This is a genomic window from Bacillus seohaeanensis (assembly GCF_042684945.1).
Classification (GTDB): Bacteria; Bacillota; Bacilli; order Bacillales; family Bacillaceae_B; genus Rossellomorea; species Rossellomorea seohaeanensis.
The window spans coordinates 1,268,449-1,311,035 of record NZ_JBHUMF010000031.1; the positions used below are offsets into that span (position 1 = coordinate 1,268,449).

General features: G+C 36.5%; 43 protein-coding genes. 5 read left to right on the forward strand and 38 right to left on the reverse strand.

Going from position 1 to position 42,587, the window contains the following annotated elements; all coding sequences use genetic code 11:
* Positions 1 to 158 precede the first annotated feature (158 nt).
* From ACFSUL_RS19400 to ACFSUL_RS19525, 26 genes are all read right to left on the reverse strand, one after another.
* Positions 159 to 440, reverse strand: a complete 282-nt coding sequence (locus ACFSUL_RS19400) for a YlmC/YmxH family sporulation protein (protein WP_071412902.1) — start codon at positions 438 to 440, stop codon at positions 159 to 161.
* Positions 441 to 936: 496 nt separating this feature from the next.
* Positions 937 to 1,713, reverse strand: a complete 777-nt coding sequence (sigG, locus tag ACFSUL_RS19405) for an RNA polymerase sporulation sigma factor SigG (protein ID WP_377937633.1) — start codon at positions 1,711 to 1,713, stop codon at positions 937 to 939.
* 420 nt (positions 1,714 to 2,133) lie between these two features.
* Complete coding sequence (gene sigE, locus ACFSUL_RS19410; protein ID WP_071412904.1) at positions 2,134 to 2,853, reverse strand: RNA polymerase sporulation sigma factor SigE; 720 nt, start codon at positions 2,851 to 2,853, stop codon at positions 2,134 to 2,136.
* 55 nt (positions 2,854 to 2,908) lie between these two features.
* On the reverse strand, positions 2,909 to 3,835 hold the full coding sequence (gene spoIIGA / locus ACFSUL_RS19415; protein WP_377937636.1) for a sigma-E processing peptidase SpoIIGA: 927 nt from the start codon (positions 3,833 to 3,835) through the stop codon (positions 2,909 to 2,911).
* A 381-nt stretch (positions 3,836 to 4,216) separates the two neighbouring features.
* Positions 4,217 to 5,374, reverse strand: coding sequence for a cell division protein FtsZ (gene ftsZ, locus ACFSUL_RS19420; RefSeq protein ID WP_377937638.1), 1,158 nt, complete (start codon positions 5,372 to 5,374; stop codon positions 4,217 to 4,219).
* Positions 5,375 to 5,415: 41 nt separating this feature from the next.
* The gene (gene ftsA / locus ACFSUL_RS19425) at positions 5,416 to 6,714 is read right to left on the reverse strand and encodes a cell division protein FtsA (protein ID WP_377937640.1); all 1,299 of its coding nucleotides are present in this window, start codon (positions 6,712 to 6,714) and stop codon (positions 5,416 to 5,418) included.
* 112 nt (positions 6,715 to 6,826) lie between these two features.
* The gene (locus tag ACFSUL_RS19430) at positions 6,827 to 7,189 is read right to left on the reverse strand and encodes a small basic family protein (protein ID WP_071412908.1); all 363 of its coding nucleotides are present in this window, start codon (positions 7,187 to 7,189) and stop codon (positions 6,827 to 6,829) included.
* 1 nt (position 7,190) lies between these two features.
* Entirely contained in the window at positions 7,191 to 7,865 is a 675-nt protein-coding gene (locus tag ACFSUL_RS19435; protein WP_377937789.1) for a DUF881 domain-containing protein, read from the reverse strand.
* A 137-nt stretch (positions 7,866 to 8,002) separates the two neighbouring features.
* Entirely contained in the window at positions 8,003 to 8,713 is a 711-nt protein-coding gene (locus ACFSUL_RS19440; RefSeq protein ID WP_377937642.1) for a DUF881 domain-containing protein, read from the reverse strand.
* Positions 8,688 to 9,473 carry a cell division protein FtsQ/DivIB gene (locus tag ACFSUL_RS19445; RefSeq protein WP_377937644.1) on the reverse strand — a complete coding sequence of 262 codons (786 nt, stop codon included), beginning with the start codon at positions 9,471 to 9,473 and terminating at the stop codon, positions 8,688 to 8,690. Before ACFSUL_RS19445 ends, ACFSUL_RS19440 begins: the two co-directional genes overlap by 26 nt.
* A gap of 732 nt (positions 9,474 to 10,205) precedes the next feature.
* The gene (spoVE, locus tag ACFSUL_RS19450) at positions 10,206 to 11,306 is read right to left on the reverse strand and encodes a stage V sporulation protein E (protein WP_377937646.1); all 1,101 of its coding nucleotides are present in this window, start codon (positions 11,304 to 11,306) and stop codon (positions 10,206 to 10,208) included.
* Positions 11,307 to 11,779: 473 nt separating this feature from the next.
* Complete coding sequence (murD, locus tag ACFSUL_RS19455) at positions 11,780 to 13,132, reverse strand: UDP-N-acetylmuramoyl-L-alanine--D-glutamate ligase (protein WP_377937648.1); 1,353 nt, start codon at positions 13,130 to 13,132, stop codon at positions 11,780 to 11,782.
* 1 nt (position 13,133) lies between these two features.
* Positions 13,134 to 14,108, reverse strand: coding sequence for a phospho-N-acetylmuramoyl-pentapeptide-transferase (mraY, locus tag ACFSUL_RS19460; RefSeq protein WP_377937650.1), 975 nt, complete (start codon positions 14,106 to 14,108; stop codon positions 13,134 to 13,136).
* Positions 14,109 to 14,110: 2 nt separating this feature from the next.
* Positions 14,111 to 14,347 (reverse strand): hypothetical protein, encoded by a 237-nt coding sequence (locus ACFSUL_RS19465; RefSeq protein WP_377937652.1) that lies wholly within the window; start codon positions 14,345 to 14,347, stop codon positions 14,111 to 14,113.
* A 98-nt stretch (positions 14,348 to 14,445) separates the two neighbouring features.
* Positions 14,446 to 15,909, reverse strand: a complete 1,464-nt coding sequence (locus tag ACFSUL_RS19470) for a UDP-N-acetylmuramoyl-L-alanyl-D-glutamate--2,6-diaminopimelate ligase (RefSeq protein ID WP_377937654.1) — start codon at positions 15,907 to 15,909, stop codon at positions 14,446 to 14,448.
* Positions 15,910 to 16,226: 317 nt separating this feature from the next.
* On the reverse strand, positions 16,227 to 18,104 hold the full coding sequence (locus ACFSUL_RS19475; RefSeq protein ID WP_377937791.1) for a stage V sporulation protein D: 1,878 nt from the start codon (positions 18,102 to 18,104) through the stop codon (positions 16,227 to 16,229).
* Between the two features lie 314 nt (positions 18,105 to 18,418).
* Positions 18,419 to 20,611, reverse strand: coding sequence for a penicillin-binding protein (locus tag ACFSUL_RS19480; RefSeq protein WP_377937656.1), 2,193 nt, complete (start codon positions 20,609 to 20,611; stop codon positions 18,419 to 18,421).
* Between the two features lie 2 nt (positions 20,612 to 20,613).
* Positions 20,614 to 20,979, reverse strand: coding sequence for a cell division protein FtsL (ftsL, locus tag ACFSUL_RS19485; RefSeq protein WP_071412916.1), 366 nt, complete (start codon positions 20,977 to 20,979; stop codon positions 20,614 to 20,616).
* 25 nt (positions 20,980 to 21,004) lie between these two features.
* Positions 21,005 to 21,943: a 16S rRNA (cytosine(1402)-N(4))-methyltransferase RsmH gene (gene rsmH, locus ACFSUL_RS19490; RefSeq protein WP_377937659.1), complete on the reverse strand. Its 939-nt coding sequence runs from the start codon at positions 21,941 to 21,943 to the stop codon at positions 21,005 to 21,007.
* Positions 21,944 to 21,982: 39 nt separating this feature from the next.
* Positions 21,983 to 22,414, reverse strand: coding sequence for a division/cell wall cluster transcriptional repressor MraZ (gene mraZ, locus ACFSUL_RS19495; RefSeq protein WP_377937661.1), 432 nt, complete (start codon positions 22,412 to 22,414; stop codon positions 21,983 to 21,985).
* A gap of 254 nt (positions 22,415 to 22,668) precedes the next feature.
* Positions 22,669 to 24,288 (reverse strand): bacillithiol biosynthesis cysteine-adding enzyme BshC, encoded by a 1,620-nt coding sequence (gene bshC, locus ACFSUL_RS19500; RefSeq protein ID WP_377937664.1) that lies wholly within the window; start codon positions 24,286 to 24,288, stop codon positions 22,669 to 22,671.
* Between the two features lie 207 nt (positions 24,289 to 24,495).
* Positions 24,496 to 24,882, reverse strand: a complete 387-nt coding sequence (locus tag ACFSUL_RS19505) for a DUF3397 domain-containing protein (RefSeq protein WP_377937666.1) — start codon at positions 24,880 to 24,882, stop codon at positions 24,496 to 24,498.
* Positions 24,883 to 24,915: 33 nt separating this feature from the next.
* Entirely contained in the window at positions 24,916 to 25,824 is a 909-nt protein-coding gene (locus tag ACFSUL_RS19510) for a 2-dehydropantoate 2-reductase (protein ID WP_377937668.1), read from the reverse strand.
* Between the two features lie 129 nt (positions 25,825 to 25,953).
* On the reverse strand, positions 25,954 to 27,495 hold the full coding sequence (locus ACFSUL_RS19515; RefSeq protein WP_377937670.1) for an acyl-CoA carboxylase subunit beta: 1,542 nt from the start codon (positions 27,493 to 27,495) through the stop codon (positions 25,954 to 25,956).
* On the reverse strand, positions 27,495 to 27,722 hold the full coding sequence (locus tag ACFSUL_RS19520; RefSeq protein ID WP_377937672.1) for an acetyl-CoA carboxylase biotin carboxyl carrier protein subunit: 228 nt from the start codon (positions 27,720 to 27,722) through the stop codon (positions 27,495 to 27,497). The genes ACFSUL_RS19515 and ACFSUL_RS19520 overlap by 1 nt, the downstream gene beginning before the upstream one ends.
* A gap of 28 nt (positions 27,723 to 27,750) precedes the next feature.
* A complete protein-coding gene (locus ACFSUL_RS19525; RefSeq protein WP_377937674.1) occupies positions 27,751 to 29,100 on the reverse strand; it encodes an acetyl-CoA carboxylase biotin carboxylase subunit in 1,350 nt (449 codons plus the stop codon).
* 292 nt (positions 29,101 to 29,392) lie between these two features.
* Between ACFSUL_RS19525 and ACFSUL_RS19530 the strand changes: the two genes are divergently transcribed.
* On the forward strand, positions 29,393 to 29,869 hold the full coding sequence (locus ACFSUL_RS19530) for an N-acetyltransferase (protein ID WP_377937676.1): 477 nt from the start codon (positions 29,393 to 29,395) through the stop codon (positions 29,867 to 29,869).
* 68 nt (positions 29,870 to 29,937) lie between these two features.
* On the opposite strand, the gene ACFSUL_RS19535 is transcribed toward ACFSUL_RS19530, so the two are convergent.
* From ACFSUL_RS19535 to ACFSUL_RS19550, 4 genes are all read right to left on the reverse strand, one after another.
* Complete coding sequence (locus ACFSUL_RS19535) at positions 29,938 to 30,567, reverse strand: RsfA family transcriptional regulator (protein WP_377937678.1); 630 nt, start codon at positions 30,565 to 30,567, stop codon at positions 29,938 to 29,940.
* Between the two features lie 199 nt (positions 30,568 to 30,766).
* Positions 30,767 to 31,522, reverse strand: a complete 756-nt coding sequence (locus ACFSUL_RS19540; RefSeq protein ID WP_377937680.1) for an enoyl-CoA hydratase/isomerase family protein — start codon at positions 31,520 to 31,522, stop codon at positions 30,767 to 30,769.
* 283 nt (positions 31,523 to 31,805) lie between these two features.
* Complete coding sequence (rpmF, locus tag ACFSUL_RS19545; RefSeq protein WP_071412928.1) at positions 31,806 to 31,979, reverse strand: 50S ribosomal protein L32; 174 nt, start codon at positions 31,977 to 31,979, stop codon at positions 31,806 to 31,808.
* A gap of 62 nt (positions 31,980 to 32,041) precedes the next feature.
* Positions 32,042 to 32,584 carry a YceD family protein gene (locus ACFSUL_RS19550; protein WP_377937683.1) on the reverse strand — a complete coding sequence of 181 codons (543 nt, stop codon included), beginning with the start codon at positions 32,582 to 32,584 and terminating at the stop codon, positions 32,042 to 32,044.
* A gap of 264 nt (positions 32,585 to 32,848) precedes the next feature.
* On the opposite strand from ACFSUL_RS19550, the gene ACFSUL_RS19555 reads away from it, so the two are divergent.
* A complete protein-coding gene (locus ACFSUL_RS19555; protein WP_377937685.1) occupies positions 32,849 to 34,066 on the forward strand; it encodes a nucleotidyltransferase in 1,218 nt (405 codons plus the stop codon).
* A gap of 145 nt (positions 34,067 to 34,211) precedes the next feature.
* Here the strand turns inward: ACFSUL_RS19555 and ACFSUL_RS19560 are convergent, their stop codons facing one another.
* Both ACFSUL_RS19560 and ACFSUL_RS19565 read right to left on the reverse strand, forming a co-directional pair.
* Positions 34,212 to 35,258 (reverse strand): SepM family pheromone-processing serine protease, encoded by a 1,047-nt coding sequence (locus ACFSUL_RS19560; protein WP_377937687.1) that lies wholly within the window; start codon positions 35,256 to 35,258, stop codon positions 34,212 to 34,214.
* 4 nt (positions 35,259 to 35,262) lie between these two features.
* Positions 35,263 to 36,042, reverse strand: a complete 780-nt coding sequence (locus ACFSUL_RS19565) for a patatin-like phospholipase family protein (protein ID WP_071412932.1) — start codon at positions 36,040 to 36,042, stop codon at positions 35,263 to 35,265.
* Between the two features lie 283 nt (positions 36,043 to 36,325).
* Between ACFSUL_RS19565 and ylbJ the strand changes: the two genes are divergently transcribed.
* Positions 36,326 to 37,549, forward strand: a complete 1,224-nt coding sequence (gene ylbJ / locus ACFSUL_RS19570) for a sporulation integral membrane protein YlbJ (protein WP_377937690.1) — start codon at positions 36,326 to 36,328, stop codon at positions 37,547 to 37,549.
* Positions 37,550 to 37,630: 81 nt separating this feature from the next.
* Here ylbJ and coaD read toward each other — a convergent pair whose 3' ends face one another.
* The 5 genes from coaD to ACFSUL_RS19595 all read right to left on the reverse strand — a co-directional run bounded on the left by coaD (position 37,631) and on the right by ACFSUL_RS19595 (position 41,053).
* On the reverse strand, positions 37,631 to 38,113 hold the full coding sequence (coaD, locus tag ACFSUL_RS19575) for a pantetheine-phosphate adenylyltransferase (RefSeq protein ID WP_377937692.1): 483 nt from the start codon (positions 38,111 to 38,113) through the stop codon (positions 37,631 to 37,633).
* Positions 38,114 to 38,159: 46 nt separating this feature from the next.
* Positions 38,160 to 38,720, reverse strand: coding sequence for a 16S rRNA (guanine(966)-N(2))-methyltransferase RsmD (gene rsmD, locus ACFSUL_RS19580; RefSeq protein ID WP_377937694.1), 561 nt, complete (start codon positions 38,718 to 38,720; stop codon positions 38,160 to 38,162).
* 79 nt (positions 38,721 to 38,799) lie between these two features.
* A complete protein-coding gene (locus tag ACFSUL_RS19585; RefSeq protein WP_377937696.1) occupies positions 38,800 to 38,922 on the reverse strand; it encodes a hypothetical protein in 123 nt (40 codons plus the stop codon).
* A gap of 131 nt (positions 38,923 to 39,053) precedes the next feature.
* Positions 39,054 to 40,469: a hypothetical protein gene (locus tag ACFSUL_RS19590; protein WP_377937698.1), complete on the reverse strand. Its 1,416-nt coding sequence runs from the start codon at positions 40,467 to 40,469 to the stop codon at positions 39,054 to 39,056.
* Between the two features lie 269 nt (positions 40,470 to 40,738).
* Positions 40,739 to 41,053 carry a hypothetical protein gene (locus tag ACFSUL_RS19595; RefSeq protein ID WP_377937700.1) on the reverse strand — a complete coding sequence of 105 codons (315 nt, stop codon included), beginning with the start codon at positions 41,051 to 41,053 and terminating at the stop codon, positions 40,739 to 40,741.
* Between the two features lie 168 nt (positions 41,054 to 41,221).
* On the opposite strand from ACFSUL_RS19595, the gene ACFSUL_RS19600 reads away from it, so the two are divergent.
* Complete coding sequence (locus ACFSUL_RS19600; RefSeq protein WP_377937702.1) at positions 41,222 to 41,611, forward strand: DUF7147 family protein; 390 nt, start codon at positions 41,222 to 41,224, stop codon at positions 41,609 to 41,611.
* 211 nt (positions 41,612 to 41,822) lie between these two features.
* On the opposite strand, the gene ACFSUL_RS19605 is transcribed toward ACFSUL_RS19600, so the two are convergent.
* The gene (locus tag ACFSUL_RS19605; RefSeq protein WP_377937704.1) at positions 41,823 to 42,098 is read right to left on the reverse strand and encodes a YlbG family protein; all 276 of its coding nucleotides are present in this window, start codon (positions 42,096 to 42,098) and stop codon (positions 41,823 to 41,825) included.
* Between the two features lie 114 nt (positions 42,099 to 42,212).
* Here ACFSUL_RS19605 and ACFSUL_RS19610 point away from each other — a divergent pair, with 114 nt between their 5' ends.
* Positions 42,213 to 42,524: a hypothetical protein gene (locus ACFSUL_RS19610; RefSeq protein WP_377937706.1), complete on the forward strand. Its 312-nt coding sequence runs from the start codon at positions 42,213 to 42,215 to the stop codon at positions 42,522 to 42,524.
* Positions 42,525 to 42,587: the final 63 nt, after the last annotated feature.

Here is a 42,587-nt window from a genome sequence, read left to right on the forward strand (position 1 = left end):
ACTTTTTTAAAAGTGTGAGTAAATCACCATTTTAAAAATTAGAAAGGGGAACATCCCCCTTTCTTTTGCCTCTATGCAGAATAAGTGAGTTCCTTCGTTCAAACCGCTTCCACTTTGCTTTTTGTCCGGATATAGCGGTTAGATGTGACAGACTTTTCTTATCCTGATTCTTTTGGTTCTTGTAATTGCCCTTGCATATAGTGACTTTCTTTAAAGCGCACTAAAATAACGTCTTCTCCAATTTTCACAATATTACTCCAAGGAATGACAACATCCTCATCTCTACCAAAAAAACCAAGTAGCTTCCCACCGCCTCCGATAACAATTGCTTCAATTCGACCAGTGTTCAAGTTAATTTCAATATCGCCAATATTACCTAACTTTCTGCCATCCGAAATACTGACAACATCTTTTATTTGAAATTCTGAAATTCGTACCATTATTCACCCTCATTTCAGTGTTCTTACTAAATTATATGCAAAAAAAAGAAAGGCAGACCCCTTGTTCATGATTCACAAGGGGTCGCCTTTCTTTTTTCAATTTTATGGTATTAGAAATGCAAATAAGTAATAAAAATTTGATCATAATTTTCTATTGTCTGCTGATTACGCTTTAAAGGCAAAAGGCGCCTTTAAAGCGTAATCCCTATTTCTTCGTGAGCTGAACAAACCGCTTCCGCTTTTCCTATTGTCTAGCTCCAGCGGTTAGCCCCTCGAGGTCATAAGACACTCATCCCAAAAAGGCACAAAACGCCTTTCTGGGATGCTTGTCTTATGCTTGTCGGGCCTGAACAAACCGCTTCCGCTTTTCCTATTGTCCAGCTCCAGCGGTTAGCCCCTCGAGGTCATAAGACACTCATCCCAAAAAGGCACAAAACGCCTTTCTGGGATGCTTGTCTTATGCTTGTCGGGCCTGAACAAACCGCTTCCGCTTTTCCTATTGTATATTTTTATTCATGTGTTTAATGGCTGCTTTTTCTAAGCGAGAAACTTGTGCTTGTGATATCCCGATTTCTTCAGCCACTTCCATTTGGGTTTTTCCCTGAAAGAAACGTTTTCGAATAATAAGTTTCTCCCTGTCATTCAAACGCCGCATCCCTTCTTGGAGTGCGATCTCTTCAATCCAATGAAAGTCACGATTCTTTTCATCACTTAACTGATCCATCACGAAAATTGGATCACCCCCGTCGTTATAAATCGGTTCAAATAATGAGACAGGGTCTTGAATTGCATCAAGAGCAAATACAACTTCTTCATGAGTAACATCAAGCTCTTTTGCAATCTCCTCAGCAGTGGGCTCCTTTGATGTCTTCCCCATGAGCCTTTCTCTAACTTGTAAAGCTTTGTAAGCAATATCCCGAAGTGACCGTGAAACACGAATAGGATTGTTATCTCGTAAATAGCGTCGAATTTCACCAATAATCATTGGAACAGCATATGTAGAGAAGCGGACATTTTGGCTTAAGTCAAAATTATCAATAGATTTCATTAAACCAATACACCCTACCTGAAATAAGTCATCTACAAATTCACCACGATTATTGAACCGTTGAATAACACTTAGAACGAGGCGTAAATTCCCATTCACCAATTCTTCTCTTGCAGAAATATCACCTGCCTGCATGTTTTTAAAAAGTTCTCTCATCTTTTCGTTCTTTAGCACAGGTAATTTAGACGTATCTACACCACAAATTTCAACTTTATTTCGTGTCAATTCTTTCCCCTCCTTGTAGGAGCTGCTGTACAAAATTCATTATCTCCGCAGGAAGGAAAAATATGCATAATGATACTTTAACCTAATAAAGTAAAAGTCGGGAAAACCTATATTAAATCGAGTTTTTTCGTAAAAAAATTTTTTGTTGGATGAAAAATTTCAAGTGTATGAAACCAAGGTGTGTTATATAGATAATTCAAACTCTACTGTTCTTCAATAGACCCTTAAACAAAAAAATAAGAAAGAATCGTTACTATACTGGAGTGCTTTTAAATAAAGAAAAATAACTAGGAGCAAATGAAGTTCATTTGCTCCTAGTTATTTTTAACAACTTGGCAATTATGCATGATTCCTAAAGCGAAACCTCAATCAACAGGGGGTTACTGCCCGTTAATTCGGGATAAAGAAAATAAAAAGATACTAAACCATTTTATTAAATTCCTTCTTTAACCTCTTAATAATCCGTTTCTCAAGACGTGATATGTAAGATTGTGAAATACCTAGCATATCAGCCACATCTTTTTGTGTCTTTTCTTCCCCATCAACAAGACCAAACCGAAGCTCCATAATTTGTTTTTCTCTGTCTGTAAGTTCCGTTAAAGCTTTAAATAGTAATTTTTTATCGACCGTCGCTTCTAAATCCTTTGTAATTATATCATCGTCTGTTCCGAGAACATCGGATAATAATAATTCATTTCCATCCCAATCAATATTCAATGGTTCATCAAACGACACTTCTGACCGAATTTTATTATTTCGACGAAGATACATCAAAATTTCATTTTCAATACAGCGAGATGCATACGTCGCAAGCTTTATTTTTTTCTCTGGATTAAACGTGTTTACCGCTTTTATTAAGCCAATTGTCCCTATACTAATTAAATCCTCAATATTTATTCCCGTATTTTCGAATTTCCTTGCGATATACACAACAAGCCTAAGGTTTCGTTCGATTAATAATGACCGGGCTGCCTTGTCACCCTTAGGTAATTTTTGTAGTAATACCGCTTCTTCTTCCTTAGATAATGGAGGTGGAAGTGCTTCACTTCCTCCAATGTAATAAATCTCATCTGTTTTCAAACCAAGTTTGATTAATAATTTGTACCAGTAGTAAAGAAATTTGAGACGAAAGTTTTTCATTATTGCTCCCCCTTCTATTTTTCTTTAAATGTGAGTATAGTTATAATAACTCGCACTAGGAAACGTGCTGTATAGGTTTTTCCGCCATCATCTTTGGGTGTACAATTGCTTGAAAGCTATTATCAGCGGATAACGACTCTGCTCGAAAAACAATCAGTCCATTTGAAACCTGCCATTCCACTCCACCTTGATGCAGAATAATTGCATCAGGTTTAATTGCCGCTAAAAGCTGGCTTTTTCTTCCTACTGATTGAGCAGGAATAAATTTCATACGATCCGACCATGCAGTATCAAACACATTTCCTTCGGTAAATAAATCCGCTACGTCTGTTGAAAGAGCTAATATACTTTGAGGTAATTTATTTTCTAAACCTTTTGTCGAAACAATCATGACAGGTTGTTTTGTTATAGGATCTTGCAACTGATTTCCACTGTCTATTAGTCCACGAAATTTTAATATTGTATTATCTAAGCTTATTACTACATCAACAAGTTGATCATATTGAATTTTTACTGTTTTAATACTTTTGATTCTTCCATTAGAAAAGTACCAACTAAGTGGCAAGGCAAACATGACAAATATCCAGCTAATCGGATCACCAAACCCACGAATACTAGCCAAAACAATAGAAGACTCCGCACTTGGATCAAATCCAATAAAATAGTGGGTTCCAATGATAATACCGCCAGTTAAAAATGTCGTAAAGTAGAACATTAGTAGATTCGTAGTAAAATATCTTAATCGCCTATATCCAAATGCAATATAGATCATGATTACAGAAAATAAAAGTTTGATTAGAGGATGTCCACTTATATATGCATATGGTGAAAATGATATTAATATAATGAGAGATCCAACTAATCCGCCAAGGGCAACTCTCCAAAGGGATAATTGACGTTTTAAAAACAAACCTGTTAGCCACAATAATATGCTGTCGACAAACAAATTCAACAGCCAAATGACATCCAAATATAATGTCAATAACTCCCCTCCTTTTGAAATTTCCTTTTAACTATTATGTGAAGTATATCGTACATCCCCTTTTGAAGTGTGTCATTTCCTGTAAGCAAAACAAGAGAACTTTTTGTAGTTTAAAACGAATTTTGTCAAAGCTTTTTAGGGTTTTTGTGAAAAAACATGTATTTCAGAGTGAATAAGAGAAGGAGTTCAATGAATTAAAAGGTAGAATAAGAGATTTTATATATTAGAAGTAATCTTTTTTCTAATGATTAAAAGGAGCGGATGAAAAAGGTACCTCCCTCTTGACGAGAATAGGGCGTTTTAGAGCCAAAGAAAAGTGCCTATCTCCTTCTGAAGAAGGAGATAGGCACTTTTTGTTAACCCCACTTATGAAGCTTTTTATTAACGACGACGATTTCGATTACGCAGGAATGTAGGAATATCTAATGTTTCCTCCGCACCTTGCCCAGTATTTCGCTGTGGCTCTTCTCTTTTCGGCTCTTCTATTTTTGGTTCACGTTTAACAGTTGGTTGATTGTTACTAGGTGCTGGATTTTGTTTTAATCCACCGAAAGATCTTTGCGGCTGTTTTGTTGTTTGAAGTACTTCCTCACTGAAGCCAGTCGCAATAACAGTAACAACAATTTCATCCTTTAAGTTATCGTTAATAACAGAACCAAAAATCATGTTTACATCTTGATCGGAAGCTGATGCTACAATATCAGCAGCTTCCTGAACTTCATAAAGGCTCAAGTTTGAACCGCCTGTAATATTCATCAAAACGCCTTGTGCACCATCAATTGATGTTTCTAATAAAGGACTGGAAACTGCTTTTTTAGCTGCCTCTGCAGCTCTGTTTTCACCAGAAGCAACACCGATACCCATAAGAGCTGAACCTTTATTAGACATAATCGTTTTAACATCTGCAAAGTCAAGGTTGATTAGACCTGGAGTTGCAATCAAATCAGAGATACCTTGCACACCTTGTCGCAATACATTATCTGCCTCACGAAATGCTTCTAACATTGGAGTGCTTTTATCAACAATTTCCAACAAACGGTCATTTGGTATTACAATAAGTGTATCAACCGCTTCTTTCATTGAACCAATTCCGCCACCTGCTTGAGATGAACGCTTTCTACCTTCAAAAGTGAAAGGACGAGTAACTACCCCAACAGTTAACGCTCCAAGGTCGCGGGCAATTTGAGCAATAACAGGTGCTGCACCTGTACCAGTTCCTCCACCCATTCCGGCTGTAACAAATACCATATCTGCACCCTTTAGTGCTTCTTCAATTTGTTCCTTGCTTTCCTCTGCAGCTTTTTTTCCTACTTCTGGATTGGCACCGGCACCTAATCCACGTGTTAATTTCGCACCAATTTGCATTTTTATTTCCGCTTTAGATAAGTTTAATGCTTGGGCATCTGTATTTACTGCGATAAATTCAACGCCTTGCACACCATGTTCAATCATTCGGTTAACAGCGTTATTTCCACCGCCACCGACACCAATAACTTTTATAGTGGCTAATGAATCTAAATTTGTATCAAACTCCAACATGACAAATCCTCCTATTTCAACGAATCCTAGCCTTTTTGAATCTACTCAAAAAAGTATCCAAAGAACTTTTTAACTTTTGACATAGTTTTTTCTTCTTCTGGCTTTTCTTCTTTCACTTTCACTTGTTGTGTTTTTTGATTATCAGGTTTTGCTGGACGTGCCTCGTTCAATTCTTTAGGTGAAGGGGATGAACTAACACTTCTCCCCTGCAATCTAGCATTTTTATGAGCATATTTTATCAACCCTACAGCAGTAGTGTATTGAGGCTCACGAACGCCAATGTAATCTGGAATAGCTACCCTGACTCGATTTTGGAATACTAGTTGTGCTAATTCTAGCACACCTGGAATATTTGCGACACCACCAGTGAGCACATACCCTCCAGGAAGGTCATTTATACCCATTCTTCCAAGCTCATGTTGAATCAAGTCTAATATTTCTTCTAATCTAGCTTCTATAATATCAGAGATTTCCAATTGATTAAATTGTTGATGTTGATCACTTCCGATAATTGGAACGCTAAATACCTCATCTTCAGAAGCATGGTCGTAAAAGGCATGTCCATATTTCGTTTTTATTTTTTCGGCATCCTCAGTAGAAGTCCGAAGTCCGATTGATAAGTCCTTTGTAATGTGCTCGCCACCAACTGGCAAAACGGAAGTTGCTTTTAAATGCCCTTGTTCAAAAACAGCGATAGTAGTAGAACCACCACCAATGTCTACTAGAGCTGAGCCAAGACTTTGCTCATCCTTAGACAAGGCTATAGTTCCTGCCGCCAGTGGTTGAAGGATAATATCTACTATCTCTAAACCAGCTTTTTCTACGCACCTTAAAGTATTATGTAAAATAGTCTTAGAACCGGTTATTATCGTTCCTTCCATTTCAAGACGAACACCAATCATTCCACGAGGATCAGTAATCTCATCTAGTCCATCAACAATAAATTGACGTGGAATCACATTGATTATCTCCCTTTCAGGTGGAATAGAAACCACTTGGGCTGCATCCATAACTCGAGTCACATCTTCATCCGTTATTTCACGGTTTTCACTAGATACAGCAACCACTCCATGACAAGATTGAAGCATAACATGATTCCCTGTAATTCCAACAATAACTTGATTGATGTTCATACCCACCATACGTTCGGCCTGCTCCACTGCCCGCTTAATTGTTTGTACTGTCTCGTCTATATCTACAATTGAACCTTTTTTAATCCCCTCAGATTTCACATTTCCTACACCGATAATATTAAGAGAATCTTGACCCATTTCGCCAATGATTACTTTTACTGTGGATGTACCGATGTCAAGGCTGACAAATATTTCATTGCTGTTCAATCTATGGCACCTCCTTAAAAATAACTAGTTCGAACAACAACTAAAAGCATGTATTCTAGTATATCTTACATATTGTTATTCGTCGTTATGAAAATAATTCCCTTTTAATTTTTTAATTTTTTTCCCTTTTTTCACTATTTATCGTCCAGTTGTTAATTAAAATCCTTCTAATTACAGCAATATTCTGAAATAATCTTACACCGAAGGCAAAAACAGCTGCTAGATACAAGTCTACACCAAGATGGACACCTAGAAAAGCTAAACTTGCAGCTAATAATATATTAAAAAAGAAACCTGAAACAAATACTTTATCGTCGTAAATATTTTGAAGGTGGGCGCGTATACCACCAAATAATGTATCAAGGGCTGCTAATACCGCAATAGATAAGTAATTCGAATATTCATCTGGAATTCTTATATCGGTGAGGAGACCTAAAATAATCCCCAGAATCAACCCTAATATGGGCAGCCACATCTTATTCATTTCCTCCTTTTTCCTTAACAGGTTCCATTTGTTTAACGCGAATTGTTTCTTTGTATGCCGGAACTGTTATTTTTTCTTGAGGTTTTGAAATAGATACACGTAGATTATCTATAAAAAAGTCCTCCACCGATTGAGAAACAGACATACGATTGTACAATTTTTCCGCCGTCTGAAGGTCCTTAGTAAGTACCCTCACTTCAAAAGGTACTTTCTTTATTGAAATGCCGTTCACTTTTGTTTCCCCATTTATATCACGGATAACAGATGTATTAATCAGCCGTTGTCCACTGATTGAAATGTCTGTTGCTTCATAACTGTTTAATTCATTTACAAGCCTTTCAAGCAAGTCAGGCGAAACATTATGTACTTTTTCCCCCAGCAAAACTTCTTCTAATGCTGGTTCGATCGTTAAAATAATTCCCGGACCCGTTTTATCTGTTAGCCCCGCTTCTTTTTTAAGTTCTTCCAATGTTTCCGTTAATGCCCCTTCAGGACTAGTCTGCTTCTCTTTTTCATATTGTTCAAGCTTCATTTCAACAGAACGCATCTCTTGGTATAAATTAGAACGAAGCTCTTTTTCTTTAACGAGAGCTTCCCTCAATTCCCAAATGTCCCTTGTATCACGAACAACGGGCTCTTTAACTGTCTGGAATTGAATTGCTACCATAAACCCGATGATAATCGTAATCAAAAAGAAGCTTATTTTATTATTCACTCCATTTCACCTTACTTTCTATCCCCTTCCTTCATTTCAACATTTTGAAAAAATTGGAATAAAAGAGACATCGTACATCTATGAAAATGCTAGGATTCACCAATAATTGGCTCTAATACTATCTCCTTTTTCTTTTCTAAAGAAAATAAAATATTATCATTTACGAGCTGCTCTTTTACACCACCTATGATGTTCATTGCTGAAGCCAATACGTCTGCGTCACCAATTGCAGAAATTTCAAAAGGGGCAGGATACTCCACACCATCTACTACAATAACGGGGCCTGTACACTTAATATAGGAGTTATGCTTTAAGCGCTGCCCATTGATTGCTACAGCCGATGCCCCTGCAATATACAATTCATTGATCACTTTAAATACATGATGTTCATGTACGATATAGTTGTTAGCATTTTCTTCACTTGGTTTATAATTTGCATCAGCTAAATTAACTTTTATTCCCGGTCCTTTCACCTTCATTTTCCCTAGAAACATACGATACTTTTCCGCGTCCTCAGCTAGGTTAAATAGCACTTGCTCTTCTTTCGCCAGACCTTCTTCTATTTCTACCATTTTTTCTTGTTTTTCATATAAGTCATCTTGAAGTTTGTTATTCTCTTGTTGTTGTCTCAGAATCTGGTCACGCAATGCTTCTTCTTGCCTCCATTGTCTATCGGTAAGGCTATTGCCTGTTTCCTCTTCTTTGTTTGCTAAACTGTAGGAAAAAGCAAGGATAAACCCTAAAACTAGACAAACAAGTGAAAGAACGACTTGTTTACTCCTCACCTTCAACCGTTTCATTTTCTTGTTCACCTTCCGTTTCATATGCTCTGAAGTAGGATCCTACTTCAAGATCTATAATCCCTTTTTTGGAAGGATCCAACTGACTGGCGATAGAGGGGTAATGAACCATTTTTTCTGAAAAAGTACGAATAGTAGCACTTACTTCAAAACCATCGTTCATATAAAGCGAGATATGAAGAGGATCCGTCTTTTTCGGGACCAACTGAATTTCTGAGATAAGATGTTGGACTTCTTTAGGTAGTGCCGTAAGTTCTTCCATCATATTGGCAAGAACATCATTCTCTTTAAATCCAACTAGTAGTGGCGCATCCACAGGAATAGAATCTGTACCTTGACCTAACACTTTTCCATTACTTAAAATCACAAAGAATTTATTTTTTTTAACTAAATAAGCTTCTTTTTGAAATTCTTCAATTTGGATGTTTATTGAGTTAGGAAAAGAGATTGCTACTTTCGCACTTTTGACTTCAGGAAGTTTTTCAAGCTTATCTACTGTTTGGTCTTTACTAACACTCCAAATATTCATATCTTTACTAATATCACTTTGCTTAATAACCCTTTTCTCTGAAAGAAGCTCATTTCCTTCCACATCGATGTTTTGAACATGACTGAGTGGTGATTGAAAATAAACCACAGATAAGATTAGCACAATAAAGAAAGAAAGCAGTAAAATGAGTCTTCGATTAGCTTTCTTTTTCCGATGCTGCTTTAATTTCGGAATTCGTTCTTCTATGGAAACGACTTTTTTCTTCTTCATTTCGTCCCCCCATGACACATATCTTTCTGGTGAGCAACATTACTTGTTCATACTCAGCAGAATTCGTTAATTCTATTTTATATGAAGGGAAAAGATGTTAAAAGAGGAAGAGCTAATATTTTCCGCCATTCGTCACAATTTGTTATTAATTGCTTCGAGTTTAGATAAAAGCAATCACTACTAAAAACAAAAAAAGATTGGCAAGCTTATGTAGAGAATATAAGGGCATCTTATTTAATTCCCAACAATCTTATATTTTAAACAGATTCGTTATGTAAGAAAACCGATGTTATCAAATTGTAAATAACCTGGTGCTAAACAGTAATAAAGGATGCTGAATTGTAAAAGGCCATTAAACTTTGCCTAATTATTATACTACCATTTCTAGAACTAATCTCCTATAAATCACAAAAAAAACATCTGAAAACTATTTCCTTATTGTGGTACACACTACATTTTCGCCTTTTATATTAACTTTTTTCTAAAAAATTGTTGCTTTTAACAACAGTTGAAAGCACAGAGTGGATTGAAGAGGAAGGCACTGGACTCCTGCAGGATATAGAGAAAAAGTCGAGACCTCGGTAGACGGAACGGGTGTCTAGCTCTAGCGGAAAGGAACGGTCCATTTTCCACAAACAACGAACTTTACGAAAATAACCTTTATATTTTTAACCAAAAAAAAGATCAGACAAAAAAGGGTGTACTCCCCAACCAGTCTGACCTTTCTATTTCCTACCCTCGAGAATACCTACTCACATTAAGCAAAACACCCACTGCCATTAACATAAGTGTCAAAGAAGAGCCTCCGTAACTTAGGAAAGGAAGGGTTATCCCCGTAACAGGCATTAATCCAGTGACAACACCCACATTTATCATTACTTGAATTGCAATCATCGAGACAATACCTACTGCTAGGAAACTTCCATATAAATCCGGTGCACCTAGTGCAATTCTAATTCCCCTCCATAAAAGAAGAGCAAACAACAGTAAAACGAAGCTTCCACCTATAAAACCTAGCTCTTCCGCTAAAATAGCGAAGATGAAATCATTTTGGGGTTCTGGTAAATAGAAAAACTTTTGCCTGCTCTGTCCAAGACCTAATCCAAATAACCCACCCGGTCCAATTGCATACAGTGACTGAATTATTTGAAATCCACTATTTAAAGGATCCTCCCATGGGTCTAAGAAAGATGTAATACGCTTGATTCTATATGGTGCAGATGCTACAAGGCCCACAAATCCTGCTAGTCCAAGTAATCCCAGACCAACAAAATGGCGAATTCTTGCTCCAGAGATAAAAATCATTACAATACAAGTCCCGACCATTACAGTCCCTGTCCCTAAATCGGGCTGGAGCATAATCATGCCAAAAGCTATAAATACAAGAAGCAATGCAGGTAAAACACCTTTATTAAAGGAAGTAATATACTTCTGCCGTTCTGAAAGGTACTTTGCTAAAAATGCAATCATGGCCAATTTCATAAATTCTGATGGCTGAATCGAAAATGCCCCAATCCCAATCCAACTTCTTGAACCATTTCGAAGCACACCTATTCCGGGAATTAAAACTAAGACTAAAAGGACAAAACAGATGATAACAATCACTTTGGCCCATGTTCTCCATGTCCAATAATCAACATTCATAATAAAAAACATCGCAACAATACCGACTCCTGCAAAAAGAAGTTGTCTTTTTGCAAAATAAAATGAATCATCAAACTTATAATCAGCCCATACAGCACTTGCACTATATACCATTATTAGTCCGACAGTAAGCAATAATAATGTGATAATAATTAAAATGAAATCTGGCGTTGATTTTTTTAAAGGCAACTAAAACACCTCGGGTAGACTTATTTGAGCCGTTACGAGCAAACATGTTGTCTAAAAACCTAAGATGTTTGTGTTCAATCGAGTGATGGGTGTTACAGAAACTAGCTAATCCTTCAATAAAAGTTTCTCTAATAATCATAAAAAGACATCACTATTACACAATGCTTTTTATGAACCTTTTCTCCACCACTACTGCTTCTAGTTGTTAAGTAAACTGTTGTCTGGTTCTAGCGGCTAGGGGCTCGAGGCATAAGCCAAAAAGCGCCTTCCGGGATGCTCGCCTTATGCTTGTCACCTCTGAACGAGCCGCTTCCGCTTTTCTTTGTCTAGCTCCAGCGGCTAGCCTCTCGAGGGCATAAGCCAATCATCTCAAAAAGGCAAAAAACGCCTTCCCGAGATGCTCGTCTTACGCTTGTCGAGGCTGACCAAGCCGCTTCCGCTTTTCTTTCTGTTTGCTCACTTAAGACAAGCTCCTACTTAAGTTTATGCACAGCTTCTATAAAAATGTCACCTCGTTCTTCAAAAGTGCGATATTGATCCCAACTTGCACAAGCTGGTGATAACAAGATGACATCACCTTTTTCGGAATGGGTGTACGCAACGGGAACGGCCTTCTCTACATTATCGACATGATAAATAAAAGATATCCCTGCTAACTCTGCAGTAGACTTCAACTTATTCGCCGTTTCACCGAATGTTACTAAACATTTTACATTTTTCAAGAACGGAATGAGGTCATCAAAATCATTCCCTCTATCAAGCCCTCCTGCCAGTAAGACAATTGGCTCTTCGAAAGCATTTAGTGCACTTTTAGTTGCTAAACTATTTGTTGCCTTCGAATCATTATAAAACCTTCTTCCATTCCATTCTCTTACGAATTGTGTTCGATGTTTTACCCCTTTGAAGGTTGTTAGTACTTCAATAATTGCATCGTTTGAGACATTATAAATCTTTGCTGCAGCTACCGCACATAGTATATTTTCCAAATTGTGTGCACCAGGTAAAACAATTGACCCTAAATTAATGATTCTTTCGTTATTAAAGTAGATATACCCGTTATTAATATAAGCACCAGAATGGAGCACTTTTGATGTAGAAAAGAAAATAATTTGTGCGTTAGTTTTAGCCGTCATTTCAACTAAATGTTCTTGATCTGCATTTACTATTAAGTAATCCTTTTCCGATTGGTTTTTGGTTATATTTACTTTGGCTTCCCAATAATCCTCAATCGTACCATGATAATCAAGATGTGCCTCATATAAATTAGTAATAATAGCAACATGAGGGGTAAAGTCTTCTATCCCCATTAATTGGAAAGAGGATAATTCCACTACCATTTTTTCGTGTTCCGAAGCTTTTTGCGCGACCTCTGAAGCTACGGTTCCGATATTTCCTGCTATAAGTGGATTTTGATTTCCAGCCGACAGTATTTCATAAAGAAGTGTCGTTGTGGTCGTTTTCCCGTTTGTCCCCGTAATACCGATAATATCAGCTTCCGAGATTTGATAAGCTAACTCTACTTCCGTTAATACGGGTATTCCTTTTTTAATAGCACCAGCTACTAAAGGGTTATCGTATGGAATTCCAGGGTTTTTAATAATATATTGGAATCCTTCATCCAGTAACTCAATTGGATGCCCACCACATATTACTTTAATACCTTGTTGAAGCAACCCTTGGGCTTCTGGATTCTCTGCTAACGGTTTATAATCATTTACTGTCACAAAAGCTCCAAGCTTATGTAAAAGAGATGCGGCACTAACACCGCTTTTTGCCAAACCTAGTACCAATACTTTTTTATGTTGATATGTTGTAATATTTTTCAATTTATAACCACACCTCGATATAGATTCCTAATACAGCAAATAGTAAGCCTACCGTCCAAAATGTGACAACCACTTTCCATTCAGACCAGCCTACAAGTTCATAATGATGATGAAGCGGGCTCATGCGAAAAATCCGTTTTCCAGTTGTTTTAAATGAAATTACTTGTAAAATAACGGATAAAGTTTCAATAACAAAGACTCCACCGATTAATATTAAAATTATTTCCAGTTTAGAAAGTATTGCTACGGTAGCAATTGCTCCACCTAATGCTAGTGAACCTGTATCACCCATAAACACTTTTGCAGGGTGTGCATTAAATACTAAAAAGCCTAGAACAGCTCCTACAACCGCTACTGCAAAAATCGATACATCATATTGTGATTGATTCCACGCTAAGACTGCAAGAGCACCAAAAGCAATCGCAGCAGTTCCTGATACTAGTCCGTCTAAACCATCTGTCAAATTGACAGCATTAGAAAAACCAACTAGCCAAAAAATAATAAATAAAATATAAAAGAAACCTAAATCAATTGATATATCTGTTAAAGGGATTGATACCGAAGTAGAGAAATCATTTTGTTTAAAAATTAAATAGAATATAACAGATATTACAATTTGACCCAAAAGCTTTTGTTTAGAAGTTAATCCAAGATTCCTTTTCATTACTACTTTAATAAAATCATCTAAAAAGCCTAGCAATCCAAATCCTACCGTTACGAGCAGCAATAAGTATGTTTCTACACTTACTTCAGAAAACTTCCCTGTCATAACAAAGGTTGTAATCACAATGGAAAGAAGAAAGACTATCCCTCCCATTGTCGGAGTACCAGATTTTTTTTGGTGGGACTGTGGTCCCTCATCACGGATACTTTGCCCAAATTTTAAACGTCTCAAGAAAGGAATAAACAAAGGTGAAAGAATTACAGTGATTAAAAACCCCATTAATATTGTAAAAAAGATAACTTGTTCCATCATGTTTATTCCCCCCCACCGCTAATATCTGTGCTGTTACATTTCTGTCTACGAGCCTTATCATCTTTATTCGTCATATTTTCAATAATACCTTTGTAACAAATTTTATACATGTTTATCATTTCCCACTTTTCTAGTTTCATTTTTAAATGTAATAGTTTATTCATTGCAAGAATGTTTATCCCTATTAGAAGATGTTCAAAAGTCCGAGGAAAATAACGGTCCACATTTTTCATTAACATATAACACCACTACCCACTATATAAACTAGGTAGACTATGTCGCTTATAAGACTTCCATTCCCTTGAAACCCTTTTTTCCCCTCTTGCTATAGGAATTTTTATAGTTCTTTTAAAATTTGTCTAGCCACAGCGCTATCATCAAACTCTAGAATATTATTTCCGATGATTTGATATGTTTCATGACCCTTTCCTGCAATTAGAACAACATCGCCCTTCCCCGCTTTTCTTAAGGCTTGGTGTATTGCTTCTTTTCGATCTTCAATCAATTCATACTTATCACCTACCACTCCAGCTTCCATATCCGTAAGTATACTACTAGGATTTTCAGTACGAGGATTGTCAGATGTAAAAATTGCATAGTCCCCATATTGACATGCAATCTTAGCCATAATCGGTCTTTTCAATTTATCACGGTCACCACCGCACCCCACAACAACAAATATATTTCCTGTTGAAATAGACCTTATTGTCTGCAATACATTTTGAAGACCATCAGGAGTATGAGCATAATCAACAATAACAGAAAAATTTTGTCCTTCTCCAACTGTCTCAAACCTACCTCTTACACCTTGTATCTCTTGTAAGTATTCAATTGACTTCTCTAACGGGATACCTGCAGCATATGCTGTCGTGATTGCTGCAAGTGCATTATAAACATTGAATTTCCCAGCAAGCTTAGTTGATACACTCTTTTCTCCAAAAGGAGTAACGAGTGTAAAAGATGATCCACCTGCTGTTAACACTAAATCTCTCGCATGAAAGTGTGCTTCCGAGCTTAACCCATATGTAAAAACATGGGCTGCTGTTGAGCGAATAAAATAGTGTGCATTAGGATCGTCTAGATTAATTACAGCATACTTTGGGGATTTTTTGCTATAAATATTCCCTAAGCCTGCAAACAACAAGCTCTTTGCACTTCGGTACTCTTCCATTGTTTCGTGATAGTCTAAATGATCCTGAGAAAGATTCGTAAAAACAGCAATATTATAGTCACATCCATTTACTCTCCCTTGGTCTAATGCATGGGAAGAAACTTCCATAACAGCTGCATTTATATCTTTATCAATAAAACGTTTAAATGTCTGCTGTAAAGTTAAGCTGTCTGGAGTCGTATTTTGACTCGGTTCAAGCTCCTCTCCCATTTTAATATGCAATGTACCAATTGAACCTGTCTTTTTTCCATAACAGGAAAAAATATTTTCAATCAAGTGTGTGGTAGTCGTTTTTCCATTTGTACCTGTAACACCAACTAATAATAATTGATGAGACGGCTGCCCATAAAAATAATCTGCAAGTATAGCCATTGCACGCTTTGTATCGGGTACTACTACAACAGGAATATTAACGGCATCTAAAGGTTTTTCTGAAATAACAGCAACTGCTCCGTTTTCTTCAGCTTCCTTTACAAGCGTATGACTATCTATATCAAGCCCCTTTATACAAATAAATAGATCTCCATATCCTACCTTTTTATGATGGTTAGCTAGGTTTGAAATATTAGGATTTCCATCACCTTGTATAGTAAAAAACGGCAATGCCTTCAGCAAAGTGCGCAATCTCATCTTTTCAACTCCTTAGGCGTAGAAAGCAACCATTTTATATTTTACAAAAAAATCAGCTCGAAAGCTATCAACCTTTTAAATTAGATAAAGTTCAATTAGTGGGAGTTTCTTCCACTCCCAGCTAATTGTTAATCCTACTCTAAACTTCTTCGATTCTTCTAAGCTTAAAAGTCGGGGGACTGCCTGTTAACGCAGGTTAAAAACCAATCCATTTTACCAACCTAATGAAAAGGGCAGGGAGAAAACACTTAATCACCCTGCCCTACGCATTTTCACACTATCTAGTCGTATATGTCCGTGTATACCGAACTAGTAGCCTATTCTTCCTCGAGGTAGACCCTAACGGTCGAGCCTTCTTTTATTTTCACACCCGGATCAGGTGACTGACTAACTACCTTGTTTCCACTTCCACTTACATCTAAGTTCAGATTTACTAGTTGCTGTTGAAGCTCTCTTTTTGTTAATCCGATTAACTCAGGCGTTTCAACCATAGGTATGTCGTCCCATTTCATCTCTTTTTCTATTTGCCCTGTTCGCTTTGGAACCCCCATAGCTTGAAGGCTGTCTTCAATAATATTTCCTGCTATAGGTGCTGCTACAACACCACCAAATTGAATAGTTCCTTTTGGGTTATCAAGAGCCAAATATACGACTATTTGCGGGTCATCTGCAGGTGCTACTCCCATGAAAGATACAATATGATTATTTTCTAAATATTTTCCATCTTTCGCTTTTTGCGCTGTTCCCGTTTTCCCTCCTACACGATAACCATCAACAAACGCTTTTCCACCTGACCCTTGTGCAACGACACTTTCTAATGCTGTCCGAATTTGTTTAGATGTTTCTTCTGATATTACATTTTCCTTTGCCTGAGGTGTTTTCCTCATTATCACTTCGCCTGTTTCAGGATCTACTAATTCTTTTGCAATATACGGTTTATAAAGCGTTCCACCATTTACTGCAGCTGACACAGCGGCAACTTGTTGAATTGGCGTTACAGCCACCCCTTGCCCAAAGGCTGTAGTTGCCTGTTCAACTGGCCCGACACGGTCTAAATTAAAAAGTATTCCCTTTCCTTCTCCTTGAAGATCAATACCTGTCTTTTTACCAAATCCAAAATCTTTAATGTACTGAAATAGCTTTTCTTTTCCAAGTCTTTGGCCAAGCTCCACAAACCCTGGGTTACATGAATTTTGAACTACTTCTAAAAATGTTTGCGTTCCATGCCCTCCCCTTTTCCAACAATGCAAAGTGGAACCGCCTACCTCAATATGCCCTGGATCATGGAATTTTTCTTTATACAAATCTACTTTATTTTCTTCTAACGCTGCTGCAAGTGTAATGATTTTAAATGTCGAACCAGGCTCATACGTACTCCATATTGGCAAGTTACGATTATAAATCTCTTGAGATACATTTCTAAAATTTGCTGGGTCGAACGTCGGTCTTGACGACATTGCTAATATTTCTCCATTATTTGGGTTCATTGCTATAGCAATTATTCCTTCCGGGTTATACTTTGCTTGGGCATTATCTAATTCCCTTTCCACTATCGTTTGGATTTTACTATCAATCGTCAATTTCAAATCGTACCCATCCTCTGGTGCTTCGAAATCGTCTGCCATCTCTGGCATTCTCTTCCCTTTTGCATCAGAGAAAAATTTCACAGACCCTTTTTCTCCACTTAATTCTTCATCATAGGAAAGCTCAAGCCCCATCAGTCCCTGATTATCGATTCCAGCAAATCCTAATACATGAGATAAATAACTTCCATTAGGGTAATATCGTTTCGAATCTTCCCCAATATAGACTCCTTTTAAGTTTAAATCACGCACTTCTTTTGCTTTATCATAGGAAATTTTTCTTGCTTCATTTATTCGAACATTCATTGCTTGCTTCGTTACATATTTATATGCTTTTTCTACAGAAATATTAAGAACTGATGCTAGTTTTTCCGCAGTAGTAGAAGGATCTGTTATTTGTCTCGGAACAACAAAAACAGTCGGAGCACTCTGATTAGTTGCTAGCTCCTCACCATTGCGGTCTAAAATCTTTCCTCTTTCTGGTTCAAAAGGTATATTTCGACTCCATAGATCTTTAGCACCGCTCGTCAGCCAATCACCAAGAAAGAATTGGACATACCCTAACCTAATATCAATTACCGCAAAAATCATTACCCCAACGATTAACGACATCACTAACCTTTTTCTTACTGTAACATTAGAAACTCGCTTCACAAATGGAACCTCCCCTTATATGGCTCGTTCCATTATATGCTTGTACAGTCACTGATATGTGTTTGTTTTCCCCCTTGCACCCCTGTATACATTAGAAGTTATTTCACCTTCTAAAGCGCATCTATTACTGACGGTGGCTAATGAAGGCCTACCGCCAGTTGTTGCGGAACAAAAAGAAAGCGCCTGACAACTCTCTCATTGTATATAGTACTTATGCTACGAGCAGATACTATATTTAATTTAGTGAGAGAAAGCAGGCACTTATCGTGTTTTTAATCCTGAGGCATCGATTCATTTTCTATAGGTTTTTCTTCAGGTGCATCAGGTGCTTTAAAGTTAACAACAAGCAGCTCATTTTCTTTAACAGGAGAATTCGGACGAAGATTCTGACTAGAAACATATCCATTACCGACTTTATTCAATTTTAGGTTCGCAACACTGGCGACTTTAAATACATCTCGCACAGACCATCCCTTCATATCAGGTACTGTCAACTGTCCTTCCGTACGGAGCATTACTTTTTCTCCTTCTAAAACCTCTTCCCCGGCTGCGGGCAGCTGCTTTTTAATGGTAGAGCCATTCCCAATGATGACAGGCTCTAATCCTTTCTTTTGAAGGTTTTCTACAGCCTCACTAACCTTTTCTCCACTAAGGTCTGACATTTCTAGTTTTTTTAGGTCAACCTTTTTTTCCGGTTTAATATTTAAATATTTTAAGCTGTTTTGCATAACAGGATTAAATACTTTAGATACCGGGACCGATCCGATTTCCGTAACAGGAAGCTCGGGTTGCTGCACACCAACATACACAATTAATTGCGGATCATCTTTAGGTGCCATACCGATAAAGGAAAATAAATAATTTTCTCTTCCATACATATATTGTCCATTTTCTCCTGGTATTTGAGCAGTTCCCGATTTTCCAGCAACATCGTACCCTTCAATCGCAAATGGTCTCCCTGTTCCGACATCACTTGTTACAGTTGTCGCCAAGTATTCACGAACTTTCTTAGCCGCTTCAGCTGATATAGGATTTCCTGCCACTTCCGGTTTTGTTTGTTTTACTACTTTATCAGAATTCGAATCTACTATTTTATCAATAACATACGGCTTCATCATTTTCCCGTCATTCGCAATCGCTGTCTCTGCTTGAATCATTTGCAAAGGGGTTACTGTAGTACCTTGTCCAAATATTGTCGTCACTTTCTCAATCGGATAATGGTAAAGAATTTTCCCACTCGCTTCATTTGGCAGTCCGACATCGGTTGTCTCCCCAAATCCGAAGCGTTCCAGGTAGTCTTTGAATTCCTCTTCTCCGATTTTTTCAAGAAGTTTCGCAAAAGCAACATTAGAGGAGCGCTGGACTCCTTCAAGGTAAGTGATTGTTCCCCAACCATTTCCATAATTATGATCTCTTATAAGCGTTCCCAATACATCATATGTTCCTGATTCATAATAACCATTAGGATCAAAAACACCACTGTCAACAGCTGCAGCTAACGAAAAAGATTTAAATGTGGAACCCGGCTCATAAGTATCCTCCACAATCATGTTTCGCCAATTCCCATCTAACCCTTCCCGTGTATCAGGGTGAAAGGTAGGTCGTTCAGCCATTGCTAAAATTTTTCCTGTTTTAGGATCTGCGACAATAGCAAACATTTTTTTAGGTTTATAATCTCTCGCTACTTCATTCATTGCCTCTTCTAAAAATGTTTGGATTTTTTTATTTATTGTTAAATAGACATCGTTTCCATTTTTCGGTGGAGTTACATGCTCCTCTGTATTAGGTAGAAGGTATCCCCAAACATCGCTTTTATATTGAATTTTCCCATCAGTACCACTTAGAAATTCATTTAAACTCTTTTCAATCCCCATTTTTCCAATTGTTTTTGTATTTCCATTATCTAAAGTTTCTTTTTGAGCGAATCCGATTAGATGGGAAGCGAATGTCCCATTAGGGTAAAATCTTTTTGATTCTTTTCTAAATGTAATTCCCGGTAGTTCCTCCTTGCTTATTTTCTGCATTAACTGGTGGGTAAGATCTCTCCCTGCACTTCCGAACTCAACTTGAAATGGGTCTCCTTCAATAGTTAACCTTTCATAGATTTCACTTTTTGACAAATCTATATACTTAGAGAGTACACTGGCAGTTTTATCCGGATCCGTTACATGTTTAGGATTTTTCGGATCAGAAGTGATAGAAGAATCTAAAATGGCCACTAATGTATAAGCGGAAGTATCTTCTGAAATTACTTCACCTTTTTCATCATAAATTGTCCCACGTTTGGCCTCTAATATCCCACTTTTTATATATTTTTTTGCGGCTTGGGAAGCAAGAGCTTTCCCTTCCGCTTCACCTGTCACTTGAATCGTTACAATCCTGACGATTAATACAAAAAAGAGCAGGCCGAAAAATGCAAAAAGCACGGCTGCCCCAATATTCATTCCTGGCCTTTTTTTTGTCATGGCTATTCCACTACCTTAACATTTTGTTCTTTTAAATTAAGCCCTAATTCTTTTGCTCTTTCCAAAATTCTCTCGTATGTACTTAACTCGCTGACTTCTAATGCCAAATCATTATTCGTTTTTTCTTGCTTCTGAATAGTTGTTTCCATATGTTGTATTTCTTTATTCATATCATAAACAGCTGATTCAGTAGCAACAATCTTTACAGCGAAAATACAAAATACAATCGCAAAGATTGCGACTAAAAACTTTTCCCCTGGCGTTATGACCGAACGTTTATCTTCTCTTAACGGCTTCGTTTTCGGCTGCATTACTTGCTCAGTTGTCTGTTCTACTCTTTGCTCATACTTTTTAGCTAAATTACTCAAGGTTTACTCCCTCCCTACATATTTTTTATCTTTTGTTTTTTTCTGCAATTCTCAATTTAGCGGAACGCGCTCGATTATTTTGAGCAAGTTCCTCTTCACTAGGTAAAATTGGCTTTCTCGTGATAAGTTTTAATTCCGGCTCATAGCCTTCTGGAATAATTGGAAGTCCCGGTGGTAACTCAGGTCCAGATGCTTTTTCTTTAAAAGTCGTTTTGCATATTCGATCCTCTAAAGAATGGAAGGTAATTACGCTAATTCTACCACCTGGCTTTAAAATGCTGATTGACTTTTCGAGCGAGTCTTCAAAAGCCCCTAACTCATCGTTAACAGCAATCCTAATCGCTTGGAATACTCTCTTAGCAGGGTGTCCACCTTTTCTTCTTGCAGGTGCAGGTATTCCCTCTTTTATTAATTCTACTAATTCCCCTGTTGTTTCAATCGGGTGGTTTTCCCTTGCCGATTCAATTTTTCGTGCAATCTGCTTCGAGAATTTTTCTTCACCGTAACGGTAAAAAATTCTCACTAACTCCTCATACTTCCAATAATTCACGACATCGAATGCACTAGTGTCACCATCTAAATCCATTCTCATATCTAAAGGAGCATCGTGATGATAACTGAAACCTCTTTCTGGTGTATCCAATTGTGGGGATGATACACCTAAATCATATAAAATACCATCTACACTATTGACACCTAAGTTAGCAAGCTCTTCTTTTATGTAACGGAAGTTAGATTGAACAAATGTTATTTGGTTTTGATAATGCTTAAGTTTCTCTTTTGCATGAAGAAGCGCTGTTTCATCTTGGTCAAAACAATAAAGATGTCCTTTCTCAGATAATTGCTGTACTAAATATTCACTATGTCCAGCACCACCGAGCGTACAATCTACATATATTCCATCTTCTTTCAATGCAAGTCCATCTACTGTTTCTTTTAATAGTACTGTTGTATGTTCAAACATGGTGATTCACCTTTCTAAGTTGAATGTTTTGCCGTTATTCTATATATCGAATCCAATCATATTCTCTGCAATTTCGGCAAAAGAATCTTCTGATTGTGTGAAATAGTCTTCCCATACTGATTTATTCCAAATCTCAATTCGATTGGAAACTCCTAGAATAACACATTCTTTATCCAGCCCAGCATAGCTTACAAGGGATGAGGGGATGTTAACCCGCCCCGTCTTATCTAGCTCACTTTCCGTTGCACCAGAGAAAAAAAACCTTGTAAATGCACGGGCATCTTTTTTTGTTAGGGGCAAAGCTTTAAGCTTTTCTTCTAAAGCATTCCACTCGTCCATTGGGTAGCCGAATAGACATTTATCAAGTCCACGAGTAATAATAAAGGTTTTACCGAGGTTATCACGAAACTTCACCGGAATGATCAAACGGCCTTTATTATCAATGTTATGTTGATATTCACCCATGAACATATCCACTTTCCCCACTTTCTATCACAAATGTACCACATCCCCCCACTTTTCTCCACTTAAAATTATAATTCTCCCCATGCTAATTTTCTCCTGCCCTTTTTTGAAGTTTCACACAATTTTCTATTGACAAAAAAATTCCTTTATAGTAAGAAAAATGACCTTATTCGTTAGCTTTTAACGAATAAGGTCATTCCATCTCGAAAAGGGTATTATTGAAAACATTTTTCCCATTCTATTTCTTAACAGGGAACGCTTTAAACATATAGGAGCTTATGCATTCCATCAAATACATAGGGTTGATCTGTTAGTTCGTTAATAAACGAAATATCATATTTGTTCAGAAAATATAAGATGTTCCATGTCCTTTCCTGAGGTCCTCCATTTGGCCTTAAGCTTGATTCCAAAAAATTCAATTGCCTAAAAACAATATCATGCCGCTGCTTTAATGCTTTTTCTGATTTATTCAAGAGAAAATCAAATTGCTTTAAATGGAACTGCACGTTTTTTTCGACAATCGGCTCTAAGCTTTTATCTATTATTAAAGCTTTCTCCATAATATTTTTATATTTATTTTCAAGGTATTGTTTTGCATCGTTTAATTCCTGTTCGAAACCAGGATCTTGAATAGAATCCCAAAAAGACTGACGACTACTTTCCATCCCTTCTGTCATAACCTTTAAAGGCGTAACATTATATTGTTCCATCCTTTTTGCTGCTTCTCTTTCTATTATTGTAATATTAAGTCTTGGTACAACAGGCGGCATTTCCAAACCTACTAGCTCGAATGCCTGTTTGAGCTCTCCCCAATACGCTATTTCACCAGGACCTGCAATAAATGCTATAGATGGGAATAGCCACTCCTGCATTAACGGACGAGTGACAACATTATTACTAAACTTTTCAGGCTCCTTTTCTAATAAGGATAGAAGTTCTTGTCTTGTAAACATTACTTTCCCAGCCTTATCTTTGAAATAATCGCCGTCCGTTTCAAGTAATAAGCGTTCATTTTCCCATTGTAGAAATAAATTGGCTGCATTTTCGGAAACATCTAGCATAGAGGAAAATCCATTCCCTTTAACAATTTTTTGCTGCTCCAGAACAGATTCCGTTAGTTCTTTATTGCGATTGAGAAGTTCATGAAAGAATGTTGTCTCTAGCTTCCTTAATGGTGGGAACGCGGAATCAATCACTAATAATCCATATTCTTTAAACAACTCCATCGTGAGGTACGCAAAAAACTCTACAATGGTTTCCGTGCTGTTACTCGCTGTTATTAGCATCTGTTGTATCTTTGTTGTAAAAGAAGTTTCCCCAAATTCTTTTAATATTTCTTCTGTCCAATCTTTCATAACATCTTTCGAAAGATGTATATGTGAAGCCATTTTCTTTTCTAAAACCCGTTCTGGATATCCTTTTTTAACCATTTTTCCGTTTTTTTGAAGAAACACATGATTTATCTCTTCAAAATCATGATCTTCACCAGCTATCCAAAAGACAGGAACAACAGGATGGTTGAGTTCTTTTTCTTTTTCTTCAGCAAATTTTATAATCGAAATTACTTTATGTATTGTATATAAAGGTCCTGTTAGCAGGCCTGCCTGTTGTCCTCCTATTACCACAACTGCATCCTTTTTCAATCGTTCTAAAGATGTACGAACTTCTGTGGACGATGGTAAATTTTCCATATAAGCAGTAATGCAATCAACCAAACCTTGTCGCGCAAAGTCTCTCTCTTTAATATATTCAAGTCTTTTTGAATAGACGTTGTTAGCGTTTAGATTGTAATGAAAAAAAGAAGTAACAGGCTCTTCTTGTTGTAAGTATAATGAAGCAAAACGATTTGTTGCTGGAATACGTAAACTTTCCAGTACCATAGATTATAACTCCTTTTCTAACTTTATCTCGCTTTAATCGGCAGTGTAGTTCATCTTTATTATATGCGAAGAATACCCGTTCGATTATTATTTGATTGTATAACTACTACAGGTATCAAGGGACTTCTCTATCTCACCTATCTCACCCTAACGCTCAGTATATCATTCTACAATCGGAAAAGGAAAAATCTTGCCTATCTTATCTGACTATATAATCTTAACAAATCTCAGTATCAATCCAACAACCAAAAGTGATATGTAGGCAGTGGAAAACAATAAAAAGTTCACTCTCCAAAAACCTTTAAAAACCTTTTTAAAATGAACCTCACCTTTCTCCTTCCAATATACCATTGTAAATATAATTCCTACCATAAAAATACTAATTAGAATAACCCAAAGAAACGATTTTTCCCAGATGGAGATTATGATAAAATGAACAGATAATATAAGAAGGAACGTTGTGATATCAGTAGCAACATGAACTGCTTTTCGGTGGTTCTTTAATAGTTCTTTAGCCATAATAAATGTTAAAAAGTAACCTAAAAATGGAATAATAACAAACATTGAGACAATTGTTGAAATGAATGCTGCCACTCTATCCCTTCCTCTATAAACGTATTCTATTTTCTACAATTCACCATTTAACCCCAGATACTCCCATTCCTTTCCTTTCAATAACTGATAAAGTAAATGTATGGAAGGGATTCTTTTATCTTCCTTTTGTGCTTTTGAAATCAGTACTCCTACTATTGTTTCAAGTTCACTAGTCCGCTCAGCCTCGAAATCTTTAAACATTGATGAATAGTTATCAGAAGTGTTTTGACACACACTTTTTACATCGTCTATCTCAATCTTTCCATTCATTTCTGGGAACAAATACATTAGTTCTTCAAATAATTGAATCTGAACTTCTTGAAAAAATGGATTCTCTATGATTCTTCCATTTTTCACGTTTGTAATTGCGGTAAGAGGATTTATTAGGACATTTACAAATAATTTTTTTAATATCATTGTTTTATACTCTACTTCTAAGCGAAATGGAAACAAAGGAATAGAATCTTTAAACAAATAATCAAGTTTTTGTTCATTACCTTTAACTACTGCTACGCTTGTCGATCCAATTCCGTTATGACTAACCGAGATGTTACCTGATTTTACCGCTCCGTGTTCAACAGTCCCTACGAAAATATGGCGATGAGGCAAAGCTTCAATAAAAGTCAAATGAGCTAGACCGTTTTGAAGGAATAGTAAAGGGGTATTTTGGCTGATTTGTAGAAGGGTATTTTTAATAGAGTTTAAGTGGTATTGCTTTACAGCAACTATAACGAGGTCCACGTTACGCGCTTTACTTAAATCTTGACAACCTTCTACTTCTGTTTTTACGCAATCCTTTTTTACAATGAGCTCTATTGGTCGTTCCTTAAGAAGATTAGCTTGTTCTGCTGTTTTTGTTTGGCATACTACATTGTGATTTCTCCCTAAGTAACTTGCAAAAAGGAGACCAATCGCTCCGCCACCAATAATTCCTATTTTCATAAATGCTCCTTTTGTCCTTCATATTATCTATATACTAACAAAATTTCACTAGTAGGGAAACTTTTGTATCGTCGGTAATACATGTGGGCGGACCTGATTACTTATCAGGTCCGCCCACACATTTTATTATCACACAGGATAGACTGGGTGTTTTCTCTCGCTAAAGACAATATCTTTTGTTTCATACATCTTATAACGCTCAATTAAAACCGACCGTAGTTCATTTGGACCGACAATTTCATCAACAATAAGCTCTGAAGCTAATTTATAAATATCAATATGCTCTTTATATTCCTTCTGTTTTTCTTGAACATATGCTATACGCTCTTTCGGGTCTTGGATCGCCTGGATTTTATTGGAATATACGGCATTCACAGCAGCTTCTGGACCCATTACGGCAATTTGAGCAGTAGGAAGAGCAATACAAGCATCCGGTTCAAATGCCGGTCCTGCCATAGCGTAAAGACCTGCTCCGTATGCTTTACGCACAATAACAGAAATTTTTGTAACGGTTGCAGAACTCATAGCCGCTATTAGCTTAGCTCCATGACGAATAATACCTGCTTTCTCCACTTTCGTTCCTATCATAAATCCAGGAACATCAGCAAGAAAGAGCAACGGGATATGGAAAGCATCACATAGTTGAATAAATTTAGCTGCTTTATCAGCAGAATCTACAAATAACACTCCACCTTTTACTTTTGGTTGATTAGCGATGATTCCAACTGGTCTTCCATCAATTCTTGCAAATCCAGTAATCATCTCTTGAGCAAATAACTTTTTCATCTCGAAGAAACTGTCCTCATCTATGAGGGCATCAATGCATTCATACATGTCAAACGGTGCATTTTGATTTTCAGGAATAATATCTTTTAATAATTTTTCTGTTTTAGGAGCTAAGCCTTCTTTTACAAGCGGCTTCTCCTTGAAGTTTGCCGGAAAATAGCTAATGTAGTTCTGAGCCGTCCGAATAGCTTCCTCTTCATTTGAGACAAGCACATCACCGCAGCCGCTAGTTGAGCAATGCATGCGCGCTCCACCCATCTCTTCTAAGGTCACTTTCTCCCCGATAACTTTTTCAGCCATACGCGGGGATCCTAAATACATGGAGGCATTCCCTTCTACCATTATGACGATATCACAGAAAGCTGGGATGTACGCACCACCTGCTGCGGATGGTCCAAACAACAAACATACTTGCGGAACCATACCCGAGAGCTTCACTTGATTATGAAATATTCTCCCTGCACCACGTCGATTTGGAAACATATCAAGTTGATCTGTAATTCTTGCCCCTGCTGAGTCAACCAAATAAAAAATAGGAACTTTTAACTTAAGAGCCGTTTCTTGAATACGGACAATTTTCTCTACCGTCCTTGCCCCCCAAGACCCTGCCTTAACAGTAGAATCATTGGCCATCACACAAATTGTTTTCCCTCCAACTTTCCCGACAGCCGTTACAACACCGTCTGCAGGTAAGTCGTCCGCTTTACAATTCGCAAACATCCCATCCTCTTGGTACTCACCGTTATCAAATAGAAGCTTTAAGCGGTCTCGCACAAACAATTTATTTTGCCCTTTCAACTTTTCATGATATTTCGGTTGGCCCCCTGAAGTAATCTTCTCCCTGACTTCTTCTAGAACATCATTTTTAACATTAGATGCCGCCATTAAGCATTCCCTCCAGATTCAAGTGTTAGCAGCACATCACCTTCATTTACAAAGTCGCCTGTACTCACTTTAATTTCTAAAACTTTCCCAGCCGTTTCCACTTCAATAGGAATTTCCATTTTCATAGACTCCAACATAAGTACTGTTTGACCTTCTTGGATATCACTTCCTTGCTCCACAAGTACATTTAATACAGTTCCTGCCATTGATGCTGTAATTTCTTTCATTTTCTATTCCTCCTACATTATCAATATTTTAATTACTTTTAGCTGTTAAAACATCCTGAAGCCATTTCGTTGAGTACGTACCTTCTGTAAACTCCTGCTCCTCTACTATTTGTTTTAAAACAGGAATATTTGTTTTAAGCCCTTCAATCGTTAACTCTTCGAAAAAATTTTTAGCATTTTTTATTGATTCGTCACGAGTCTCCCCATAGACAATACATTTAGCTATCATTGGATCATAAAACGGAGTTACTTCATTTCCTTCCTCATACCCAGAATCAATCCGAACTGAGCTTGAATCACCCCAATTCAAACTTGTTATTTTCCCGGGAGACGGATAGAATGTTTTCGGATCCTCTGCGTATACCCTAAATTCGATTGCATGTCCTTTTGAAATAATTTCACTTTGTTTGGATAAAGGAAGCTGCTTTCCGTCCGCAACAAGAATTTGCCATTTCACAAGATCCAATCCCGTAATCGTCTCGGTAACAGGGTGCTCTACTTGAAGCCTCGTGTTCATTTCAAGAAAGTAGAAGTTCTCATTGTTGTCCACGATAAATTCTACTGTTCCTGCATTCGTATAGTTAACCGCCTTGGCCGCTTGGATTGCAGCTTTATACATTGCATCTTTTGTTTTACCAGAAAGGTGTGGTGAGAGAGATTCTTCCACTACTTTCTGATTGCGACGCTGGACAGAACAATTCCTTTCAAAGAGATGCACAACATTCCCATGTTGATCGGCAAAAATTTGCACTTCGATATGACGAGCGTTTTCTATACATTTCTCAATAAAAACCTCTTCATTTCCAAAATAGGCCTTTGCACGATTTTTAGTAGACTCATAACTTTGAACGAGCGCTTGTTCACTTTCACAGCGGATCATACCTATTCCACCACCGCCCCCACTCGCTTTTAACATTACCGGATACCCTATATCACTTGCAGCTTGCTTTGCTTCTTCTATCGTACCTACACCTACTTCAGTACCGGGCACAACCGGGACACCCGCTTCCTTCATCGTTCGGCGCGCCTCAACTTTATCACCCATTTTCTCAATCACTTCTGAAGAAGGACCGATAAATGCCATTCCATTTTCAATTGTTTTCCTTGCAAACTCACTATTTTCCGATAATAACCCATAACCCGGATGAATCGCATCAACGTTTTCCTTTTTAGCAACTTCAATTATATGATTCACCATTAGATAAGAACGGTTTACAGGAGGCTCCCCTATTCGATAGGCACAGTCAGCCTGTTTGACATAAGGCATGCCTTGATCTGCATCAGAATAAATTGCGACTGTTTTAATGTCTAATTGTTTGCACGTTTTTATTATCCGTGAAGCAATTTCTCCCCTATTCGCAATTAATATTTTTTTCACGATTTATCCCCTTTCCCTAGCTTGTTTACCCCTATGTAGCTAAAAATCAACTAGTGCATGTCATTTTGACATCGCATATTACCATTTCTACAAAAAAAGTCGAATTCCTCCTCGCTTTGTAAACGTTTTCTAAAATAGGTGCAGAATTTTTCGTCATTTTGTTATATAATATTATTAAACAAACAAATAATTATTTTATTTTGTATACGATTACATTTTAATCAAGGATACTTTATCGTTTTATCATGACTCAATACTAAAATGGTCAGTCACAATGAAGGAGGTTTTTCCATTGGCATTAAAAGTAGAAAGATTAAAAATCAATTATAAGACACTTGAAGAATTCAAAAAATTTAAGGAGTATGGAATTCAAGAGCTATCCATGCTAGAAGATTTACAAGCAAACATCATCGAAAATGACAGTAATTCTCCTTTCTACGGTATCTATTTTGGAAATACTTTGGTGGCAAGAATGAGCCTTTATCAGCGGGATGCGCGATTTGATCAGTACTTCGCTCCACCACAAAATTATTTGGAATTATGGAAGTTGGAAGTCTTACCAAATTACCGAAACAAAGGATATGGCAAAATGCTTGTAGAATTTGCTAAAAACTATAAACTTCCAATAAAAACTAACCCAAGAGTTAAATCACAAGGGTTTTGGGAGAAAATGGGCTTTAATACAGTTACCTATGAAATGGAAAGAGATTTAGGAGAAAATCCTCTTGTATGGTACCCAGAAGGAGTAGGCGAGCAAAAAATTAGTTAGTTTGTTGCTTAAAGTACAAATAGCTAGAAAACAAGAGTATTGTCAACTCTTTGTTTCTAGCTATTTTTTTATTTCTTTACTCTCTGTAAATTTCCGTTTTTATCCATCTGAAATTTTACTTTATCCTCATTTCCTTGTAGGAGGGCCATTTTTCTTGCCTTCTCAAAAATCGCTAACAACGATTGATGATCATCTTCTAGAAGCTGGAGCTTTTTCGTAGACATTTCTTTCTCTTTTTCTAAACTGTTTATTTTCGATTGAAGTTGAACAATTTCTTCTTTTAATCGTACGTTTTCCACTTTAAACGCCTCTTCATTTTGAACAGCTTGCTCTGCTTTTCGTAAAAACTGAATCATGCTTCCCATCGAAAAAACATCTACCGAATTATATTCTTCAGATTGTTCTGGTTCTGATGGAAAAGCGGAACCTTTTGATTGATCAGGGAGTTCCTTTACGGAAGAAGATAGTTTTTTACTTTCTTTTCTTTGTTTCTTCGCTAATTCAATTCCCGATTTATATTGTTTACGCACAAATGAATTCCAGCGGAAACCACATGCTGCAGAAGTTCTAGACAACTTTCTTCCAACTTCTTCGAAAGCTTGAAGTTGTGTACCACCTTCTCTTATATGTCTCAATACTACTTCAGCTAACAAAACATCTTCATCTCGGCTCCAAGCATCCTGTCTATTTGAAGTCATTTCCATCCCTCCAGTATGGTTATTTAATCCATACATATGCGCATGCTAGAGTAGATAGAATTCATTTCATAGTATTTTTGGCTATTTTGAAAAAGTTTTTTCTGTATTAACAGACAAAAAGACTCCGAGCTTAAGGCTTTAAGAAAACAAGGAAGTCGTACAACTAAAAAATAAAAATACGGTAACTAATCCCTGAGAGTTATTTTTCTAAAAATCGTTGAACTGCCTGATGGTGCTCATCAAGTGCCCATAGTTTCGAGCACTGAACAATTTCATTTTCTATACTTCTTTCAATCTTTGTCCTATCTAATTTTGAAAGGAAGTGACTTTTATAGGCGGTCAACACTCCTGTAGACTTATTAAGGAGAGACTGAATAAATGGTACCTCTAATATTGGTCTAGTATCATCTAGTAATTCTTCTATAAAACCAACATCATACATTATTTGGGCAGTATGTATACGAGCGGACATAAGTAAAGAAAGCGCTTTAGAAGCTGACATTTTTTCTAAAAGTAATGTGCTCCCACCCCACCCTGTCGTAATTGCTAAATTTCCTTGAACAAAACCCATTTTCGCTTCTTTTTTACTTATTCTAAAGTCACAAGCTGTTGCTAGTTCACACCCTCCACCAATTGCAATTCCGTTAATAACAGCGATTGTAGGTTTTGATAATAGGGCAAGTCTAGTAACTATTCTCCCCATTTTACTTAACATTGCGTAGCTTTCGTCTTCTGTCTTTAAATGACGAAAAAGAGATAAATCGCCTCCAGAACAAAATGCCTTTTCTCCTGTACCGGTAATAACTAGAAGCTTAATATCTTCATTTTTTTCACATTCCTCTAATGCTTTTTCTAGACCGTCCATTACCTCGTAATTAACCGCATTTCTCTTAGACGGTCTGTTAATAATAAATTGTAGTAAGCCGTGTTCCTTCTTAATGATATAGTCTCCCATACAAATCTCCCCCTTTATCGTTATGTATTATTTTAAACCTTTTAAAAAAATGCGAAAAGGAAAAGCTCTAGCCATCGCTTCTATCTAAAGCAACCTTTATAGTTCTCCCCCTTAAATGGAAATTCTCTATTTTAAACAAATTTGAAAATTAGTATTGAGGGGTTAGATGTAGACCGTTCTAATGATGTAGTTATCCATATGCGAATATATAAAATCCTTTCTAAGACGAAAAAAAGCACGAAGAGCCATGGTCTCTTCGTGCTTTTTTCAAGTAGTAAAACAATTATTTACTTACTACTTCTTTACCTTTATAAGTACCGCATTCTTTACACACACGGTGTGCAAGTTTCATTTCACCACAATTTGGGCATTCTACCATACCTGGTACATGCAATTTGAAATGTGTACGGCGTTGTCTTTTTGCTGTTTTAGAAGTTCTTCTGAAAGGTACTGCCATTCTTTCCACCTCCTTAAAGAGAGTCATCAAATTATGAAGCCAGAACGAACTGGTACTTCGCTTTAGGAATTCTTGTTTTGATCAAGAAGTTTAGATAGTTCAGCGAGTCGAGGATCAACTTTCTTTTCTTCCTCTTCTTCGACTTTTTGAGCTTGTTCCTCTGTAATAACTTCCCAGTTCTTACCAGAAGGCAGCTTATCTTGTTCTCTCGCTTCATCACTAATTACTTGCATTGGAATCTCAAGCAATAGTAATTCTCTAATTACAGGTTTTAAATCAATTACGTCACCTTGTACTGTATGAACCTCATCTTCATCCATCTCTCCAAAGTCTGTAGATTTGAGAAGAAAGGTTTCTTTTGTCATAATATCGATAGGCAAGTCTACATCTACAAGGGTACGTGAGCATGGTAACACAAGATTCCCTTCAATGTGAAGATGGAAAGTTACTCTATCTGAATTAATATCAGCTTTCCCGCTTACCTTTATAGGTGAAACATCACGAATCTCTGGGTCCACCTCTTTTAACTCACTCATATCAACGGTTTCATTTAACGTTAAACCCTTGTCACGAAACTTAGATAATTGAATTATTGACCATTTCAATACTATCACCTCTCTAGGCAACAAAAGTAATTATAGCTTTCATAATATCTTTTGTCAATATTTTTTCTTTACACTCTTTACAAGTATAGTGTTGTAATTATAACGTTTTATTATAAGGTGTTTCAAATTTTTTGTTACTAACTCGTACTTTTCTTTTAATGTTATCATAATAGGAAACTTATATGACTTTTCTAACGTTTAAAAGCAAAGGTAAACCCGTATGTAGGAAGACAAAAATAGATTTTTAAAGGACGTGAAGTAATAATGAATGCAGCCGGCGTTGTTGTTGAATACAACCCATTTCATAATGGACATCTACACCATCTAATAGAAACGAAAAAGTCTACTAAGGCGGATATCATCGTAGCTGTGATGAGTGGCTACTTTCTCCAAAGAGGGGAACCTGCCATTGTTTCCAAGTGGGCAAGAGCAGAAATGGCATTAAAAGCTGGGATAGATATTGTTGTAGAACTTCCATACCCATTCGCAACACAACATGCAGAAACATTTGCTTTTGGATCGATTGCTATTCTAGACGCACTAGGCTGTGACAGCTTTTGTTTTGGAAGTGAAGGGGGAAATATTACATCATTTACTCACACAATTGAAATGATAGAAGAAAATAAGCAACAATATAATGCTATGATACAAAGTTTTATCAAAGATGGAATGAGTTATCCGTCAGCCCTTGCTAACGCATTTAAAACACTAGATAAAAAAATGGAGGCAGTGGACCTCTCTCAGCCAAATAACATTTTAGGATACCATTACATAGAAGCTAAACATAAATTAAAATCCTCGATAACACCTTTTACTATTTCACGTAAATCGGCACAATACCATGATCCACAATTTTCTTCCGAAACGATTGCAAGTGCTACAAGTATTAGAAAAAACGTTTTTGATAATAAAATGGATTTGAGTCAAACACGAGAATTAGTACCAAAGACATCTATAGATATTCTTGAACAGTATAGGAGGAGATTTGGGCAATTCCATGCGTGGGAAACATACTGGTCCTTATTTCAATACAAAGTAATTTCCTCGACTATACACGAGTTACGTTCTATTTATGAAATAGAAGAAGGAATAGAGTATCGCATCAAAGCTTGTGTGAAAGAAGCGAAGTCTTTTAATGAATTTATGAATAAGGTAAAGACAAAGCGTTACACGTGGACACGTCTTCAAAGGATGGCCCTTCATATATTAACAAACACAAAAAAGGAAGATATGCTGAAGCTACAAGAATATCCAAATTATATTCGGTTATTGGGAATGACTGGCTCAGGGCGGGAATATTTAAATAGGATAAAAAAACAGCTTCCCATTCCCCTAATAAGTAATTGGTCTTCCATTGGAGAGGAGCAAAAATATTTAGATATGAAAGCAGCAGAAATTTATGCACTCGGTCTTCAAAATCCAAAATCAAGAGAAGACCTGCTTAAACAAGAGTGGAAACAGCCACCTATTATACTAGAATAAAGTAAAACTTCAATTAATGAGTGGTATAAAGGATAAAAATGTAAGGCTGCCCAATAATAACTCCCTACTCAGTATACAGCACTTAAGTAAGTACTCGTACACTAGCTAAACGGAAGATGTCAATCATTGGAGGCAGCCTCTTTTTTTATTTGCGCTTTAATGTATTTAAATAGTTCAATGCATCATCAAATGTCTTTATTGGGATAATCTTCATATCTGTCCCAATGTCTTCTGCTGTCTTTTTTGCGGCTTCGTAGTTAGATTCAAAATTTGGATGACGTTTCTTCTCTTCTTCTGTAATTTCGTCATCTGGTGCAAGAAATATTTCCGCCCCCTCGTTATCAGCTGCAATTACTTTCTGCTCAATTCCACCGATTCTGCCTACGGCTCCATCTTCTGAAATTGTACCTGTTCCAGCAATATGATAACCTTTTGTAATATCTTCTTTTATTAACTGATTGTAAATTTCAAGACTAAACATTAGCCCAGCCGAAGGACCACCGATATCTTCCGTATTTAGTTTAACAACAGGATCTGTTACAATTTCTTTATCATCAGTCAAGCCGATTCCTAGTCCTATTTTATTTTCCGCATCAGGAAAAGCTTTAAGTTGTATTGTTTTCTTATACTCTTTATCTTCCCGAACAAACGTTATCTCTACACTATCATCGGCTTGTTTTTCTCCGACATAATCAATAAATTCTTGTGATGAGTCAAAATTCATCCCATCTACTGCAATAATTCTATCACCAGGTTCAAGAACCTTTTCAGCAGGCATCGAAGGATATATGTTTAATACGTATACGCCTTTATAATTGTAATGAAAAGGTTTGTTTGCTTTTTTAAAGGCAACCTCAATAGCATGTTGCTGTGAATTTTCCATTAAATTGAGTTGTCGTAGATTATATTCTTTATCACTTTCATGAGGACTTCTTATTTCTTCTTCTGGAAAAATGTATTCATACTTTCTAATACTTGCTATAAGATAAGCATAAATATTTGCTTTCCCCATTCTGACTGTTGTCAGCATCAGTTCTCCACTATCTTCGTATCCTTCCTCCACGTCTACAATTGGATCCAGTTCATGAGCACCACCAGGCTTTGTAACATAAAAAGGGAGATAATAAAATGATGTTGCTACCATAATTATTGTCATAATGAGTAGTGTACGTATAAATGTTTTTCGTTTCATAAGATTACTCCTTCCAGTCTTCAATCGCTTTCTTAATAGAAGGAATGACCTTCTTCGCTTCTTCCTCTCCTATGTTAATAATCTCCTCAATATTAGTAAAAGCACGAGTGCTGTACATTTCTACGTGAGGACGAATCATAAAATCAGAAGCAATTTCTCGATGTTCTATAATTTCAAGCTGAAGTATATCAATACTTTGCATAATCACATCATAAATTGTTGAAATTTCGGCATTTCTTTTTACATGGGAAACGTCCACACCAATAACAATATCTGCGCCCATTTCTTTTACAACAGATACAGGGACCCTATCTATAACACCGCCATCGACCAGCAATCTTCCATCTATTTTTTCTGGTACAAAGATTCCTGGAATACTTATACTTGCTCGAACTGCATCCGAAATAGGACCTTTCGTAAACAAAACTTTTTCTCCATTTGTTATGTCTGTTGCAACTACAGAAACAGGGAAATTAAGATCTTCAATATTTTTATTATGAGTAAAGAGCTGAATAAATTCTTTAATCCGCTTTCCTGCAATGAAACCCATTTTAGGAACAGTAAAATCTAAATAATACTTTCTTCTAAATCTAGTAGATATTTTTAATAAATCATCCATATTATGTCCAACACCGTATAAACAAGCCACTAACGCTCCCATACTACTACCGGCCATCATATCAATCGGTATTCGCTCCTCTTCAAAAGCTTTTAATACTCCTAAATGAGCAAATCCTCTTGCACCACCAGAACCGAGGGCCAATCCAATTTTTGGTGTACTCAAGTGCCCTCACCTCCTTGTGTGTCTAGTTCTAGCAGCTCGAGATATTTTTCGAACAAACAGCTGTGAGTAAAGGGCAACCCTCTTCTGTTTTGCCAAAAAGGCTTGTCGTCTTCGAGCCGCTTCCACCTTACTTTTTTAAGTTCTTTCATTTTATCTTATGGTCTATTTTTAGACTGTATGAGTATATTGATTAATATAGGGACAAGTTGGGTTAATCTTATTTTATCATTCTTTTTGATTACACAGCAATTTTGGTATGTGGCAAATAGGGGAGGAAAACATATTGTTACGTTCAAAGATAAAAACGATTTTGCTTGCAGGAATTACGACGATTTTAGCTGTATCCCTAATCATTATGCCGCAAGAAAGCTTTAATGCGTCCATTCGTGGAGTAAATATGTGGTGGGAAGTTGTTTTCCCTTCACTACTTCCTTTTTTTATCATTACAGAAATCCTGATTGGATTTGGTGTAGTAAGATTCATTGGCGTCCTGTTAGAACCTCTTATGAGACCCCTATTTCGCGTGCCTGGTGTGGGTGGTTTCGTTTGGGCAATGGGAATGGCATCCGGATTTCCTGCAGGTGCAAAATATACTGCACGATTACGTGAAGAGAAACAACTGACACGAATAGAAGCCGAAAGATTGGTGTCATTTACAAACGCGTCTAATCCGCTATTTATATTCGCTGCGGTTTCTGTAGGTTTTTTTGATAATGCTAGGCTAGGTATACTACTTGCTGTTTCACATTACCTAAGTAATATATGTGTTGGACTTATAATGAGGTTTTACGGAACTGCTGAAGAGAAAGAAGAGGTAAAAGAAAAAGGAAGAGAAAGAAAAGGAATAAAAGGAGCATTTTCTGTTCTTCATCAAACAAGATTAAAAGAAAAGCGTCCTATCGGAAAGTTATTAGGTGATGCTGTCACTTCTTCTATACATACTTTGTTGATGATTGGCGGTTTCATCATCATTTTCTCTGTTATTAATAAAATGCTATACCACCTTCAAGTTACGCCCATTATAGCAAAAGGCATTTCTGCTATGTTCCAAATGATATCTTTTCCTGAACAGTTAAGTTTACCCTTTATTTCTGGAATGTTTGAGATAACAATTGGCTCTCAAATGACAAGTAGCATTGACGAGGCAACACTTCTTCAACAAGCTATTGTAACAAGCTTCATTTTAGGGTTTACTGGTTTTAGTATACAGGCACAAGTGGCAAGTATTCTTGCACAGACAGATATACGGTTCAAACCATTTTTTTTCGCAAGAATTATACAAGGGTTTTGCTCTGCTATTTTTACATTTATCTTATGGACCCCCATTTATAAACGTTTTGCAGAAAATCAACCCTCCAACTCCGTACCTGTTTTTCAATCTCAAGGTGAACAAGTCTATACCAACATCTTACTATGGCTTAAAACATTCGGTCCTCTTATTACAATCATTGCATTAGTGATTTATATATGTATTTATGCAAGAACCCATTTCAAACCGCAAAAATAACTACACCAATAGGAGGTTGCTTAAGCAACCTCCTATTTAGATTGATATTTTACCTTACCAGAACCCAAAAATGAACAACCTTTACTTTTGATACTTAATACTCAATGCTTGTTCAACTGTTGCTGGCACTAACTCAGAGATATCTCCACCGTATTTGGACACTTCTTTTACAATACTTGAACTTAAAAATGAGTATTGATTATTAGTCATCATAAAAAACGTTTCTATATTTTCATCAAGTATCCTGTTCATAGAGGTTCCTTGCATTTCGTATTCAAAGTCCGAAACAGCCCGCAAACCTCTAATTATCGCATTCGCATTAATACTTCGACAATATTCAATAAGCAGACCTTGGAAAGAATCCACACTAACATTTGGAATATCTTTTGTTACTTCCTTTATTAAATCCATTCTTTCCCCTACAGAAAATAACGGATTTTTCGATGAGTTATTTAAGACAACAACATGTATTTTGTCAAAGACTTTTGCACCCCTAGTTATAATATCTAAATGCCCATATGTAATTGGATCAAAACTTCCAGGACACACCGCAATACTTGCCACTAAAAATCCCCCTCTTTTCTTACACCATTTTATATTTCTTTATGTATTATTTCTCATCTACAACCTGAAAAATCGTAATTCCGATAATTCCATAGTTTTCTTCTCTTTTCTTCACAAATCTTCCAACACTTGCAGGCAATACCACTTCGGAACCATGCTCACACATAACGGAACCGCTTTCATTCAAAAGGTTATGGGCATCAATAAATTCCAATATTTTTTCTAATTGTTGCTGTTTATATGGCGGATCTAGAAAAATATAATCAAATCGCAACTCTCTTTTCGCAAGTGCCTTTAAAGCTCGATTTGCATCATTTCGATAAACTTCGCTTTGTTTCTCCAGCCGACATGCTTTCAAATTCATTTTTATGGTATGAATAGCTTTTCCATCGCGGTCAACAAAAACAACACTGTCCAATCCCCGGCTGATTGCTTCTATTCCAAGTCCTCCGCTACCCGCAAATAAATCAAGTCCTCTACCACCATCAAAATAAGGACCAATAATATTAAAAATAGACTCTTTTACCTTATCTGTTGTTGGTCTTGTTCCGCTACCAGGCACAGCTTTTAACGGATGACCTTTTAAATTACCTGAAATTACTCTCATATATACAATAACCACCAACTTGTCAATATTTCCTACTTATCCTACCATATTTCCATGCTCTTCGCTACACAGAAGACAATCACACTTTATTAAGGTAAATTCCACTTTTTATGTATAAAAATGCTTTGCTTGGTGATAATAAGATTAACAACATCGTATCTGATGTTGTTGCCAACCGCGGAGAAGACTTACGTTTCCCCATAAGTTCTTCCTCCGGTTTCTCCTCTCCCTTTACCTTCTGTCCGTAAAAGGATATAGAAGGACCCTGCAGATTTTTCTGCAGGGCTTTTTGTTTATCAAGCAATATTACTACATAAGTTTACAGACTTTTGACTATATTGACCTTATTTCACTCTCCTCCACTTCTACTTCAAAAAGCCTTTTCACCCACTTCAAATCAATATATAATTTATTTTCAATTTTTTGTAGCGGTTTATCGTATGAACCAAAGTGCTCTTCGTTATAAATAAAGTAGTCTTGATCACTGTAAAAGCGATACGTATTTCCATCTTTTAAAACAAGATAAGCATCACTTGTTATTTTTTCTAAAGGTAATCCAAGTGATTCTAGTGTTAGAGCAAATGGAACAAGTTGTTTCTGTTTATATATAAGTATAGAAAGACCTTGTATTTCCTCATTATTAACAATAAGTTCTTTTGAATCCTTTAGCAGTAAGGGGTAAAGTTTCTCCCCTTTCATGTTATCTGTAAAAAAGGTTGTCTTGTAGCCCGTGATATCTCTTATTATTTCATCTAATTCTGATACGTTTAAAACATTCATAGTTGGATTTCTCAAATAACCTTGGAAAACGGTAAATTGCTCAGAAGTTAAGCCTTCTACTAGTTCCTTGTACATAAACTGGGACTTCTCTCCTCCCACGGGGCGCTCTAAAACAATACTTGTCATTGTTTCCATTAATCCCTTTTGCCCCACAGGTAATAAAAACGATTGTCCTATTAAACCTTCGTTTAATAACTGCTGAGTTTTCTCAATATTTGATCCACAATCATTAATGATTATTAGGCGTTTAGAAACAAACGAAGGTGTGGATTTCGAACAGATAATAGTCACATATTGGTTATTTGTTAATTCTTTTGCAATCTCTAACTTATCAAAACTATTATATTCTTCTTTGGAATAAACAGAAAAGTGCGGATAAACTTTCTTTTGTAATGACTCTCTTGTCCATAATAGATCGACAGGACCATCGTTACCTTTAAACACATAGTAATCAACAAATTCCATTTTTTTATTGTAAGAAGACTGGAACCCAGAAATCCATGTTCCATCAAGTATGGACTGTTCAGTTAACTGAATACTTGTGGATTCTACTGTAACAGCTTGGATTATTGGGTACCAATTGCTTAATAATAAACTATTAGTACCTGCTGATTTATCTATCGTATAAGAAAGTGTAATAGTGTATGGACTTGTAGTCCCTTTTGGAGCCAGTATATGAAATGATCCATTTTCCTTTGTTAAACAATTCTCATCATTTACGTCCTTGCATGAAAAATCTTTAGCCTCATGCGGCCAACTTATATGGTATTTTCCTTGACTAACAGATGATAAAGTGATCGTTCCTTCGAAATAAAACGTGCTTCCTTTATGCAAGATAGAAAATTGTTGATCAGAACGAATATACTTCTCCGCTTGATTCGAAGATGTATATCCCTTCCACTGAAAAAAAAGAAGCCCTGCTATCCCAAGAACACACGCAAAAAACAGACTAAAAAATATGCGTTTCATCAAAATTCCCCTTAAGATGTACTGAAATGTAGAGGCGGCTTAGTTAGGAAAAAGAAGAAGTCACCTTTGACCTCAGCTGTTTTTACACAAATGGCCTCGAAGAGCTGACTATTGCAACTAAGTCCACCGATACTTTAAAGATACCAAATTTCAAGGAATATTTGGATGTTACTTGATGAAACTTTTATAAAAAATAATTCCAGATCGGGGCTTTTTACACAAATAGAATCATATTGCCTGTCAATATAATTCTTCTTACTTCTGTTCGTTTATCCCAAATCAAGGTCGTGGTGAACATAATACATATTCCCTGTTTCTATATGATCGCTAACAAACCACTCCCAGTCGTCTGGTTGTAAATGTCCTTCTTCTGTAAGAATTCCCCCAATCTCATCTAGGCTTAAAGACTCTAGCTCTTCCTTTTGTGTTAACGTAAGAATTCCATGTGCACAAAGTGTGGAAAGTATTGCCGTAACAATGAATTGATCCACTTCTTTAGTTGGAAGTGTAAAGTCTGATTGCTTCCCTTTTTTGAAATAAGCGATCACTAAAAACGTAACTATTCCAAACAATACCCAAACCATCCAATTCATCCTTTCTCATTAGGAAATCTTCTTTACTTATAATCATATGTTTGAAATAATAAGGAATTGATTAAGATGTTTTTTAGATAACTTAAATGCAGAAGACAGCGTAGTGAGATGTTGATTTCACTATCGCGAGCTAAGATAGTAAAAAGGAGATTAAAAGTAATGATTCAACGTTTTATTGAACTTGGAGAAGGTTATTCCGATATTTATGAATTAATAGAGCTAGCAAACGCAAATAGTCATCGCATCTCTCACCTAATGGCTTTTCAGACAATAATTAAGGATAAGCCATTATTGTCTCTAGCGCTTGTATTAAAACCAACTAATAATGGGAAATTTCAAGCAATTTATATTTGTCGTGAAGGGATACCTAACCCTACTGTTCTTCCTAATCAAAGATGGAATTTATTTGAAGAAACTGCTAAACAATTAGATAAGTCAATTATTTCATTAGACGTTAAACCTTCCATCATCTTTCCCGAGAAAGAATTATATTATCAACATCTAATTGCAATTCTACGGTTAAATCATTATATTCCACCTCTTCAATAATAAACATTTAAGCAGTGAACCTGCTTTTCCCTTTTTTTAGTGAAAAACTGAGATGTCTCATCTCCATTTTACTAAACCTTAAGATGGGAATTTTTTCTCTATTAATATAGATAAAAAGGCTGCCTCGTGAAGAAAACAACTTTGTTCTTCTTCCGAGTACAGCCTTTTTTATAGATAGCTCCAACAACTAAAAGAGATTACACATTAGCCGTTAAAAACCCATTTTATAATCATATTCTTTTGCCTTATCAGGTCGTGAATTTTCAAATTCGGTTTTTACGAATGGTTTATACGATGGTTCTGCTTTTTTCACATACGAATAAGCCGAAATTCTTTCTAAAGTAGAATCAACCTCTTCCTTGTTACAATATAATACAACATACTTCAGTTTCTTTGATACATAAAGCACATTACCAAATCGCCTTAATGATTTTGCATGTTTAAGGCTGTGTAACCAAACGACTATACCTTGTCTTTTCTGCAACATATCGTTTCCCCTTAATTCCTACATTTTTTTTAAGTCTAGCACAAATTTTAATAGATAGGCAACAACGTTAAAGAGAGGATGTTCTATAATCTTTTAAAAGAAAGGAAGAAACACATGGATTTACTCTATATATGGAATCATTTTCTTCAAACATTAAGGGGGAAAGACGCGATAAATTCCGTAGAATTTAAAAAAATTACGGGTATACCCTTTATATATATAACGTCAATATTGGAAAAGGATGTATTGGAGGAAGAAGTGAAAAAGGCATCTGCTCAGGCAATGAGAGGAAAGAGATTACATTCTAACACTGTTTTTGTAAGACAAGAACAACATTTATATGTTTACCGACACCGTTTTTTCGTACCACAAGAAAAAATGTTCTGTTGTGGAAACCTATGCGTCGACTGTGTTCGATTAAAATAGGTTCTACGTCAAATGTTGGGGTAACATAGGCTACCGCGCTTTTGCTTGGTGGCCTTTTATAAG

Coding starts and splice junctions, on each gene's coding strand:
- ACFSUL_RS19560 (WP_377937687.1), bottom strand. CDS start 35,258: ATGAAACGAAAAACATTTATACGTACACTACTCATTATGACAATAATT.
- ACFSUL_RS19520 (WP_377937672.1), bottom strand. CDS start 27,722: ATGAAAGAAATTACAGCATCAATGGCAGGAACTGTATTAAATGTACTT.
- ACFSUL_RS19475 (WP_377937791.1), bottom strand. CDS start 18,104: ATGTCGTTAATCGTTGGGGTAATGATTTTTGCGGTAATTGATATTAGG.
- rsmD (WP_377937694.1), bottom strand. CDS start 38,720: ATGAGAGTAATTTCAGGTAATTTAAAAGGTCATCCGTTAAAAGCTGTG.
- rpmF (WP_071412928.1), bottom strand. CDS start 31,979: ATGGCAGTACCTTTCAGAAGAACTTCTAAAACAGCAAAAAGACAACGC.
- ACFSUL_RS19480 (WP_377937656.1), bottom strand. CDS start 20,611: ATGACAAAAAAAAGGCCAGGAATGAATATTGGGGCAGCCGTGCTTTTT.
- ACFSUL_RS19555 (WP_377937685.1), top strand. CDS start 32,849: ATGAATGCAGCCGGCGTTGTTGTTGAATACAACCCATTTCATAATGGA.
- ACFSUL_RS19470 (WP_377937654.1), bottom strand. CDS start 15,909: ATGAGATTGCGCACTTTGCTGAAGGCATTGCCGTTTTTTACTATACAA.
- bshC (WP_377937664.1), bottom strand. CDS start 24,288: ATGGTACTGGAAAGTTTACGTATTCCAGCAACAAATCGTTTTGCTTCA.
- ACFSUL_RS19400 (WP_071412902.1), bottom strand. CDS start 440: ATGGTACGAATTTCAGAATTTCAAATAAAAGATGTTGTCAGTATTTCG.
- sigE (WP_071412904.1), bottom strand. CDS start 2,853: ATGAAAAACTTTCGTCTCAAATTTCTTTACTACTGGTACAAATTATTA.
- mraY (WP_377937650.1), bottom strand. CDS start 14,108: ATGATGGAACAAGTTATCTTTTTTACAATATTAATGGGGTTTTTAATC.
- ACFSUL_RS19515 (WP_377937670.1), bottom strand. CDS start 27,495: ATGGCGGCATCTAATGTTAAAAATGATGTTCTAGAAGAAGTCAGGGAG.
- ACFSUL_RS19590 (WP_377937698.1), bottom strand. CDS start 40,469: ATGAAACGCATATTTTTTAGTCTGTTTTTTGCGTGTGTTCTTGGGATA.
- ftsZ (WP_377937638.1), bottom strand. CDS start 5,374: ATGTTGGAGTTTGATACAAATTTAGATTCATTAGCCACTATAAAAGTT.
- ACFSUL_RS19605 (WP_377937704.1), bottom strand. CDS start 42,098: ATGTTGCAGAAAAGACAAGGTATAGTCGTTTGGTTACACAGCCTTAAA.
- ACFSUL_RS19585 (WP_377937696.1), bottom strand. CDS start 38,922: ATGGGGAAACGTAAGTCTTCTCCGCGGTTGGCAACAACATCAGATACG.
- ACFSUL_RS19510 (WP_377937668.1), bottom strand. CDS start 25,824: ATGAAAATAGGAATTATTGGTGGCGGAGCGATTGGTCTCCTTTTTGCA.
- ACFSUL_RS19445 (WP_377937644.1), bottom strand. CDS start 9,473: ATGAAGAAGAAAAAAGTCGTTTCCATAGAAGAACGAATTCCGAAATTA.
- ACFSUL_RS19540 (WP_377937680.1), bottom strand. CDS start 31,522: ATGGGAGACTATATCATTAAGAAGGAACACGGCTTACTACAATTTATT.
- ACFSUL_RS19600 (WP_377937702.1), top strand. CDS start 41,222: ATGATTCAACGTTTTATTGAACTTGGAGAAGGTTATTCCGATATTTAT.
- ACFSUL_RS19610 (WP_377937706.1), top strand. CDS start 42,213: ATGGATTTACTCTATATATGGAATCATTTTCTTCAAACATTAAGGGGG.
- ACFSUL_RS19465 (WP_377937652.1), bottom strand. CDS start 14,347: ATGTTAATGAAAAATGTGGACCGTTATTTTCCTCGGACTTTTGAACAT.
- ACFSUL_RS19430 (WP_071412908.1), bottom strand. CDS start 7,189: ATGTGGCTGCCCATATTAGGGTTGATTCTGGGGATTATTTTAGGTCTC.
- ACFSUL_RS19595 (WP_377937700.1), bottom strand. CDS start 41,053: ATGGTTTGGGTATTGTTTGGAATAGTTACGTTTTTAGTGATCGCTTAT.
- ACFSUL_RS19435 (WP_377937789.1), bottom strand. CDS start 7,865: ATGGTAGCAATTCAATTCCAGACAGTTAAAGAGCCCGTTGTTCGTGAT.
- mraZ (WP_377937661.1), bottom strand. CDS start 22,414: ATGTTCATGGGTGAATATCAACATAACATTGATAATAAAGGCCGTTTG.
- rsmH (WP_377937659.1), bottom strand. CDS start 21,943: ATGTTTGAACATACAACAGTACTATTAAAAGAAACAGTAGATGGACTT.
- ACFSUL_RS19535 (WP_377937678.1), bottom strand. CDS start 30,567: ATGACTTCAAATAGACAGGATGCTTGGAGCCGAGATGAAGATGTTTTG.
- ACFSUL_RS19440 (WP_377937642.1), bottom strand. CDS start 8,713: ATGAAACGGTTGAAGGTGAGGAGTAAACAAGTCGTTCTTTCACTTGTT.